Below are 57,671 nucleotides of genomic sequence, written 5' to 3'. Positions count from 1 at the left end.
TTGTCGATTGTGCAACCGGCGCTGAGCATGCAGATCAAGCTGCTCGAAAGTGGCCTGGGCGTACGCCTGCTGGACCGCAATCGCCACTCGGTGACCTTGACCGATGCCGGTCGGGTGTTCCTGCCCGAAGCCCAGGCGACCCTGCATCAGGCCGCGCGGGCGGCGGATGCAGCACGAGCCTCCAACCGGGGGGAAATCGGCCGGGTGCGCCTGGGCTTTGTGTCGTCGGTATTGCCCCAACTGTTGCCCGAGTTGATCCGCACGGTGCATCAGCGCTACCCGCGGATCGAGCTGGGGCTCAAGGACATGCCCGGCCCTGATCAAGCCGCCGCGTTGAAAAATGGCCGCCTGGATTTCGGCTTGATGCGCCTGCCCGCCGCCTACCCTGGGGTGCAGACCCGCGTGGTGTTGCGCGAGCCGTTCTGCGTGGCCTTGCCGATGGATCATCCGTTGGCCACGCAGGATTCGATCCAGCCCGGTGACCTGCTCGACGTGCCGGTGTACATCCTCGCGCGGCGGTATGCGCCGGGGTTCTACGACGAATTTATCCAGGCCGTGGGCATCCCCCTGCAGATCGCGTCCGAACTGGGCGAGTTCACCACCATGCTCGCGCTGGTCTGCGCCGGGTTGGGCGTCGGTGTATTGCCACAGCAGGCCGCGCGGGCGTTACCAGCCCATTGCGTTTCGCGGCCGCTGGTGTTGGGAGCGTTCCAGGCCAGCACGGGATTGGCCTGGACCGAGTTGGACAGCGCAGTGAAGACCACGCTGTTTACGCTGATCGTCGAATTGTTTGGCGAGTGATTGTTTCACCCGCTGAAATGCTGGATTGTAAAACCTGGTAATTCCAGTGATCGGCGCCGCATCAGGGCATTCAACTTGAGGTGATCACCATGAACCCCGTCGAACAATCCCCCTGGCATGCCGGCGAACGGCAGTTACAAGCAGCGGTCGGCGTGGCCGAGCGCATGGCCGTGGTCGGGCCCAAGGTGATACGCGATCACCTGCCGGAGCAGCATCGAGATTTCTATCCCTTGTTGCCGTACCTGGTGCTCGGCGTGGTGGATGAACAGGGGATTCCCTGGGCGACCCTGATTGAAGGCGCGCCGGGGTTCGTCCACTCTCCCGATCCTTATACGTTGCAGATTGACAGCCTGCCGTCTGCCAGCGACCCGGCCCGCGCGGCCTTGCACAAGGGCGCCGCAGTGGGCCTGCTCGGCATCGACCTGAACACCCGTCGCCGCAACCGTATGAACGGCCGTGTCGGCGCGCTCGATCACGATGGCTTATCGGTCGATGTGGTGCAGAGCTACGGCAATTGCCCCAAATACATCCAACTGCGGCCGGTCGATGGGATCGCGCGTAAACCCGGCACGAAAGTTGAGCACATGGACGGCCTCGACGCCGCCGCCCAAGCGATGCTCCGCTACGCCGACACCTTCTTCGTCGCCAGCTACGTCGAGGTCAACGGTGAACGCTCGGTGGACGTTTCCCATCGCGGCGGCAACACCGGCTTTGTGCGCGTGCAGGGCAATGTGCTGACCATCCCGGATTTTGCCGGCAACCTGTTCTTCAACACCCTGGGCAACCTGGCGGCCAACCCGGTGGCGGGGTTGTTGTTTATCGACTTTGAATCGGGCGACGTGCTGCAGATCGCCGGGCGTACTTCGTTGATCCTCGACGGACCTGAAGTCGCCCGCTTCGAAGGCGCGCAGCGGCTATGGACGGTGACCGTGGACCACGTGGTCCGCCGCCCGGCGGCGTTGGCGTTACGGTGGCAGTTCGAGGCGTTTTCGCCGTTCAGCCTGGCGATGGGAGGTTGGTAGCGTCAGCGTATTTATCCTGCTCGACGTAGCGCTGTCGCGCAGCAAACGGGGACCTCTGTGGCGAGCGGGCTTGTCCCGCGTTGGGCTGCGAAGCGGCCCTGATGAAGACGAATGCGGTGTGTCAGGTACGCCTCTGCGCCTGGTTTTGGGGCTGCTGCGCAGCCCAGCGCGGGACAAGCCCGCTCGCCACAGGAATGCGGTCGCCTGAAATTGTGTATGCAAGACTCACGACGTCAGGGTGAAATTTTAACCCTTTTAAATCAGTAAGTTATTTGAAGTTAAGAGCTGTCGAGCTTTAGCTCGACAACTCCCACTGGGGCTCTGCTGTGCTGCTTGAGTTTGCGCTGTGTGATCAGGCCGCCGGGCATTCCCGGTTAAGGGCTTCATCCACCAATAACGGCGCAATCTCGATCATCTGCACCACTGCCAGCACCTGCCTGCGGTTGTGACTGTCAAGACGTTCGGCGCAGTCGTACGCGCAGACCGTGGCCGATTCAAGCATCTCGCTGGCGTTACTCAAGGCGGCTTCCGTACTCAGGCCGGGACGGACGGTGAAGATGACATCGGGGGGTATTTGCGGGTTGTCATCCGAGGTGTATGGCGGGGGATTGGGTGTGACTTTTTTCATGGCGAAGCTCCTATGAATGAGCACCTCCATTTCGCTACCACACGAAGTCAGGAGGCGACTGTACACGGGGTGGTAGACCGGTCATAGAAACCCGGCAGGCCGAAGCCTCCCATGCACAGCCGCCACAAAGCAGCCCGCACAAAAAAACGCCCTTGAGCGTTTTGGGGTCTATGAAAGAACTGGGCTACCACACCCATTCGCTGAATTTGCAGCGACCCGCGAAGGTTAGCGGCGAGGTGGATCAGACGCAACCCGAAAGTTGCGTAAGAGCGGTCCGATGGACCTGCTCATCTTCATCACCCAAAGCCCTCTCCTGGAGACGTAAGACTTTTAACGTTAGCCTTGCACTCCTACCGACAACAAGGACGCGTCATGCAACCCAAGGTCATCAATCCCAAGAGCGTATTCAACTCCTTGCAATACGGCTTCAGCCAAGCCATCGAAGTGCCTGATGGCCGGCGTATTCTGCTTTCCGGCCAGGTAGGTGTGGACGCCCAGGAGCGTACCGTGGGTCCAGGCATGGCCGAGCAAACCGCTACGGCGTTGGACAATATCGAAAAGATCCTGGCCGAGGTCGAGGGTGACTTGTCCCATGTGGTGATGCTGCGGCTGTATATCGTCGAATCCGCGCGTGATCAGCAGGAACTCATAGCCCGGGCGCTCCGTGAGCGCTTCCCCCATAACCCGCCGCCGTCGTCCTGGATTATTGTCAGTGGGCTTTCGTTGCCGGAGTGGTTGATCGAAATAGAGGCGGAGGCGGTGGTTCCACCGAAATAAGGCCACAAAAAGCCTGTTCACCCCAAAACCTGTTTTCCATGATCAAGCGGCTCACTGTCCCCACGCCCCGCCCAGCGCGGTACAAGCACACCTGATACGCAGCTATCAGCGTGACGCAGGGATAAACGCGACACTGCCCTCGTCACGCTTGTGAAACAGCCGCTCGCCATTGTCCGGCCGGGTCGTGATCACCTGATGATCCGCACCCAAATACGCCAGCGGCGTCGGATCGTCCTTGGAGAACTGCGCGACGATGATCGTACGTTGCGGGTCAAAGCCTTGGCCGCTGGTTTTTTCCAGCCAGGCCATGAAGGCGGCTGTGTCACCCTGGCGGGGAAAGTCCTGGGTCTCGGCGATGTAGTAGAACGGCTTGCCGCCATTTTGCAGGTACATCGGGACCTTGTTGTCGACTTCCACCAGCACCATCTGCCATTGGTTCCAGGGCGCGCTTTTCACGGCCTCGGCTTGCACATCTTCGGCGAAGCGGGTCACGCCGCCGTTGCCGTTAGACCAGGGATAGGCCACGCCGAGTATCAACAGCATGAGTGCGGCAGCGATCCCCAGACCCTTCTGCCAGCGCGGCCAGATGGCGGGCTTTTTCAACACGCGCTCGCTCAGCCACCACGCCGCCAGCAATTGGGCAAAGGGCACCAGCGGCAGCACGTAGTAGCTGCGCCGGCTGCCGCTGGCGGTGAAGAACACAAACAGCAGGCCCAGGCCCCACACCAGCCAGCGCGCGTTCGGCGCGGTGTGGCGCCAGTGGCGCACGGCCAGCCACAGGCCGAGCAACCAGCACGGAGTCCAGGGCAGCGTGTAGGCGGGCAGGTAGATCAGGTAGGTGTAGATCGGCCCCATATGGTCGAACGGGTCGAAGAAACGCACCACGTTTTCCCGGAACACCAACGCCAGGCCGCTCGCGCCATAGGTCGGTGCGCCGTAGACGTGCGACAGCACGAACGGCACCGCATACACTGCGGCGGCGATCAGCACGGCCAGCACCAGGCGCAGATTGAGGTGGCGCTTGTAGCGTTGCTCGCCGAGCAGGTACACCAGCCACACACTCAACCACGCGCCGATCACCGACGGCAGGCGCAACGACCAGGGACCAAGGCCCCCCATCAGGTGGGCCGCGCCGGTGATCAGCCAGTAGGAGGGCAGGGGTTTGTCGTAATACGGCAGGCCCTTGAGGTACGGGTCGAAATAGTCACCGCTCTGCAGCATCTGCAAGGCGATATTCGCCCAGCGGGTTTCCGGGCCCCACAGGTCACGCGCGCCCAGGCCGGTGAGCAGCAGCAGGGCCGAGACGCCCAGCAACAGCAGCAGGGCGCCGCGTTCGGTCTTGAAATAACCCGGCATCATGGCGCCTGCGGGTAGAGGATAAGTTCCAGGTAGCCCTTGTGATAGCGTTTGCCTCCGGGCGGCAATTGCCCGGCCTCGCGCATTTCACTGGTGCTGTTGACCCGCAGCAGCACGCCGACCGAGCCGTGCTGGCGTGCTTCTTTGAGCCAGCCCTGAACCTGTTCCAACCCCACTTTGCGTTTTACGGCACCAGCGTACTGCAAGCCGTAACGCAACTCGCCTTCGGTGTCATACAGCACCACGTCGGCGCGTTGCAGGCGCCAGGCCAATGCGCTGGCGCTCTCCAGTTCATTGCTCAGCAGTGCGTGGGTGTGCTGCAACTCATCCAGATGCTCCAGCACAAATTGGTCGGGCATTTCGTTATCCGCGATCTGCGCCGGCATGCTCGCCGGCAGCAGGATCACCAGCAGGCCGATGCCCAGGGCCGGCATCGCCCACAACGTCAGCGGACGCAAGGCCTGCAGCAGGTTGGCAAGGATCCAGCCCAGCAGCACGATAAACGCCAGCGACAGGCTGAACATCTCGGCATGGCTGTTGCTGTACAGCGGCCTGGCGATTTGCAGGTAGATCAGGCCGACCATGGCGGCCATGCCGATCACGAAGTTGAACAGGCCATTGAGGCACAGGGCTTGGGTTTTGCCTTGGCTGACCAGGTCGCTCAAGGTATGCCCCATCAGCAACGCCAGGGGCAGCAGGCACGGCATGATGTAGGTCGGCAGCTTGCCGTTGCTCAGGCTGAACAAGCCCAGGGGCAACAGCAGCCAAAGGGCCAGGAAGGCGATCGCCGGGTGGCGCTTTTCTTTCCAGGCCTGGTGCAGGGTGTTGGGCAGCAGCCCGGCCCACGGCAGGCAAGCCACCGCCATGATCGGCAGGAAGAACCACCAGGGCCGCACGTGTTGCGCGTTATCGGCACTGAAGCGGCGGATGTGTTCATTCCAGAAAAAGAAGCGCCAGAAATCCGGTTCCTGAGTGTGGACCGCCAGCACCCAGGGCAAACACACCAGCACGGCCACGCCGATTGCCAACGGGCCATACCGCAGCAGCTCGCCCAGGCGCCGTTGCCAGAGCATATAAGGCACGGCAATCAGTACCGGCAGCGCCCACGCCAGGAAACCCTTGGTCATGAACCCCATGGCACAGGCGAATCCCAGCACGGCCCAGGCGCCCAGACGGCTGCGCAGGAGGCTGCTGTCGAGGGCAAACCACAGCGCCACCAGGCTCAGGTTGACCCACAAGGTGAATTGCGGATCGAGGTTGGAGTACCCCGCTTGCCCGGCCACCAGGCCAAAGCTCAGGTAGAGCAGGGCGCAGGCGAAACTCTTGCGTGGGTCGTTCCACAGGCGGCGGGCGATCAGGTACGCAAGCAGCACGCTCAACCCAGTGGTCAGGGCCGAGGCGATGCGTACACCGAACAGGTTCTGGCCAAACACGGCCTGGCCCAGGGCGATCAGCCAGTAACCGGCAGCGGGTTTTTCGAAATAACGGATGCCCATGAAGTGCGGCGCCACCCAGTTGCCGCTCAGGAGCATCTCCTGGCTGATCTGGGCGTAGCGGGTTTCATCCGGTATCCACAAACCGTGCAGGCCCAGGGGCAATAGATAAAACGCGACGAAGGCCAGTAATAACACCGGCAGGGGTTTCAGGCGGGTCATGAAAACGTCGCTCCCTGACGCCTGATGGTAGTTTTTTCAACTAATGAAGTAATGGCGAAAGTCGTCACAGCGTTCACTAAGTAACAGGAAATAGTCATAACGACCTTAATTAAAGGGCGCAACTAAACATGCCAGAACAGGGCTGTCTTTTTGCTGAACATAGGCCGTAGGGGCGGGAAGGGAATGACTTAGATTTGTTTAAGTGCGGCTGGCCAATCCTGGTTTTTCATGATGCCCAGGGCCTTGAACTTGCCGTTGGCCAGCACCTGTACGAACAGCGCGCTGCCGTACTCGGAAAACTTGGCGTGGGGGAAGCCCAGGGCGGTTTCGAAGTCGGCAATGCAACCGCTGTGGGTGACGAAGACGAGGTTGCGCCCGGGTGCTTTGTGGCTGAGTAATTCTTCGCCCATGGCCGTGCCGCACACGGCCTGCTGGCCGGAGGTCAGCTCGTTTTTGCCGAACATGAAACGTAAGGTCTGGGCGGTGCGAATGGCTGGACTTGCGAGCACGTCGCTGCCATCCATACCCAGTGTTTTAAAGGCTTTCCCAAGTTTTTCAGCGTGTTGGCTGCCATTGATCGTCAAGCCTTCCACCGGCCCCAGGCATGGATTGGACGAGCGATCGCAACGCTCTTCATGGCGTACCAGCACGATCAGGTCGCCATCGCGCCAGAGCGGCAGCACCTGGGAACTCAACAAGCGATTGCCCACGCCCAGGTCTTGTGGTGATGAAGGCCAGAACAGGCTGCCGGTAATGAGCAAGGCGACCACCACGATCCCCAGCCAGAGGGTTTGCCAACGCTTCAGAAAGGCCCGGCGTGAGCGTGGTTTGGTCAGGGTAAGGTCAACCACTTCATTCACCATGGTCACTGTCGGCAATATTGTATTCATGAGGCGCAACTTGTCGGCGAGTGCCCGAAGTGAAGCGGGAGGCTGTCACAGGGCGGCTGTCTTTTCGCTGAACATGCTGCAGTTAAAAGTTGCCAGGCGTGGTAACTAACAAGTTGCCGACGAATGACGTTTGGCCGGTAATTTAAAGGGCGGTGGGTGGGCAACCGGTGAAATCAATGTGAAAAATTTGCGTGACGTGAATCCTTAGCCGTTATTCTCGATTGCCAGCCATCAGACGAGTGTTGCCATGTTGCAGGTGCAAGGTGTCTTTAAAAGCTACGCCACTCCCCAAGGCCCGCTGCCGGTGTTGGCGGGGGTCGATTTGCATCTGAGCGAGCGCAGCAGCCTGGCCTTGATGGGCGAGTCCGGCAGCGGCAAGAGCACCTTGCTGCACCTGGTGGCCGGGCTCGATCGGGTGGACGGCGGCACTATCCAGGTGGGCGAGCAGCGCCTCGACCAGCTCAGCGAGGCGCAACTGGCCCACTGGCGGCGTACCGAGATCGGCCTGGTGTTCCAGCAGTTCAACCTGATCGGTAGCTTGCGTGTCGACGACAACCTGGCATTCCAGGCCCGCCTGGCGGGGCGTTTTGATCCGCAGTGGCAGGCGCAATTGGTCGAGCGCCTGGGCCTGGGGGACTTGCTCAAGCGCTATCCGGAACAACTCTCGGGCGGCCAGCAGCAACGGGTGGCGGTCGGACGGGCGTTGGCTTCGCGCCCGGGTTTGCTGTTGGCCGACGAGCCCACCGGCAACCTCGACGAAGCCACCAGCGACGAGGTGCTGCAACTGCTGCTGGACCTGCTGCGCGACAGTCCCACCAGCCTGTTGATGGTCACTCACAGCCCACGCATCGCCGCCCGCCTGGACCGGCAAGTGGTGCTGCATCATGGAAAGGTCCTGCCGACGTGAGCGTGTTTTACTGGACCATGCGCGCCTTGCTCAGCCATTGGCGACGCCATCCGGTGCAGTTTTTCAGCGTACTTACCGGCCTGTGGCTGGCCACCGCGCTGCTGACCGGGGTGCAGGCCCTCAACAGCCAGGCCCGTGACAGTTACGCGCGCGCCAGCCAATTGATCGGCGGCGAACCCCAGGCCAGCCTCAGTGCGCCGGACGCCGCCAGTTTCCCGCAAACGCTGTTTGCCCAACTGCGCCGCGCCGGGTGGCCGGTGTCGCCGGTGGTGCAGGGGCGGCTGCAACTCAAAGGGCATGAGGATGTGCGCCTGCAGTTGATGGGCATTGAGCCGCTGTCGTTGCCCGGCAGCGGCGCGGTGGCGGGGCAGCGCTTGAGCCAGGCGCAGATGCTGGCCTTCTTTGAACCGCCGGGGCGTACCTGGATTGCGCCGCACACCTTGCAGGCCCTGGGGCTGCGCGCAGGCCAGCAACCGCTCACACTGAATGGGCAGCGCCTGCCACCGTTGCAGGTCCAGGCGGATATGGCGCCCGGCCTGTTGCTCACCGATATCGGTTTTGCCCAGCCGCTGCTGGAGATGCCCGGCCAGCTCTCGCGCCTGCTGGTGGACAAGGCCTTCGCCGCTCGCCATCCCACACCGCCCGCCGGGCTGCAACTCAAGCAGGGCGAGGAGAATAACCTCGCGCGGTTGACCGAGAGCTTTCACCTGAACCTTGATGCGTTGGGCTTCCTGTCGTTTGTGGTGGGGCTGTTCATTGTGCACGCGGCCATCGGCCTGGCCCTGGAGCAGCGGCGGGGGTTGTTGCGCACGTTGCGCGCCTGTGGGGTGAGTGCGCGGATGTTGATCCTCGGCCTGGGGGTGGAGTTGGGGGCGTTGTCGCTGCTGGGGGGCGTGCTCGGCGTCGCCAGCGGTTACCTGCTGGCCAGCCTGTTGCTGCCGGATGTGGCCGCCAGCCTGCGCGGCCTGTATGGCGCCGAGGTACCGGGCCAATTGAGCTTGAACCCAGGGTGGTGGGCAGCGGGGCTGGGCTTGAGTTTGCTCGGTGCCTTGCTTGCCGGCGCCAGCAGCCTGTGGCGCGCGGCACGTTTGCCGTTGCTGGCGCTGGCCAATGCCCAGGCCTGGCACGAGGCCCATGGGCGCTGGTTGCGGCGCCAGGGCTGGGTCGCGGCTACGGCCTTACTGATCGCGTTGTTGGCGTTATGGTTGGGCGATAGCCTGGCGGCGGGCTTTGTGTTGATGGCGGGGTTGTTGCTCGGCGCCGCCCTGGGGTTGCCGGTCGTGCTCAATGGGCTGTTGAAGGTCGTATTGGGGCGCAGCCGTTCGGTACTCGGCCAGTGGTTCCTGGCTGACTGCCGTCAACAACTGCCGGCCCTGAGCCTCGCATTGATGGCGCTGCTGTTGGCCCTGGCCGCGAATATCGGCGCGGGCTCCATGACCTCGGGCTTTCGCCACACTTTCAATAACTGGCTGGAGCAACGCCTTACCGCCGAGCTGTACCTCAACCCGCAAAACCCGGCCCAGGCAGAACACCTCGGTGCCTGGCTGGCGCAGCAACCGTTGGTACAAACCGTGTTGCCCACCTGGCAGGTCGCGGTGCAATTGCAGGGCTGGCCGGCGGATCTGTTTGGCGTGGTCGACGACCCGACCTACCGTCAGCATTGGCCGCTGCTGGAAGCGGCGAGCGCGCCGTGGGACCAGTTGCAGCAAGGCGAGACCCTGATGCTCAGCGAGCAACTGGCGCGGCGGCTGGGGGTGACGCTGGGTGATACGGTGAGCATTCCCACGCCGCAGGGTGTGTGGTCGCCGACCGTGGTGGGGGTGTACGCCGATTACGGCAATCCCAAGGGCCACGTGCTGGTCAATTCCCGCCACCTGCTGGCTCACTGGCCGACACTGACGCCGGCGCGTTTCAACCTGCGGGTATTGCCGGAAAACGTGGCGCCGCTGGTGGGTGAAGTGCAGCGCGCCTTTGCCCTGGAAGACAGCCGTATCGTCGATCAACAGCAACTCAAGGGTTGGTCGAGCCAGGTGTTCGAACGCACCTTCGCCGCCACCGCCGCGCTCAACAGCCTGACCTTGGGCGTGGCCGGTGTGGCGCTGTTCATCAGCCTGCTGACCCAGAGCCAGAGCCGCCTCGGCCAACTCGCTCCGCTGTGGGCATTGGGGGTGACGCGCAGGCAATTGATGCTGCTGAACCTGGGGCAAACCTGGTTGCTGGCGGTGCTTACGCTGGTGTTGGCATTGCCCTTGGGCCTGTTGCTGGCGTGGTGCCTGGATGCGGTGATCAACGTGCAGGCCTTTGGCTGGCGCCTGCCGTTGCAAGTGTTCCCGTGGCAGCTCGCTCAATTGCTGGGGCTGGCGCTGCTGGCCACGCTGCTGGCATCGGCCTGGCCGCTGTGGCAGCTGTACCGCAGTCGTCCGGTGGATTTGTTGAGGACGTTTGCCCATGAAGATTAAGTCCCTGTTCCTGGCTGTACTCTCTGTAGGAGCGAGCAAGCTCGCTCCTACAGGGCTTCTTCTGTTGCTGTTAGGCGCGTGCGACCAACAACCTGCGCCGCCGGAAAGCTTCGCCGGCCTGGGCAGTGACGCGGCCGACTTTGCCCAGGTGCTGCCCGGCAAGGTCTTCAGCTTTCCCGAGGACCACGGCCCCCACGATGGCTTTCGTATCGAGTGGTGGTACGTCACCGCCAACCTCAAGGACGCCCAAGGCAATGTGTTCGGTGTGCAATGGACGCTGTTTCGCAACGCCCTCAAGGCCGAGCCGACGCAAGCCGGCTGGCACGACTCGACCGTATGGCTTGGCCACGCCGCCGTCACCTCCGCCACCCATCACTATGCCGCCGAACGCTTCGCCCGCGGCGGCGTCGGCCAGGCCGGGGCGCAGGCAGTGCCGTTCAACGCCTGGATCGACGACTGGAATTTCGCCAGCCAGCCCGGCGCCGCGAGCGCGTTGGCGGACATGCAGCTCAAGGCCAGCGGTGCGCAATTTGCCTACGACCTGCGCCTGACCTCCAGCCGCCCGCTGGTGCTGCAGGGCGACAACGGCTACAGCCGCAAATCCGACCAGGGCCAGGCGTCGTACTACTACAGCCAACCCTTTTTTACCGCCGATGGCAGCGTCAGCATCGACGGCAAGACGTATCAGGTCAGCGGCCCGGCGTGGCTCGACCGCGAATGGAGCAGCCAACCGTTGACCGCCAGTCAGACCGGTTGGGACTGGTTCTCCCTGCACCTGGACCGTGGCGAGCAGTTGATGCTGTTTCGTGTGCGGCAAACCGACGGCGCGTCCTACCTGACCGGCACTTGGATCGACCGCGAAGGCCACACCCAGACCCTGCACAACGCCGATATCCAACTGGCACCGCTGGACACAACAGCCATCGACGGACGCCAGATTCCCACACGCTGGTCGCTGAAGATTCCCAGCAAGCAGCTGGATATCACCACCCAGGCCGTCAACCCCAACGCCTGGATGAACCTGAGTATTCCGTATTGGGAAGGACCGGTGCGGTTTGAGGGTGGGGTGGGTTACCTGGAGATGACCGGTTATTAGGGTTGTTTCTGTAGGCCCAGTTTCTTCGTGAAGTAGGCAGCTTCCCAAATGCAATTCAGCCCACCTGCGCTTGTGTTCGGGGCGTAGGTGCTTGCTTATATTTCGACGCCATCTTCATTGCATCCCGGATGTAAGGCATGGCGCAGAGCTATATCAACGACCGCGCAACGGACTACAACAGCTTGAAATCCCGCCTGATGGGCGCTGCCCCGAGCCGACAACGTTCTGACCATTTTGATGTGCTGAACCGGCACCTGCGCCCCGGCCTGGTCGCGGCATCTGAATGAGGTGGCGCAGACCCTGGAGGACATCGAGCGGTTGCATCAGCGCTTGAAGGACGGTGCTTTGGACCGGGATGGTTTTATCCAACAGCGCCAGGCCCTGTTCCGGCGCCTGGATCTGCAACTGCAAGGCGCTGCACGGTTCGGCACGGGGTTGCAGGGCAGTGAGTCGTTGAAGAAGGTGCTGGGGATTTCGACCAACAGCTATCTGCATAAAGGCGAGATCGCGGGTATGCAAAGCGCATGCGCGAGATTGCGCAGATGTCCAAGTGGTTGGGAAACGGGACTTTCATGGGGATCGCGCTGGATGTGGGCGTGACCGGGCTGGAGATCAAGGAGGCGTGTGTGACGGGGCGGGAGGCGCAGTGCAGGAGGGCGAAGTATGTGGAGACGAGGAGGTTGGTGGGGGGAGTGGCTGGGGCGGCTGGAGCTGCGAGTTTTGGCGCTAAGCTGGGTCGGCGCGCATGCAACATTTTTTTAGGCATTGCGGCTAAAGGGCGTGGTGAACTGATCTGTAGCGTTATCGGAAGTGCTGCGGGTGGGTATGCGGGAGGCAATTTATTCGGCGATGGCGGAGCGTTTCTGGGGGGACAGATCCTGGAGGTCAATGGCGATTTGATATTCCAGCCAGAGGGGGCTTAGCCATGAGTTTTTTTCTTGCTTACACCATTGTGTGGTTTGTCGGGATGTTGGTTGTCGTGGGACTGATACTTTTTGCCGAATATACGAAGCTCGACCAGCTGGAGAGCTACTTCAGTGAAAACGCAGAGGTTCGAGGGGGCTAGTTTTTCCTACACGTATTTTTCCTTAAGGCCACATTCATCTGAAAAAATACTGTACATGCATCCAGTAATGTCCTACATTCCATCCCAGGTGACCGGATGTCACCTGACCTTCAGTTTTTAACTATGGATGGATAAAAAATGAAATCGAAAAAAGCCTTTATGCTGGGCGCGGCCATGGCGGCCTCCTGCTTCGTTTCGGCCTTCGCCCTGGCCGAGCAATACCCTTCGCAGCCCACCCCGAAACTGAGTGCACAGACGGCCAAGCAGGCTGCGGAAAAAGCCCTCAAGTCGGGCGGTACGCTCGAAGCCAAGCCCATCTCCGCGCAGTTGCAGCAAAAACTCAAGGCGGCGATGGCGGTCAAGGCGGCCGGAAAATCCAAGGCCGTGGCCAGTCAACCGGCAAAAACCACCACGGTTGCCACCGCTGACAGCGAACTGAAGAAACCCGCCCAGGACCAGCTGAAAACGGCGGTCGCCGAATTCGTGCCGCTGTTTCCGACGCTGGACGTCAATACCCTCTACACCATTACCGATGTGCAGACAGGCCAGGAGTTTCCCTACCACTTCAACCTGCCGCAAAGTGCTCGCGTATTGGTGCAACTGATTGACCAAAGTGCCGGTGCCAATATGTCGCTGAGCCTGTTCCGGGATGACGGCCAGGGCAATCCCCAACTGATCGGTACCTCCGACAACGCGGGCAATGCCGATGAATTCCTGGGGGGCGTGCTGCCGGCGGGGGATTATTACTGGTACATGGTGGCCAATGAGGCCACCGACGCGCAGTTCAGTTTTGGCGTGGCGGTGGACACCAACATCGATGCCTATGAACCCAACGACACCCCGCAAGCCTCGTTCGTGCTGCCCGACGCCCTGAACAAGGTGACGGGCAATCTCGACAACCCGGATGATGTCGACTACTTCGCCTTCCAGGCCACCCGTGGCCAAAACGTGGCGATGTCCCTGAGCGATGACAAAAAAGAGGTGAGTGACCAGTGGATCTTCGAGCGTCTGGAAGGTAACAACTGGGTCCAGGTACCGGTCGGCGATGACCTGGTTGCCTCCGGTCTGGCACCTGGCTATGTGGCGCAAGTGCGGGTACGTGCCAACCCTGGCGTCACCCAGGATCCGAGTGTCCAATACAACCTGACTCTGGGTTCGGCGCCGCAGTTGAAGAGTTTCGACGTGAAGGGCGACAACATTGTGCGGGTACCGGTGTCAGTGTTCCCTCTGGCAACGCAGACCGCGCGCACGTTGAACTGGTCGACCCAATGGGCCGACTCCACGGGCGTGCCGCTGCTGGGGGTAACGCCGGTGTTGCGCGTCGACAAACGCTTTGACGGTGCCGAGTTCCATTGGACCGACTTCAAGGCCACCACCAACAGTGCAGGCGCGACCCTGGCCAGCGCCTCCCTGGGTGAGTGCTTCGGCGACTACCGTGTGGTAATCCCGGACAGCAGCACCGGTGTGGCGTACAACTGGGACACCACCTTCAACTTCGGTGGCTGGCGCATCGAGCTGGATGAGTTCCAAGGTGTGGGAGTGGGCGGTGATAACGTCCCTTACGTGAGCCTGGGACACATCTGCACCCAGAACATCACACACTGATACATCGCGATAAATGAAAGGGGCAGCCGGAACCGGCTGCTCCTTTTTTTTCGTTTCGCCAACGCTCGTTTCGGCGACCGGCTCACCACCGGCGATCCCACATTTGTTCGGGACTGACCAACGGCCTCTTGCACCGGCCTGGTTTCCTTGCTAGTTTCTCGCAAAATGTTAACGATAACATTTGCTCTAAAAATAAAAACAAAACAGAGACCACGCCATGAAAATGCTCCCGAAAACCCTGTGTTTATTGGCTGTAAGCATCACCCTCGGCAACGCTGTACCGGCATTCGCCGACGCCCCCAAACCGATCCGCATCGGCGCGTCGTTCCAGGAAATCAACAACCCCTATTTCGTCACCATGAAAAACGCCCTGGAAGAAGCCGGCGCGAGCATCGGTGCGAAACTCATCATCACCGATGCCCGCCACGACGTGTCCAAGCAGGTCAGCGACGTGGAAGACATGTTGCAAAAAGGCATCGATATCCTGCTGATCAACCCCACTGATTCGGTAGGCGTGCAATCGGCCGTCAAGTCCGCTCACGCCGCCGGTGTCGTGGTGGTGGCGGTGGACGCCCAGGCCGAAGGCCCGCTGGATTCATTCGTCGGTTCGAAGAACTTCGACGCCGGTTTCCAGGCTTGTGAATACCTGGCCAGGCACATCGGCGACAAAGGCAATATCGCCATCCTCGACGGCATCGCCGTGGTGCCGATCCTGGAGCGCGTGCGCGGCTGCAAAGAGGCCGTGGCCAAGCACCCGGACATCAAGATCGTGAGCATCCAGAACGGCAAGCAGGAGCGTGACCAGGCGCTGACCGTCACCGAAAACATGCTGCAGGCCCAACCCGGCCTCAAGGGCATTTTCAGCGTGAACGACAACGGCTCCCTCGGTGCGCTTTCTGCCATTGAGGCCAGCGGCCTGGACGTGAAACTGGTCAGCGTCGACGGCGCGCCGGAAGCGATCAAGGCGATCCAGAAGCCCGGCAGCAAATTCATCGCCACCTCGGCCCAGTACCCCCGCGACCAGATCCGCCTGGCCCTGGGCATTGCCCTGGCGAAGAAGTGGGGCTCGCAAGTGCCCGCCACTATCCCGGTGGACATCACTCTGATCGACCAGGCCAAGGCCAAGGACTTCAGCTGGTAAACCGCCCAGGCCCCCCGGTATGCGTGGGGCCCTGGTCATCCTTCTGAGCGAGAGGTCGGCGGCATGAGCAGTCTTCTGAAGCTGGAAAATATCTGTAAGCGTTACCCGGGGGTGCAGGCCCTCAAGTCCATCAACCTGCAAGTCGAGCGCGGCGAGATCCATGCCTTGCTCGGCGAAAACGGCGCGGGTAAATCGACCCTGATGAAGATCCTCGGCGGCGTCGAGCATCAGGACGAAGGGCGCATCCTCATCGACGGTCAGGCGCAACGTTTCGCCACTTACCGCGACGCAATCGCTGCCGGGATCGGTATCGTGTTCCAGGAGTTCAGCCTGATTCCCTACCTCACGGCGGTGGAAAATATCTTCCTCGGCCATGAGCTGAGCAACCGCTTTGGCCTGCTGCGCAAACGCGAGATGGTCGAGGCCGCCGAGGCGTTGTTCCAGCGTCTGGGCGTGAGCATCGACCTGCATTGCGCGGTCAAGCATTTGAGCGTGGCCGAGCAGCAATTCGTCGAAATCGCCAAGGCCCTGGCCCTGGATGCGCGTTTGCTGGTGCTGGATGAACCCACCGCGACCCTGACACCCAGCGAGGCCGAACTGCTGTTCGAGATCATGCGTGAGCTCAAGCGCCAGGGCGTGGCGGTGATTTTTATCTCCCATCACCTGGAAGAGATTTTCCAGGTGTGCGACCGCATCAGCGTACTGCGCGACGGCGGCAACGTGGGCGTGACCGATGTGGCCGACAGCGATATCGACCGCCTGGTGGAAATGATGGTGGGCCGCCGCCTGGAATGCAGTTTCCCGCCCAAGTCCGGCACCGAACGCGGCCCGTTGTTGTTGGAGGTCAAGGACATCCAGCTCGTGCGCAACGGTCCGCATAACAGCTTTCAACTGCACAAGGGCGAGATCCTCGGCTTTGCCGGTCTGGTCGGCTCCGGCCGCACTGAGCTGGCCCTGGGCATGCTCGGCGCGCTGCCGTCGGTGAGCAAAGAGGTGTGGCTGCGTGGTGAAAAAATCCGCCTCGACGACCCGGCCCAGGCGCTGGCCCATGGCATCGGGCTGCTGCCGGAAAGCCGCAAGAGCGAAGGGCTGATCACTGATTTCAGCATTCGCGAAAATATCTCCCTGAACAACCTGCCCAAGTACCAGAACGCCGGTGGCCTGATCGACAAGGCCAAGGAGTGCGCCAGCGTCGAGGCGTTGATGAAGCAGCTGTCGATCAAGGCCCCGAGCGGCGAAAGCCGGGTGTTCAACCTCAGCGGCGGCAACCAGCAAAAGGTGGTGATTGCCCGCTGGATCAACCACCACTGCGACGTGCTGGTGTTCGACGAACCCACGCGCGGCATCGACGTGGGCGCCAAGGCACAGATCTACGCGCTGATGCGCAGCCTCACCGAACAGGGCTACGCGATCATCATGATTTCCTCCGAACTGCCCGAAGTCATCGGCATGTGCGACCGCGTCGCCGTGTTCCACAAGGGCGCGATCGTCAAGGTCCTGGAAGCGTCCGCCGTCAATCCTCAAGAGGTCATGCGCCATGCAACAGGGGGCTCAAGTGAATACGTCCATTAACCGCGCTGACACCGCGCGGCTGCGCCTGAACCTGGCGCGGCTGGTGCGCTCGCCGGCGTTCTATCCGTTCGTGGGACTGGTGGTGGTGACCCTGGTGATGATCCTGGCCAGCGACACGTTCCTGACCGCCAGCAACCTGACGAACATCGCGCGCCAGGTGTCGATCAACGCGATTATCGCGGTGGGCATGACCTGCGTGATCCTCACCGGTGGCATCGATTTGTCGGTGGGGCCGGTGATGGCGTTGTCCGGCACGCTGACGGCCGGGCTGATGGTCGCGGGGCTGCCGCCGGGGCTGGCGATAGGTGCCGGCATGCTGATCGGCGTGGCGTTCGGCATCGGCAACGGTCTGTTCGTGGCCTACCTGCACATGCCGCCGATCATCGTCACCCTGGCGACCATGGGCATCGCCCGTGGCCTGGGCCTGATGTACACCGACGGCTACCCGATTTCCGGGTTGCCGGACTGGTTTGCTTTTTTCGGTCGCGAAAGCGTGTTCGGCATCCAGGTGCCGATCCTGATCATGCTGATCACTTACCTGGCCGCCTATGTGCTGCTGCAACACACGCGCATCGGCCGCTATATCTACGCCATCGGCGGCAATGAAGAAGCCGTGCGCTTGTCCGGCGTACGCGCGGCGCGCTTCAAGTTGCTGGTGTACGGCATCAGCGGCCTGACCGCCGCGATTGCCGGGCTGGTGCTCACCTCACGCCTGATGAGCGGCCAGCCGAATGCCGGTGTGTCGTTCGAGTTGGATGCGATTGCCGCCGTGGTACTCGGTGGCGCGTCGATTGCCGGTGGGCGTGGGGTGATTGTCGGCACCTTGCTCGGTGCCATGCTGCTCGGGGTCTTGAATAACGGATTGAACATGCTCGGGGTGTCGCCCTACGTCCAGAGCGTGATCAAGGGCGGGATCATTTTGCTGGCGATTTTCATCAGCCGTCAGCGCCATAAATAAACTTCTCTCATACAGGCCAACCATCATGGACAAGCACACCCAAATGCAAGCCGTCGTCTGCCACGGCCCCAAAGACTACCGCCTGGAACGCATCGGCAAACCCCAGGCGCGGCCCAATGAACTGGTGATCCGCATCGCCGCGTGCGGTATCTGCGCCAGTGACTGCAAGTGCCACTCGGGCGCGGCGATGTTCTGGGGCGGCGACAACCCCTGGGTCAAGGCGCCGGTGGTACCGGGCCACGAGTTTTTCGGTTATGTGGAGCAAGTGGGCGAGGGCGCCGAGGAGCACTTCGAGGTACAGGTGGGCGACAAGGTTATCGCCGAGCAGATCGTGCCGTGCGGCAAGTGTCGTTTCTGCAAGTCGGGTAAGTATTGGATGTGTGAAGTGCACAACATCTTCGGCTTCCAGCGTGAAGTGGCCGAAGGCGGCATGGCGCAGTACATGCGCATTCCCAAGACCGCCATTGTGCACAAGATTCCCGCGTCGGTGTCGCTGGAAGACTCGGCGCTGGTGGAGCCGATGGCCTGCTCGATCCACACCGTCAACCGCGGCGATATCCAGCTTGACGACGTGGTGGTGATCGCCGGTGCGGGCACCCTTGGGCTGTGCATGGTGCAGGTCGCGGCGCTCAAAACGCCGAAGAAACTGGTGGTGATCGACATGGTCGATGAGCGCCTGGAGCTGGCGAAAAAATTCGGCGCCGACGTGGTGATCAACCCGGCGCGGGACAACGCCCGCGAGATGATCAATGGCCTTACCGACCATTACGGCTGCGACGTCTACATCGAAACCACCGGCGTGCCGGCCGGCGTCACCCAGGGCCTGGATCTGATCCGCAAGCTTGGTCGGTTTGTCGAGTTCAGTGTGTTCGGTGCCGAGACCAGCGTGGACTGGTCGATCATCGGCGACCGCAAGGAGCTGGACGTGCGTGGCGCCCACCTCGGCCCCTACTGCTACCCGATTGCCATCGACCTGTTCGAGCGCGGACTGGTCACCTCCAAGGGCATCGTCACCCATGATTTCCCGCTGGATGATTTTGCCGAAGCCTTTGAGCTGGCCAATTCGACCAAGTCGATCAAGGTGTTGTTGAAGCCGGTGCTGCCATCCCAGGAGTAGCAGCATGAACTACGTGATGGGTGTGGACATAGGAACCCAGAGTACCAAGGCGCTGCTGGTGGATGCTCAAGGCACGATCATTGCCCAGCACCGCCAGGGGTATAGCGTGGATACCCCCAAGGTGCGCTGGGCCGAGCAATGGCCGCAGGTCTGGCTGGATGCGGTCGAGAACTGCGTGGCGCAGTGCATGGTTAAGGCCGGAGTGGCCAAAGACCAGGTCCAGGCGCTGTGCATCAGCAGCCTGTATGGCGGTTCGGGCATCGCAGTGGATGGGCAGATGACGCCCTTGCACCCCTGCCTGATCTGGATGGACCGCCGCGCCGGCGAGCAGGTGGCGTGGGTGCGCGAGCATGTCGACCTGGATCGTTTGTTCACGATCACCGGCAACTCGGTGGACAGTTATTACGGTTTCACCAAGATGCTCTGGCTCAAGCAGCACCAGCCCGCGGTCTGGGCGAAAACCCGCTACTTGCTGCCGCCCAACAGCTATATCAACTGGTGCCTCACGGGTGAGCTGGCGGTGGACCATAGCAGCGCCGGCAATATCGGCGGGGTCTACGATATGGCGGCGCGGGGGTGGTCCGAAACAATGCTTGCGGCGCTGGATATACCGTTGGCGATGATGCCGCAGCGACTGCTGTATTGCGGTGAAGTCGTCGGTGGTTTGCTTGAAGACTGGGCTACGCGCCTGGGCTTGCAGGCGGGCATGCCGGTGCTTGCCGGTGGCGTGGACGCGGCCATGGCAACGCTGGCAGCCGGCGTCACGCAGCCGGGTAACCATGTGGCGATGATCGGCACCAGTATGTGCTGGGGCTACCTGAACCAGCGGGTGGATGCGCACCACGGCTTGGTCAGCATGCCCCATGTCTACAACGGCCACCGGGACCTGTACATCTTCGGCGGCGCGATCACCGCCGGGGCGTCGGTGAGCTGGTTTCGCGAACAGTTCTGCCAGGCCGAGGAACAACAGGCCAAGGCCAGCGGCCAGGACAGCCTGGTACTGCTGGAACAGAGCGCGATGAACATTCCGGCGGGCAGCGAAGGGGTGTTGTTCCTGCCGTACCTGATGGGCGAGCGCAGCCCGGTATGGGACGACCGCGCCAGCGGCAGTTTTGTCGGGCTGAACCTGTATCACAGCCGTATCCACCTGTACCGTGCGGTATTGGAGGGGGTGAGTTTTGCCCTGCGCCATAACATCGAGGCGGGTACTCGTGGCGCGCACTCGTTGGACCCGCGCTTGATCGTGGTAGGGGGCGCAAGCCATTCGGATTTGTGGATGCAGATCATCGCGGACGTCACGCGGTTACCGGTGTACACCATTGTCCAGGAAGTCGAGGCCGCCTTGGGCGCGGCGTTGTTGGCGGCGCATACGGTGGGGTTGGTGAGTGATGGGGCAATGGACAAAGGGTGGGTGCACCTGGCGTTGCGGGCTGAGCCCAAAGCGGAAAACGTCGAGGCGTATGACCGGGTGTTCGCCGAGTATTTGAAACTGTACCCGGCCCTGAGACCGATCATGCACAACCTGCAAGCCACCTGAATCAACACGGTCCAAAAATGTGGGAGCGGGCTTGCTCACTCCCACAGGGGATCTTTATCGCCTAGGGAATAGTGATCATGAACGCAGTCTTCAACTTCACCCACCAACGCATTCTCGTCACTGGCGCCAGCAGTGGCATCGGCCGCGAAATTGCCCGGCAACTGATCGCCAGCGGTGCCGAAGTTTTTGCCCTCGGCCGCGACGCCAATTCCCTGTCGCAACTGGGCTGCCACACCCTGTGCCTGGACATCGCCGACAGCACCGCCCTCGACAACGCCCTGCAAAACTTGCCGCCGTTGCACGGCCTGGTTAACTGCGCGGGCATCTCGCGCCTGGAGCCCGCCGCCTCCATCAGTGCAGAAGCCTTTGATCAGGTCATGCAGGTCAACGCCCGCGCCGCCGCCCAGGTGGCCAGTCGTGTGGCGGCCAAAATGATCGAAGCGAACATCGCCGGCAGCATTGTCAACATCTCCAGCCAAGCCTCGTTGGTCGCGCTGGACGACCACCTCAGCTACTGCGCCTCCAAGGCGGCACTGGATTCGATCACCCGTGTGCAGTGCGCCGAATGGGGCCGCTTTGGCATTCGCGTGAACAGCGTCAACCCCACGGTGACGCTCACGCCGATGGCCACCATGGCCTGGTCCGACCCGGCCAGGCGTGATCCTGCATTGGCGGCAATCCCCCTGGGACGCTTTGCCGAGACCGTGGAAGTGGCGTTACCCGTGCTGTTCCTGCTCAGCGATGCCGCCAGCATGATCAGCGGCGTGAGTCTGCCGATCGACGGTGGCTACACCAGCCGCTAGCCGTTCTCCAACTTGCCGGCGATCACCGCCTTGTCCCGTGGTTTGTGCGGGTCTTCCAGGCGGTCGAGCAGCAGCCGTACCGCGCTGCTGCCGGCCAGCGAGGCGTCGTGGGCCACGCACGCAATCGGTACGCCGAAGATATCGGCGAAGGGCAGGCGGTCGATGCCGCAGATGGTCAGGCTGTCATGGGGGATGTTGTGCATGCGCAGGGCGCGCAGGGCACCCAGGGTGATCAACTGGTTGAAACCCATGATCGCATCCGGCGCCGAGTGTTCGGCGAGGTAGTCGAGGGTGTGCAGGTAAGAGGGCATCAGCGTGTAGTCGCCGGCTTGCACCTGCACTTGCACCTGCGGGTGTTCGGCCAGTACTTCACGCAGGCCCTTGAGGCGTTCGACGGTGATGCGCGAATGCTCGGGGCCGGTCAGTACCAGCAGGCGCTTGAGATCGGGCGTTTGGCGCAGCAGGTAATGTGCAGCCTGGATGCCGCTGTGGTAGTTGTCGAGCACCACGCGGCTGAACGGGCTGTCGTGGATCGTGCGATCGAGCAGTACCACCGGGGTCTTGCCGTTGCCCAGGCGCTCCAGGTAATCGGGTTGGTAGCTCGGCTCGTCGGAGACCGGCGACAGGATGATCCCCGCCACGCGGTAGCCCAGCAGGGTATCGACCGCCTTGCTTTCCAACTCCTCCAGCTCATCGGTGTCCACCAGCATGATGGTGTAGCCGTGCTGTTTGGCCTCGCGGGAAATCGCCTTGATCATCTCGCTGTAGAACGGGTTGTCCACTGACGCGGTGATCACGCCGATGATCAGGCTTTCACTGCGCTTGAGCCCGCGGGCGAAGGCGTTGGGCACGTAGTCGAGTTCGCGTGCTACGTCGAGAATGCGCGCCAGGGTGGCCGGTTTGACCAGGTCAGGTTTGCTCAACGCCCGGGACACGGTGATGGTGGTCATGCCGACGCGTTTGGCGATGTCGCTGATGGTGACGGACTTTTTCTTGTTCATCGGTAAGGCTGCGAGAGGACACACCCGCAGGCTAGCATGCGCGGCGACATACGGTGATTCAAATCAGCGGGTCCCAGCGCTGCGACCAGTCACTCTCGGCCTTGACCACTTCACGCAGCAGCCCCAGCGCCTGTTGCAACACCGCCGAATCCCGCGCCCGTGAGTACACCAGGAACGTCGGGAAACTGAACTCAGGGGCCTTGGGCACGCGCTGCATCACGCCGCTGTCCAGGTAGCTTTGCACCACGCGTGTGCGGAAATAGCCCGCACCGCCCTGTTCGAGGATGTACTGCAACGCCAGCGGCCCGAGGTTGAAACTCACCGCAGCGCGAGCCCTGTCGGGCAGGGCGGCGTCGTGCTGCTGGCGGAAACCCGGGCCCCAGTCGATGTAGACGTACGGGTCCGGTTTGCTCACCAACTGCACCAGGATCAGCTTTTCTTCCAGCACCTGCTCCACCTGCAACCCCGGCCAGTACTGCGGCTGGAACACCAGCGCCGCATCGAGTACGCCGAGCTCCAGTTGCCGCAGCAGGTATTCACCTTCACGCACTTCGGTACGCAGGGCATGCCCGGGAATCTGTTCGCGCAGGGCCCGGGCCCAACCGAGCATCAGCGGGTTGCACAGGCTGACTTCACCGCCGATATGCAGCACATTGCGATAGCCGTCGGGCAACGGCAGGTCGCGGCGCGCGGCTTCCCAGGTTTGCAGCAACTGGTTGGCGTACGCCACAAATGCCTCGCCATCGGCGGTCAGGCGCGCACCAGCGCGGTTGCGCACGAACAGCGTACAGCCCAGCTGGTTTTCCAGGTTTTTGACGCGTGCGGTGATGGCGGTCTGGGTGACGTGCAATTTCTCGGCGGCGGCGGCCAGGCTGCCGCAGCGGGAAATTTCCAGGAAGGTGCGTGCCAGTTCGATGTCCATGAAGCCCCCGGGGATGAATGCGGACATTGTAGAGGCAGGGGATTGGAATGCGGTCAGAAAATGTGGGAAGGAGCAAGCTCCTCCCCACAATTGGATCTACGGTGTTGGGGTGATCGGTGTCTGTAAGTGCCGGGTCGGAAACGCCTTGGCATACACCCGGCACACTCGCAACACGTGCTCATCGGCAAACCGCGCGCCCACCACATGCAACCCCACCGGCAAACCATTCGCCGCCAAGCCGCACGGCACCGACGCTGCCGGCTGCTGGGTGAGATTGAAGGGGTAGGTGAACGGCGTCCACTCGGTCCATTCCTGCATCCCGGAACCGGGCGGTACGTTGTGCCCGGCCTCGAACGCGGTGATCGGCATCATCGGCGACACCAGCACGTCGTAGTGCTCGTGGAACGCTGCCATCCGGGCCACCAGTGCAGCGCGGGCTTCGAGGGCCGCGTTGAAGTCATCCAGGCTCAACCGCTCGCCACGCTGGGCAATGCGCAGCAGCCCAGGGTCCAGCAGCTGTTTCTGCGCGTCGCTCATGGATCCGGTCAGGCGTGCCGCGCCCGCCGCCCACAAGGTGCTGAACACCTCCAGCGGGTCGCTGAAACCAGGGTCGATCTGCTCGACATGGGCACCCAACTGCACCAGGCCTTCGACTGCCTGGGCGACTACCCTGGCCACCTGCGGGTCGACATCCACGTAGCCAAACGTTGGGCTGTAGGCCACGCGCAGGCCTTTCAAATCCGTCTGCGGCGTGAGCCATGGGGTGGTCCTCGGCGCACCGATCAGGCCATCCCGCGCATCCGGTTGTGCGACGGCTTGCAGCATCAACACGCTGTCTTCCACGGTGCGGGTCATCGGCCCCAGGTGCGAGAGGATGGTCATCGAACTGGCCGGCCATTGCGGCACGTAGCCGAACGTCGGCTTGATCCCGAAGGTGCCGGTAAACGCGCAGGGGATGCGGATCGAGCCGCCGGCATCGCTGCCCTGGTGCAGCACACCCAGGTTCAACGCGGCTGCCGCGCCCGCACCGCCGGATGAGCCGCCCGCGGTGGTGCGGGTGTCCCACGGGTTGCGCGTGATGCCGTACAGCGGGTTGTCGGTGACGCCTTTCCAGCCGAACTCCGGGGTGGTGGTCTTGCCCAGCAGCACCGCGCCGGCCTTGCGCATAAAGGCCGGGAAGGGCGCGTCGGCGTCCCACGGCCCCTCGGCCGACGAGGTGCGTGAGCCCTTGCGGGTGGGCATGCCGATCGTCAGCGTCAGGTCTTTGATCGATGCGGGCACGCCATCCAGGGCACCGCAGGGCTCACCCTTCAACCAGCGTTGCTCCGACGCCCGCGCGGCGCGCAGCGCACCCTCGGGGTCCACATGGCAGTAGGCGTTGACCACCGGGTTGTAGCGCTCGATACGCAGCAGCGCATCTTCGGCGACGTCCACCGGCGATAAGGTCTTGTTACGGAAATGCTCCAGCAGTTGCACCGCTGTCAGTTGGCCCATCTCACTCATGCCCTGTCTCCCTGCGCAGCATTGACCATGGCGCGCAGCAATACCGCGCAACCGGCCGCCAGGTCATCCGGCGCGGCGTTCTCGATTTCGTTGTGGCTGATGCCGCCTTCGCACGGCACAAAGATCATTCCGGCCGGGCCCAGTTCGGCGACGAAAATCGCGTCATGCCCGGCGCCGCTGACGATGTCCATATGGCTCAAACCCAAGGCCTGGGCACCCTCGCGCACGGCAGTGACGCAGGCCGGGTTGAAATCCAGCGGTGGGAAATCGGCGGTGGGCGTCAGTTCGAAGATCAACCCGTGCCGGGCGGCTGTGGTTTCGATCACGTCGCACACTTCATCGACCATGGCTTGCAGCTTATCGGCATGCAGGTGGCGCAGGTCGATGGTCATGTGCACCTGGCCGGGAATCACATTGCGCGAGCCCGGGTGCAGGCTCAGGCAGCCGACGGTGCCGCAGGCGTGAGGTTGTTGCTGATGAGCGATGCGGTTGACCGCGCTGACCACCTCGGCGGCGCCGACCAGGGCGTCCTTGCGCAGGTGCATGGGCGTCGGGCCGGCGTGGGCTTCCACGCCGGTGAGGGTCAGGTCGAACCACTTCTGGCCCAGGCAACCCATCACCACGCCAATGGTGGTGGCCTGGTCTTCCAGCACCGGGCCTTGCTCGATATGCGCTTCGAAATACGCGCCGACCGGGTGGCCCAACACCGCGCGCGAACCGGCATAGCCGATGCGCTGCAATTCAGCGCCCACCGACAGGCCCTGGTCGTCGCGTTTGTCGAGGGTATCCTGCAAGTCGAACTTACCGGCAAATACCCCGGAGCCCATCATGCACGGCGGGAAACGCGAGCCTTCTTCGTTGGTCCACACCACCACTTCGAGCGGCGCTTCGGTCTCGATCTTCAAGTCATTGAGGGTCCGTATCACTTCCAGCCCGGCCATCACGCCGTAGCAACCATCGAACTTGCCACCGGTGGGCTGGGTGTCGATATGGCTGCCGGTCATCACCGGCGGCAGGGCCGGATTGCGCCCAGGGCGACGGGCGAAAATATTGCCGATAGCGTCGACACTGACGCTGCACCCGGCTGCCTCGCACCACTGTACAAACAGATCACGGGCCTGGCGGTCCAGGTCGGTGAGGGCCAGGCGGCACACGCCGCCCTTGACCGTGGCGCCCAGTTGCGCCAGGTCCATCAGCGATTGCCACAGGCGGTCGCGGTTGATCAGCGGGGCGTTGCTCTGGAGCGGTTGCGCAAAACTGTTCATCTGCAATCTCCCGTCAGGCGCTCAGCGCCAGGTAGCGGTTCTTGATCGTCGGGTCGGCGCGGAAGGCGGCGGCGCTGCCCTCGTAGACCACGCGGCCCTGTTCGAGGACGTAATGGCGGTCGGCGAGCTTGTCGCAGACCATCAGGTTCTGTTCCACCAGCAGCACCGGCAGGCCGTCGTCCTTGACCTTGCGCAGGATCTTCACCAGCTCGTCGACGATCACCGGGGCCAGGCCTTCGGTGGGTTCGTCGAGGATCAACAGTTTTGGATCATTGAGCAGGGCGCGGGCGATGGCGAGCATCTGTTGCTCGCCGCCGGAGAGCGCATGGCCGGCGTTCTTGCGCCGCTCCTTGAGGCGCGGGAACATGCCGTACACGTCTTCGAGCTGCCAGCGGCTGGTCTTGCGGACGGCGATGCGCAGGTTTTCCTCGACGCTCAGCAGGCGGAAGATCCCGCGATTCTCCGGCACCAGCGCCAGGCCCTGGCGGGCGATCTCAAAAATCTTCCGACCCACCAGTGCCTGGCCGTTGAAATGGATCTGCCCTTGGCGCGGACAAATAATCCCAAGGATGCTGCGCAGGGTGGTGGTCTTGCCGGCACCGTTGCGCCCGAGCAGGGTCACCAGTTCGCCGGGGTTGACGCTCAGCGACACGCCTTCAAGCACGTGGCTCTTGTCGTAGTAGGAATGGATATTCTCGACGATCAGCATCAGGCGGCCTCCCCAAGATAAGCACTGCGCACGCGTTCATCGGCACGCACGAACTCCGGCGTGCCTTCCACCAGGATCTGCCCGTGGCTCATCACCGTGATGCGTTGGCTGATGGACATGACGATGCTCATGTTGTGTTCGATCAACAGCACCGTGTGGTCGCGGCCGAGGTCGCTGATCAGTTGGGTCATGATCGGGATGTCATCGATGCCCATGCCCGAGGTGGGCTCGTCGAGCATCAACAGTTTCGGCTTGGAGCAGATCGACATGCCCACCTCCAGCACCCGTTGCTGGCCGTGGGACAACTCGCCGGCCAGCGTCTCGGCGCGGGCGGTAAGTTGCAGGCGTTCGAGCACCTGGTCGGCCATCTCCAGATGTTCGCGCTTGCTGTCCACGCGGCGCCAGAAATTCAGCGCACGTGCACCGTCGCGGCCCTGGGCAGCGAGGCGCAGGTTCTCGCGCACGCTGAGGTTCTGGAACAGGCTGGTGAGCTGGAACGAGCGCGCCATGCCCAGGCCGACGCGGCCGTGGGCCGGCTTGCGCATCAGGTTCCTGCCGTCGAAATGAATCGCCCCGGCCGTGGCCTGGCGTTCACCGGTCAGGCAGTGGAACAGGCTGGTCTTGCCCGCGCCGTTGGGACCGATGATGGTGTGGATGGTGCCGGCTTCGACCTTGAGGTTCACGCCGTTCACTGCCCGGAACGCGCCATAGGCCAGTTCCAGGTCTTGGGTTTCCAGCAGGATGCTCATAGCCCTTCCTCCTTGGCGACGACGTCTGCCTTGCGACTGCCGCGCACGCGCTCGAACAACGCGGCCAGGCCGCCCCACAAACCGCCGCGCATGAAGATCACCACCAGGATCAAAATCACCCCCAGCAACATCAGCCAGCGCGGCCACAGGTCGGAGAGAAAATCCCCCAGCAGTACGATGGAACCGGCACCCAGCAACGAGCCGAACAGCGAACCGGTGCCGCCGACAATGGTCATGATCAGGATGTTCTCGGACATCGCCAGGTCGATATTCGACAGCGGTACAAAGTGCAGCAGCATGGCGTACAGCGCCCCGGCAATCCCGGTGACTGCGCCGGACAGCACGAACACCAGGATCTTGAAATGCCGCGTGTCGTAGCCGATGGCCGAGGCGCGGGTTTCGTTTTCGCGGATGGCCATCAGCGTGCTGCCGAACGGCGAGGCGATCACCCGGCGTGCGCCAACGAAGATCAACAGGAACAGCACCGCGACAAAGCCATAGAACGCACGGGCGTCGGCCAGGGACAGCAGCACGGTGTCACCGAGGCGAATCTCGGGGCGTGGCACGCTGAGCAGGCCGTTGTCGCCGCCGGTCCAGTCGCTCAAGGTGTAGGCGACGAAGTAGGCCATCTGGCTGAACGCCAACGTGAGCATCACGAAGTAGATGCCGGTGCGTCGGATCGCCAGGGCGCCCACCAGCAGGGCCAGGAAACCACCGGCGACGGCAGCGCCGAGCAACGCGGTGAACAAACCCAGTTGCAGGTGGATCATCAGCAGCGCCGCGCAGTAGGCGCCGGCACCAAAGAAGATGCCTTGGCCGAATGACAGCAGCCCGGTGTAGCCCAGCAACAGGTTGCAGGCCAGGGCCGCCATGGCGAAGATCAGGATCTCGGTGGCCAGGGTCGCCGAGGGCAATATCAAGGGCAGGCCGATCAGCACCGCCACTACCCACAGCAACATGGCGCGCGATTGCGTTTTGGCAAACGGCAGGGGATTTTTCTCGCTCATGTCAGGCTCTCCCAAACAGGCCGTAAGGACGCACCAGAATCACCACGGCCATGGCGCCGTAGATCATCAGGCTCGCGCCTTGGGGCCAGAGTGTGGTCATCAGGCTTTGCACCACGCCCACCAGTAAACCGCCGACCAGTGCACCGCTGAACGAGCCCATGCCGCCGATCACCACCACCACGAAGGCGATGCCGAGAATCTCCGGGCCCACGAACGGCTGGGCGCCGCGCAACGGCGCGAACAGCACACCGGCCATGCCGGCCAGGCCGACGCCGAGGGCGAAGGTCATGGAGAACAGGCGGAAGATATTCGTGCCGAGCAGCGACACGGTCTCGGTGCTTTCACTGCCGGCGCGCACCAGGGCGCCAAAGCGCGTGCGCTCCAGCAGCAGCCACAGGCCCAGGCCAACCAACCCGGAAAACACAATCAGGAACAGCCGGTAGTACGGGTAGACGAAATCACCCACCACCAGCACGCCGCGCAGCAGTTCCGGCACGGCGACGCTTTTGCCCACCGGGCCCCAGATCATCACGCTGGCTTCCTGGATGATCAGCGCGATGCCCAGCGTGACCAGGATCTGGAACATGTGCGGCAAGTGATAGATCCGCTGGATCAATACACGCTCGATCACCCAGGCCAACGCGGCCACCACCAGCGGCGCAATCAACAGCGCCAGCCAGAAGCTGCCGGTGAGGCTCACGGCGGTGTAGCAGATGTAGGCGCCCAGCAGGAAGAACGCGCCGTGGGCGAAGTTGACGAAGTTGAGCAGGCCGAAAATGATCGTCAGCCCGACCGCGATCAGGAAGTAGATCATCCCCAATCCAAGGCCGTTGAGTATCTGGAACAGGTAAAGATTAAGCATGCAGAAACCCTCGAACAGGTGGCCGCCGGGGCGGCCCTGCCGTGTACAACCGGTGAAGTTTTAGCGGATCAGGCGAGCGTACAGCCCGTGGCTTCCACCGGCGGGAATGACTGGCCGGCGTTGAGCACCTTGGCCAGGTCATCCTTGTCGGCCATGTCGCCGGCGGCCTTGCCGACCAGCAGGTAGTAGTCCTTGATCACCTGGTGGTCGCCGGCGCGAATCGACTCTTTGCCGGTGGGGCCTTCGAAACTCAGGCCCTGCATGGCCTTGGCCACGGTCGGCCCGTCGAAGCTGCCGGTGGCGATGATGGTGTCGAGCATGACTTTGGTGCTGATGTAGTCGGCGGCCAACGGGTAGGTGGGGTTGATGCCGTACTTGGCCTGGGTCAGCTTGACCAGCTCGCGGTTGAGCGGGGTGTCGACCTGATGCCAGTACTGCGCGCCGAGGTACACGCCTTCGAGGATGTCGCTGCCCAGTTCCTGGAACTGGTCGAGTCCGGCGGACCACACCAACAGCACTTTCATGCGCTCCTTGATGCCGAAGTTCACCGCCTGGCGCAGGGTGTTGGACGATTGGCTGCCAAAGTTGAGCAACACCAGCACATCCGGCTTGGTGGAAATGGCATTGGTGAGGTAGCCGGAGAATTCCTGTTCCTGCAGCGAGTGGTAGCTGTTGCCGACGTGTTCCAGGCCGTGTTCCTTGAGCACGTTTCTGGCGCCTTCGAGCAGCGCTTCGCCGAACACATATTGTGGCGTGATGGTGTACCAGCGCTTGGCGTCCGGCAGCAGTTTGATCAGCGGCACCATGGTTTCGCGGATGGCGCCGTAGGTAGGCACCGACCAGCGGAACGTGGCGTGGTTGCAGTCTTTGCCGGTGACTTCATCGGCCCCGACCGGGGTCATGAATACACCGCCGACCTTGTCGACTTCCTTGGCCACCGCCAGCGCCGACGACGACAGCGTGCAGCCCTGGAAGAACCGCGCGCCGTCCTGCTGGATTGCCTCCTGTACCTTGCGTACGGCTTTGCCGGCGTTGCCCTCGGTGTCGATGACCTTGTAGTTCAATGGGCGGCCCAGGAGCTCGGTGTGTTGTGCCACCGCCAGGCGCGAACCCATGTCGGCAAACTTGCCATAGCTGGCAAAGGCGCCGGACATGGACTTGAGGCCGTAAAAGGTAAAGGGCTCGGCGGCGAATGCGGACCGTACGCTCAGCGGAAGGCTGAGGGCGGCGGCCGCAGTAAGACTGGCTTTCAATAACGTACGACGCTGCATGGGGTGACTCCCTGGTTTAGTTATTGGCAGGAGTAGCAATGGCGATACGGTGGAGCAGGGCCTGTGGGCAGGCCTGTTATTGGGGTAACGCAATGTGCGGTTTGTAATGCAGTCAACTGTGGGAGGGGGTGTTCTTAAGAGTGATCGAACTCCAGTAGAAAGTGCGGGCTGACCTGGCCTTCCAGCGCGGTCATATGGTGTTCGGCGTCGCACATATGTTCATGCATCAGGCTGCGTACCGCGCCCTCATCCCCGGCGCGAAAGGCGCTCAGCAGTTGCTTGTGATAGTCGAGGTTGGCGGCGTCGAACTGCTTGCGCTTGGGCTTGTAGGCTTTTTTCAGCACCACCAGGTCGCGCAGCAGATCGTTGAGAAACTGCGCCATAAAGCTCAGCAACGGGTTGGGGCAGGCCTTGGCCAGCAGGTTATGAAACTCCAGTTCCGCCAGGCGTTGCTCGCGCTGGCCGGCTTCGCTGTCTTCGGGAGCGCTGCAGAAATCCACGTTGTCCTGCAGGGCCTGGTAGTCGTCTTCACTCAGGCGCCCGAGCACTGACACCGCCAGCTCCACTTCGATGACCTTGCGCAATTGGTACACCTGCTCGCCATCCAGGTGCTGAAAGTGCAGGTAGTTACGCAGGGCACGGCTGGCGGGTTCAGTGCCGGCCTGGTTCAGGTAGGCACCGCCGCTGGGGCCGGTGCGGGTACTCACCAGCCCCTCGACCTCCAGGGCCTTGAGCGCTTCACGGGCCGAGCCCTTGGAGCACTGGAAGCTTTCCATCAGCTCACGCTCGGTGGGCAGGCGGTCGCCGGGCTTCAAGGCGTCGGTGACGATGGAGCGCTTGACCGACTCGACAATCACGTCGGACAGCTTCTGGCGTTTGCGGCGTAGCGGGCGAGTCAGCATGGGGTCGATTTATCGTATTAATGCGGATAAATAGCACTTAATAACGATTGAGACGGAGCGTCAACGCAGGGTGTCGTTTTCGGCGGCAACAGGTCGTAAATGACGCCCTACTCCCAATTACCCGAATCCAGGCAGCGCGTAGAAGGGGGTGGTTGCTTGCCATAGGCCAGGAAGTCGCCGACCCACTGGCTGACGCAGCCGCTGGTCCCCGTCTGAGCCGCCTCCTTGAGGTGCAGCTGTTCGACCAAGGGTGCGGCCTTTTCTCCGTATGGGGCATTGACCAGGACCATGCGCGCGACGCGTTCCGGATACAGCGTCCCGTAGCGGTTGCCCAGCCGCGAGGCGTCAGCATTGCCCAGGTAAAGCAGTTGCGCATCGCCCAGTTGGGCACGTACGAACTCCATGTCCCGTGCGGCCTGTTCGACGCTTTTGTCGTGCTTGAGGTCGCGGGGGCTGAGTTCGATGACGTCATAGTAATTGAGCAGCCTGCGGTAAGCCTGAGTGGAGTAGTCGCCCCAGCGGCTGGCCAACTGAATGGCGAAGGTGCCGCCGGTGTTGCTTCTCGAGGCGTTGCCGGCCTGGGCGAAGACCAGGCCGGCGCGGTTCAGCGGCTCGCGGGCGCCCACACGGGTCAGGTAGAGACGGATGCTGCCTTGACGCGGCGCCGCGTAATTGCGCGGTACGGTCACGATGCCACACTGGGTGCGCGACAGCACCTCGGGGTCCAGCCGTTCGGCGGCGGGAAGGGGGCAGTCGAGCAGCCAATCAATGGCGGTGGGTTTGATCAGTGGCTCTGCCTGGCCAAGGTTTGCCATCAACCAGAAACAGCCGCACGCGAGGTATTTTGCAACATTCATCCAGTGGTCCCTGGCAGCCGTGTGATAGCGGCATTTTTTACCAAGGAACCTGGGGCGAAGAATGTAGGGGCGGTAGACGACTCGTGTACGAAATTGGAGTTTTGTTTATCAGATTTTGGTTTTCCAACCGCCGCCCAATGCCTTGTACAGCGCGATGCTGGCCTGCAGGCGCGACAGTCGCAATTGCACGTTCAAGTCCTGGGCGGCATACAGGGTGCGCTGGGTTTCCAGCACCGTGAGCAAGTCTTCGGCACCCGCCTGGTAGCGGCTTTCGGCGATCTGGAAGGCGGTTTGGGCCTGTTGCAGTTCTTCCGTTTGCCATTGGCGCTGCTGGTCCAGGCGCGTGATGCTGCTGAGGGCTTTTTCCACATCGGCAAAGCCATTGATGATCGCGCCTCGGTAGGTTTGCAACAGCTCATCCTGGCGGGCGCGCGCTTTGTCGCGCTCGGCGCTTAAACGGCCGTTGTTGAAGATCGGCCCGACCAGGCCGGCCGTCAGTGTGTAGTAGGGGCTGCGCAGGACGTCCAGGGCCTTGTAGGCGTCGGAGCCGAGTGTGGCGCCGAGGGTCAGGGCCGGCAGCATGGCGGCGCGGGCCACGGTGACGTCCGCCTGGGCTGCCGCCAGTTGGGCCTCGGCCTTGGCGATGTCCGGCCGGCGGCTGAGCAGCTGGCTGGGCATGCCGGCACCGATGGTTGGCCAGGTCAGGTCCTGGAAAGGTTCGGCGCCCAGGTCCAGGGCCTGAACCGGCTGGCCGAGGAGGGCGGCAAGGGTGATCTGGGATTCTTCGGCCAGTTGTTGAATCAACGGCAGTTGGCGTTGCTGGCTGGCCACCAGGCTTTTCTGCTGGGCCAGTTCCAGGGCCGTGGCGGAGCCTGCGTCGTAGCGGGTCTGCACCAGGTCGAGCACGTTACGCGCATTGGCCAGGTTCAACTCGGCGATCTGCTGGCGCTGGCGGGCCGCGAGGGTTTGCGCGTAGCGGTCGGCTACGCTGCTGAGCAAGGTCAGCTCCACGGTGGCCTGGTCGAACTCGCTGGCGCGCAGGCTGTGCAGGGCGCTGTCACGGGCAGCGGCGCGGCCGCCCCAGAAGTCCACCTCATAACTGGCGGTAAGGTTGACACCGAAATTGTCGACGGCGTCATCGCTTTGCGAGGCGTCCAGGTCCGGTCCGCCCGGGCCGTGCAGCAGTTTCTGGTGGCTGGTGGCGAGGTTGAACTTCACCTCGGGCAACAGTGGCGCCCCGGCAATCACCGCACTGGCCTGGGCCTGGCGCACGCGTGCCATGGCGGCGGCCACGTCGAAGCTGTCACGCCGGGCCTGGTCGACCAGCCTGTTCAACCGTGGGCTGCCGAACTGCGTCCACCAGCGCTGGTTGGTGGCCTGGGCGGCGTCGCGCTCGGCGAACTGCCAGGCGGCCGGCGGCGCGATACCGCTGTCCACGGCGGACGGGTCACCGGCGCAGGCCGTGAGCAGCAGGCACAGGCCGAGTGCGGGCAGGTGCGCGGGGATGGATCGTTTATTCACTGGTCAACGCCTTAACCGGATCGAGCCGGGCAGCTTTACGGGCCGGCATGAAGCCGAATACGACGCCGGTGACCAACGCGCAACCGAATGCGCCAAGCACCGCCACCAGGGAAAACTGCACCGCCACCTGGGCCAGCACCAGCACGCCGCCCACCAGCAGGGCCAGGGCAATGCCACACAGGCCGCCGACCACCGACAGCATCACCGCCTCGGTCAGGAACTGGCGCAGGATGTCGCGCTGGCGCGCGCCGGTGGCCATGCGGATGCCGATCTCGCGGGTGCGTTCGCGCACGGTCATCAGCATGATGTTCATCACGCCAATGCCGCCTACCAGCAGGGAAATCGCGGCAATCGAGCCGAGCATCAGCGAGAGGGTGTTCTGGGTGCGCGCCTCGGCCTGGATCATCGCCGCGTTGTTGGTCAGCTCGTAGTCGCGCTTGCCGTTGTGCAGCTTTTGCATCAACTGGTCGATGGCCACCTCGGCCTCGCGGACCTTGCGCGCATCGGCGGCGGCAATCACCACGTATTCGGGGTTGTAGCTGCCGAACAGGCGCACGCTGGCGGCGGTGTAGGGGATGGCGATACGGTCATCACTGTCCTTGTTGCCGGAGCTGGCGCCTTTTTCCGCCAGCACGCCGATCACCTGGAACGGGACGTTCTCAATCAGGATGTATTGGCCGATGGGGTCGACCTCACCCTTGAACAGCTTTTCACGCACACGGTGACCGATCACCGCCACGGTGGCGGCGGCGCGCTCGTCGGCCGCGGTGAAGTAACTGCCCTCGACCACCGGCCAGTTGAAAATCACCGGGAAGTTGGTGTCATTGCCGCCCACATAGGCCATGTAGTCGACGTTGCCGAAGCGCACCCCGGCCTCACTGCCGTTGACCGGCATGATGCGCTGGACCTGGGGTAATGCCGCCAGTGCGTGGACGTCGTCGAGGGTCACGATACCCAGCGGCGTGCGCGGGTTGGGCGATGATCCACTGAGGTAGATAATGTTGGAGCCGAACGCCCCCATCTGCGCCATGACCTGGCGCTTGCTGCCTTCCCCGACCGCCAGCATCACCACCACCGAGGCCACGCCGATGATGATCCCCAGCAGGGTCAGTGCGGTGCGGAAGCGGTTGATCCACATCACCCGCCACGCAGCCTGGACGGCGTCCACCAGTTCGGCCCTCCAGGCACCGTTGTGTTCGGCGCCGTCGGCCAGGCGCTGGCGCAGGTCCACGGCTTGCAACGCGCCGCCGGTGGCCGGTGGGGGCGCGGCACCGTCATCGGCCGAGTCACTGATGATCAGGCCATCGCGAATCTCGATAATGCGGTTGGCCCGCGCCGCCACTTCACGGTCGTGGGTGATCAGGATCACCACATGGCCCTGGCTCGCGAGTTCATCGAGCAGGGTCATCACCTCGGCGCCGCTGTGGCTGTCGAGGGCGCCGGTGGGTTCATCCGCCAGGATGATGTGGCCGCCGTTCATCAGCGCGCGGGCAATCGAGACGCGCTGTTGCTGACCGCCGGACAACTGGTGCGGACGGTTGCCGGTGCGCTCGGCCAGGCCCAGGCGGGTGAGCAGGGCGTGGGCGCGGGCATGGCGCTCGGTAGCGCTGATGCCGGCATAGATCGCCGGCATCTCGACGTTCTCCTGGGCCGAGCCCGAGGGGATCAGGTGGTAGCCCTGGAACACAAAGCCGAACGCCTCGCGGCGCAGCCAGGCCAGTTCGTCGCTGTCCAGGTGGGCGACGTTTTCCCCCGCGAACAGGTACTCGCCTGTGCTTGGGCGGTCGAGGCAACCGAGGATATTCATCAGCGTGGACTTGCCGGAACCGGAAGCGCCGACGATGGCGACAAATTCCCCGGCATGGATCGACAGGTCGATGCCGCGCAACACGTCAACCTGCGGGCTGTCGCCACCGCCGTAGGATTTGCGGATGTTCTTGAGTTCGATCAGGGGTGTGGTCACCTCAACCCCCGTTGCCGTCGGCCGGGCCGATCAGCAGGTGATCGCCTTCGTGCAGGCCGTCGAGCACTTCGACCCGCAGGCGATCGCTGATGCCCAGGTGCACTTCACGTTCTTCGATGCGGCCGTTGGTGGCGACCACGCGGGCGATCTGTTTGTCGGCACTTGAGGTGCCCAGCAGCGCGGCCACCGGTGCGGTGAGGACATCCTTGACCTGGCTGGCGACGAAGAATACCTGGGTGGTCATTTCGGCCATCAGCGCGTTGTCGCTGTTGTCCACGTCCAGCAGCACGGTGTACAGCACCACGCGCCCGCTGCCGCTCTTGCTGGAACTGTTGGGGCTGCCGCTGCCCTGGGTTTCATTCAGCGGCTTGGGCGGGATCGGCAGGATCTGCCGCACGGTACTGGACCAGCGCCGGTTGCCGCCGCTGAGGGTGGTGAAATAGGCGGTCATGCCGGGTTTGACGTGGCCGATGTCGGCTTCCGAGACTTCCGCCCACACGGTCATCGGCGACAACTTGGCGATCCGCAGGATCAGCGGGGTCTGCTGCTGGGCGTTGAGGGTCTGGCCGACCCGCGCATCCACCGCCACCACGGTGCCGGTCATCGGTGCGTAGATGCGCGTATAGCCCAGTTCCGCTTCATCGCTGCGCAGGCTGGCCTGGGCCTGGAGAATCTGCGCCTGGAACATATCGACTCGGGCCTGGGTGGCGCTCAATTCGGCCTTGGCGGTTTGCACATCCTCCTCGCGGGTGGCGTTGCCGGCGGCCAGGCGCTGTTGGCGCTGGTACTTCTGGCGCGCCAGTGCGTGCTGGGCTTTCTGCTCCTGCAGCTGCGCCTTGAGGTTTTCGATGGCATAGCGGCTGGCGTCGAGCTTGGCTTTTTGCGTCGAGGGGTCGATCTCCACCAGCAATTGGCCTTCCTGGACCTGGTCGCCGGCTTCGACGTGGATCTTGCGAATCTGTCCGGACGCCTGGGCGCCCACGTCGACATACCGGCGCGGTTGCAGGGTGCCCAGGGCCGTGACGCTGTTTTCGATATTGCCGCGGGTGACGGTAACGGTGGTCAGGGTCTCACCCCCCGTCGGCAATACCTGCCAGGCGGCGACGGCGATGATGGGAATCAGGCACGCAATAGCTAGCAAGGCGCGTCGGGCAGGGCGAGGGCGTTTCATGCTTAGGTTCCAGCCAGGAAAGTTCGGAGCGCAGTTGCGCAGAGCTGACAGTTAAACGAGAGAATTGCCCAAAGATTTAGGCTGATACATAAGCGGTTACAGGTCGTGTGCAGAAAAAAATCGGCCTGTAGATGCAAGTCTTGTTTAAAAGTAGATGAGAATTACTATAAATTGCACCTACCCAAACTGCCATTACTGAATGGCCTGTATTTGTTGTAGGAGCGAGCTTGCTCGCGAAGAGCTCAAGGACGCCGCGTTCACTCTGGTTTCCCGCGTTATCGTTGAGGTACTTCGCGAGCAAGCTCGCTCCTGCCGGACCTAATGCCGCCGCCCGGGGGCCAGGAGTCATGTTGGAAAACTACTATCGCGAGCTGGTGTGCTTCCTCAACGCCAAGCTGGGCAACCGCCAGGTGGCCGAGGATGTGGTGCATGACGCTTATGTCCGGGTGCTGGAACGTTCCAGCGAGACGCCCATCGAACAGCCCCGTGCGTTTTTGTATCGCACCGCGCTGAACCTGGTGATCGATGGACACCGGCGTAACGCCTTGCGCCAGGTCGAACCCCTGGATGTACTCGACAGCGAGGAGCGCTTCGCCGCCGGTTCGCCCCATGCCACCCACGACTACGGCCAACGCCTGGCTATGCTCGAACGCGCCCTGGCCGAGCTGCCGGCGGCCTGTCGCGACAGCTTCCTGCTGCGCAAACTCGAGGGCCTGAGCCACCTGCAAATCGCCGAGCGCCTGGGTATTTCCCGCACCCTGGTGGAAAAACACATTGTCAATGCCATGAAGCACTGCCGGGTGCGGATACGCGAGTGGGACGCGCACTGATCACTGATCAGGTAAATTTTATTTCATTGTCCTCGTTTCCTATCAACACATGACCTGTTGTGCAGGTCTCGAAGGTATTCCCGCCCCACCGCCAAGGGGCTTATCCAGAGGACACTGGAATGACACAGGCAATTGCTTCGCCCGCGGTTCACGACCTGATCGGTATCGGTTTTGGCCCTTCGAACCTGGCGCTGGCCATCGCCCTGCAGGAGCGCGAAAAGGCGCAGGGCAAACTGGACGTGCTGTTTCTCGACAAACAGGCCGACTATCGCTGGCACGGCAATACCCTGGTGACCCAGAGCGAATTGCAGATTTCGTTCCTCAAGGACCTGGTGACCCTACGCAACCCCACCAGCCCGTACTCCTTCGTCAATTACCTGAAAGCCCATGACCGCCTGGTGGACTTCATCAACCTGGGCACCTTCTACCCGTGCCGCATGGAGTACAACGACTACCTGCGCTGGGTTGCCGGGCAGTTCCAGGCCCAGGCCCGCTACGGCGAGGAAGTGCTGGCCATCGAGCCGATCCTGCACCAGCAGCAGGTGGAGGCGCTGCGCGTGATTTCCCGCGATGCGCTGGGCGAGCAGCATGTGCGTACCACCCGTTCGGTGGTGGTCAGCGCCGGCGGCACACCGCGTATTCCCGAAGCGTTCAAGGCCCTCAAGGGCGACAGCCGGGTGTTCCACCATTCCCAGTACCTGGAGCGCATGGCCACCCAGCCTTGCGTGGACGGCAAGGCGATGCGCGTCGCAATCATCGGCGGTGGCCAGAGTGCGGCCGAAGCCTTTATCGACCTGAACGACACCTTCCCCTCGGTGCAGGTCGACATGATCCTGCGCGGTTCGGCACTCAAGCCGGCCGATGACAGCCCGTTCGTCAACGAAGTGTTCTCGCCGGCCTTTACCGACCTGGTGTTCCAGCAAGTCGGTGCCGAGCGCGAGCGCCTGGTCGCCGAGTACCAGAACACCAACTATTCGGTGGTCGACCTCGACCTGATTGAGCGCATCTACGGGATTTTCTACCGCCAGAAAGTCTCCGGCATCGCCCGCCAGGCCTTCCGCACCATGACCGTGGTCGAGAAGGTCACCCCCGGCCCCCTGGGCATCGAACTGGCCCTGCGCAACAACGCCAACGGCGAAACCAGCGTCAACCATTACGACGCGGTGATCCTTGCCACCGGCTACGAGCGCGAGACGCATCGCGCACTGCTGGCGCCGCTGGAGGAGTATCTGGGTGATTTTGAAGTGGCGCGCGACTACCGCATCGTCACCGATGAGCGCTGCAAGGCCGGCATCTACATCCAGGGCTTCAGCCAGGCCAGCCATGGCTTGAGCGATACGCTGCTGTCGGTACTGCCGATTCGCGCGGATGAGATTGCGGCGTCGCTGTTTGAAAACGACCGTAGCCGCGGCAAGGCGCGTTCGGTGCAGGATCTGCTCCTCGCCACCGCCAGCTGACAAGCTGCACTTGTGACACGGGGGGCTGGCTGATACTGTACAAAAAACCAGTATCGGTAGCCTTCCATGCAGTTGATCGAAAAACTCAGCATCCTCGCCGACGCCGCCAAGTACGACGCCTCCTGCGCCAGCAGTGGCGCGCCCAAGCGCAGTTCGGAAGGCAAGGCGGGGCTGGGCTCAACCGATGGCATGGGCATCTGCCACAGCTACACGCCGGACGGTCGCTGCGTATCTTTGCTCAAGGTACTGCTCACGAACTTCTGTCTCTACGACTGCCAATACTGCGTCAACCGCCGCTCCAGCGACGTGCCCCGCGCACGCTTCAGCCCGGAGGAGGTGGTCACCCTGACCCTGGATTTCTACAAGCGCAACTGCGTCAGCGGGCTGTTCCTCAGCTCGGGCATCATTCGTTCGGCCGACTACACCATGGAGCAGTTGGTGCGGGTGGCCAAACTGCTGCGCGAAGAGCATGACTTTCGCGGTTACATCCACCTCAAGACCATCCCCGAAGCCGACCCGGCGCTGATTGCCGAGGCCGGGCGCTACGCCGACCGCCTCAGCGTGAATATCGAACTGCCCACCGATGCCAGCCTGCAAACCCTGGCGCCGGAAAAACAGATCGTCTCGATCAAGCAGGCCATGCAGACCATCTATACCGGCGAGCAGACGGTCCTGAACGAACCCCGCGCGCCGCGTTTCGCCCCGGCGGGTCAGAGCACCCAGATGATCGTCGGCGCCGACGAGACCGACGACAGCACCATCCTCCACAGTGCCGAGGCGCTGTATGGCAACTTCAAGCTGCGCCGCGTGTACTACTCGGCCTTCAGCCCCATCCCCAACAGCCCGAAAAGCGTACCCCTGGCCGCGCCGCCGTTGATGCGCGAGCATCGCTTGTACCAGGCCGACTTCCTGCTGCGCAGCTACGGCTTCAGCGCCAACGAACTCTTTGAAGGCCCTGGCCACCTGGCCCTGGACATTGATCCCAAGCTGGCCTGGGCCCTGGAACACCGCGAGGTGTTCCCCCTGGACCTGAACCGCGCCGAGCCGACCTTGATCGCCCGCATCCCAGGGATCGGCCTGCGCACCACCCAGCGCCTGGTGGACCTGCGCCGCGAACGCAAGATCCGCTTTGAAGACCTGGCACGCATGCGTTGCGTGCTGGCCAAGGCCAAGCCGTTTTTCATCACCAGTGACTACCACCCGCAACAGGCCGACAGCACCAGCGTGCTGCTGCGCGAACAACTGCGTGACCGCCCGCAGCCGCAGCAGATGGGGTTGTGGGGATGATCAGCCTCGAATGCGACAACCTTTTCAGCACCTGGCGCGAACAGGCGCGCTGGCTGCTCAGCCATCAGGTCGACCCGAGCCAGGTGAGCTGGGGCGAGGTGCAGGCGGCGGACCTGTTTGCCACCGATGAGCCGATCCCCGAAGGCTTGGGGCCGTTCCAGGCGCGAATTCCCAAGGCGCTGCTGGAATTGCTGGAGTCGGCCGCCTGCTACCAAGGTGATCAGCGTTGGAGTCTGTTGTATGAGGTGTTGTGGCGCGTCAGCCATGGCGACCGCACCGCGATGCTGGCGGGGGATAAGCTCGGCAGTGAGTTGCAGCGGCGCATCAAGCAGGTGAGTCGCGAGGCCCATCACCTGCATGCGTTTGTGCGCTTTATCGCCTTGCCGGCAGGGGCGGGGCCTGAGCTGCCGGAGTACGTGGCCTGGCATGAACCGGCCCATGACATTCTCAAGTCGGCCAGCCAGCATTTTGTCGGGCGCATGGGGCGCCATCGCTGGATGATCGCCACGCCGTTGGACGGGGTGTACTACGACGGCGAGCAGTTACTCCACCAGCGTGAGTGCCCCGAGGCGTGGCGGCAGCTGGCGCAGAACGTCGAGGATCCCCACAGCGCGATGTGGCTGACGTACTACAGCCACATCTTCAACCCGGCGCGGTTGAACCCCAAAGTGATGGAAGGGCACTTGCCGAGCCGGTTCTGGAAGAATCTGCCGGAGGGCAAGTTGATCCCGGCGTTGATCAGCGAGGCGCGTACAGGGAAGCAGAAGGATGGGCAGGCGAAGCTGGTGGGGGCGCGCCAAGGTAAGAAAATCTTAAGCGGGCATGGTTAAAAATGTGGGAGGGGCGGTGCGACGATTCGACTTGCTCCCACATTCGATCCTCATTGGCTTGGCGAGTGGGGCTCAGGCCAGTTCGACGGCGGTATTCTTCACCACCGCCAACTCCGGATGCGCCACCAACTTATCGATGTGCAACTCATCGTTGTTCAGCCAGATCTCCGATACCACCCGGTAGTGCTCCATATCCCGGCAGCGCATGCGCAGGCTGTAGTCGAACGGCCCGCTGATCAGCTGGCATTCGAACACCTGGGGGCAGGCCTTCATACACGCTTCGAAGGCCTTTTGCGCCGAGCGCCCGCTCTGGTTGGACAAGGCCACCAGCACCAGCAGCGACAGCCCTGGCGAGACCATCTGCACATCGATGATTGCCCCATACCCACGAATCACCCCGCGTCGCTCCAGCTTGCGCACCCGCTCCAGGCAGGGCCTGGGGGTGAGGTGCACCAGTGACGAGAGCTTTTCGTAGGTGATACGCCCCTGATGGCGCAGCACTTCGATGATCGCCTCATCGATGCGATCCAGCGCAGGGGCGGAGTGGGGTCCGTTGGCCTTGGTATCCATGGGGTTCACTTCAAACGGTTGGGAAGAAGGGTGAGCACGCGTTCAACGGTTGCGTGACAAGTATGGTACGGCCTTCCCTGGCCAACGTCTGCATGACTTTGCCACTGGGCCTGCACGTGTCAGGCGCGTTTCTTCTGTTGCGCGGCAGGCTGCTGGGTCAGGCGGGCAAATAGGTCCTTGGGGTCGTCCAACACGGGCACCAGTTCCAAGTCGCTGCCCAGGTCCAGTGCCTTGGCTGCATCCAACACATAACGAAGGGCCGAATAGTCCTCGATGGCAAACCCGACTGAGTCGAACAGCGTGATCTGTTGCGCGTGTTCGCGGCCAGGGAGCTGGCCGTTGATCACCTGCCACAGTTCGGTCACTGGTGAGTCGTGCGGCATGTGCTGGATCTCACCTTCGATGCGGCTTTGGGGTTCGTACTCGACGATCACACGGGCGCGCTCGACGATGCGTCGGTCCAGTTCGGTTTTGCCCGGGCAGTCGCCGCCCACGGCGTTGAGGTGCATGCCCGGCTCAATCATCTCGTCGGTCAGAATGGTGGCGTAGGCTTTGTCGGCGGTAACGGTGGTGACGATATCCGCGCCTTTCACGGCGTCTGCCACGCTGGCGGCGAGGATCACCTTGATCGCCGGGAACGCTTTGAGGTTGGCTGCGAGCTTGGCGGTGGCCTTGGTGTCGATATCGAACAGGCGAATCTCGTCGATGCCGAGCATCGCGTGGAAGGCCAGGGCCTGGAACTCACTCTGGGAGCCGTTGCCGATCAACGCCATGCTGCGGCTGTTGTCACGGGCCAGGTAGCGCGCCACCAGTGCCGAGGTGGCGGCAGTGCGGATGGCGGTGGTCAGGGTCATTTCGGCCAGCAGCAACGGTTTGCCGGTGTCCACATCGCCCAGGGCGCCGAATGCCATGACCGTGAGCATGCCCGCCAGCGTGTTTTTCGGGTGGCCATTGACGTACTTGAAGGCATACAGCGAGGCGTCGGACACCGGCATCAGTTCGATCACACCCTCCGGGGAGTGATTGGCCAGGCGTGCGCACTTCTCGAAATCCTGCCAGCGCAGGTAGTCGGCGCGAATGTACTCGGCCATTTCGATGATGCAGGTTTGCAAGCCTTTTTGCGCGACCAGATAGCTGAGGTCGTTGACGTCGATGTAGCGGGTCATGGAGAGGCTCCTTGTTGTTCGAGAGGGGCTGCGGTGAACGCGGCGAGCGTTTTCTGCTGTGCGTAGCTCGGCGCAGCAAGCGTGGGCAGCCGGGCTATTGTCTGCGTTCGGGCCGATGAATCCCGGCTGAAACAAGGGGCGCGCCCAGCGGGTAAAGCTGAAAAGGTGGGTGATGCAGCCGAATCGGCTGTGAGGTCTGTAATGGGATCAAAAGGCGGGAGAGGGTATTGTGGTATTTGCCATAGCTGTCTCAGCCAGGAGGAATCATGTCTACCGTCGTACGTCTCGCCCAATCCGCCGATGCCGAAGGGATCAGCCAGGTCATCCTGGCGGCCTTGCACAGCAGCAATGCGCGGGATTATCCGGCGGATGTGATTGCCCGGGTGGCCAGCAACTTCACGCCGGACGCGGTGCTGGAGCTGCTCAAGCGGCGTGTGGTGCTGGTGGCGGTCCAGGACCGGGTGATCGTCGCCACGGCGGCCCTGGATACCAATGTGGTGCGCTCGGTATTCGTCAATCCGGCGGCGCAAGGGCAGGGCGTTGGCCGGTTGCTGATGATTGAAATCGAACTGCGCGCGCGGGAAGCGGGGGTGACGACGCTGAGTGTGCCGTCTTCGCTGACCGCCGAGCCGTTCTACACCAAACTGGGGTTTCACACGGTACGCGATGTCTACCACGGCAATGAGCGCACGCTGGTGATGGAAAAGGCGCTGTTGTCGCGCCATCCCATCGGGCCGTACCGCGACCGTCAGCACCGGGCGCAAGTGGTGGCGTTATGGCAGGAGGCTTTTGGTTATGACACGGCGCATAACCTGCCGACCTTGGCGATCGATAAGAAACTGGCGGTCAATGACGGGCTGTTTTTTGTGGCGACGGACAAGAAAACCGTGATCGGGACGATTCTTGCCGGCTACGACGGCCATCGCGGTTGGCTGTATTCGGTGGCCGTTCACCCCGACTATCGGCGTCATGGCCTGGGTTCCTCGCTGGTGCGGCATGCGGAACAGGCATTGACGGCCCTGGGCTGCATGAAGATCAATCTGCAGATCACCAGTGGCAATGAGGCGGTGGCGGGGTTCTACGAGGCGCTGGGGTATGGGGTGGAGGCGAGGATCAGCATGGGCAAGAAGGTTGCCGAGAATATTCCGACTCAATCCTAAGAACACTGCAAAACAAATGTGGGAGGGGGCAAGCCCTCTCCCACATTTGATGTGCGGTGTTGCGGGTTTAGACTTTTACGATCCAACCCGCTGGCGCTTCGACGTCGCCGGTCTGCACGCCGGTCAGCTCTTTGTAGAGCTTCTGGGTGATCGGGCCGACTTCGGTCTCGCTGTGGAACACATGCAGTTGGCCGTTGTACTGGATACCGCCGATCGGCGAGATCACCGCGGCAGTGCCGCAGGCGCCGGCTTCCTTGAACTGATCCAGCTTGTCGATGAACACTTCGCCTTCGACCACTTCCAGGCCCAGGCGGGTCTGGGCCAGTTCGATCAGCGACAGGCGGGTGATGCCTGGCAGCACCGAAGGCGACTTCGGTGTGATGAACTTGTTGTCGTGGGTGATCCCGAAGAAGTTGGCCGAGCCGACTTCTTCGATTTTCGAGTGGGTCATCGGGTCCAGGTAGATCGCATCGGCGAAACCGGATTTCTTCGCTTCCGAGCCCGGCATCAGGCTGGCGGCGTAGTTGCCACCGACCTTGGCGGCACCGGTGCCCTGTGGCGCGGCGCGGTCGAAGGTGGAGATCTGGAAGTTGTGTGGCACCAGGCCGCCCTTGAAGTAGGCGCCAACCGGGATGCAGAACACCGAGAAGATGAACTCCGGCGCGGTACGCACGCCGATGTTGTCACCGGTGCCGATCACGAACGGGCGCAGGTACAGCGCGCCGCCGCTGCCGTACGGCGGGATGAACCGCTCGTTGGCCTTGACCACTTGTTTGCATGCGTCGATGAACGCGTCGGTCGGGACGTGCGGCATCAGCAGGCGGGCGCAGCTGCGCTGCATGCGCGCGGCGTTCTGGTCCGGACGGAACAGGTTGATCGAACCGTCCTTGCAGCGGTAGGCCTTGAGGCCTTCGAAGCACTGCTGGCCGTAGTGCAGGGCAGTAGAGCCCTCGCTGATGTGCAGCACGTTGTCGTCGGTCAGGGTGCCGGCTTGCCATTCGCCGTTTTTCCAGACTTGGAGAAACCGCTTGTCGGTCTTGATGTAGTCAAAACCCAGCTTGTCCCAATTGATGCTTTCGTTACCCATGACACCCTCTATCTTTGGTCAAGTCGGTTTTTTTCTGAATGGGCGCAACAATACTTCATTCGCAGGCCCGTTCGCATCCCCCGCGTCCCTTGCAGGAGCGAGCTTGCTCGCGAAAATCGTCAACGATAACGCGTGAAACCAGAATGAACGCGGCGCCCTCAGGTTCTTCGCGAGCAAGCTCGCTCCTGCAGGGGGGTGTTTATTTACAGGTGCAGCGCATGCCCCAGCGCCCTGAGCGCAGCTTCCTGCACCGCTTCGCCGAGCGTCGGATGGGCGTGGATGGTGCCGGCCACGTCTTCCAGGCGTGCGCCCATTTCCAGGCTCAGGCCGAAGGCGGTGGACAGCTCGGACACGCCGGCGCCGACCGCTTGCCAGCCGACAATCAGATGATTGTCGCGGCGTGCCACCACCCGTACGAAGCCGGTTTTCGACTCCAGGGTCATCGCGCGGCCGTTGGCGGCAAACGGGAAACTCGACACGATGCAGTCCAGGCCGGCGGCCTTGGCATCATCGGGCGTCTTGCCGACCACCACCAGTTCCGGGTCGGTAAAGCATACCGCCGGGATCGCGGCCGGGTTGAATTCGCGGTGTTGACCGCTGATCAGTTCGGCAACCATTTCGCCCTGGGCCATGGCCCGGTGCGCCAGCATCGGCTCGCCGCTCAGGTCGCCGATGGCATACACATTGCGCATGCTGGTCTGGCAGCGGCTGTCGATCTTGATCGCCGCGCCGTTCATCTCCAGGTTCAGCGCTTCGAGGTTCCAGCCCTGGGTATTGGGTTTACGACCAACGGCCACCAGCACCTGGTCCGTCGCCAGCGACAACGTGTCGCCATTCGGGTCGCGCACCTGCAGGCTGTTGTGCTCGAAACCGGTGACGCTGTGCTTGAGGTACAGCTTCACGCCCAACTGCTTGAGCGATTCGTTCACCGGTTGCGTCAGCTCGGCGTCGTAGGCCGGCAGGATGCGGTCCTGCGCCTCGACCACACTGACCTCGGCGCCGAGCTTGCGGTAGGCAATCCCCAACTCCAGGCCGATGTAGCCGCCGCCCACCACAATCAGGCGCTTGGGCACGCGGGTCGGCGCCAGGGCTTCGGTGGAGGAGATGATCGGCCCGCCAATCGGCAGCATCGGCAGGTTGACGCTTGTCGAACCGGTGGCCAGCAGCAGATGTTCGCACTGGATGCGCTGGTCGCCGACGTCGACGGTCTTGCCGTCCACCACCGTGGCCCAGCCGTGGATCACCTGCACTTTGTGCTTTTTAAGCAGTGCAGCGACGCCCGTGGTCAGGCGGTCGACGATGCCGTCTTTCCATTCCACGCTTTTGCGGATGTCCAGGGTCGGCACATCCACCTCGATTCCCAGTTGGGAACCTTGGCTGTGGTGCACGGTTTGCTGGAACTGCTCGGCTACGTGAATCAAGGCCTTGGACGGAATGCAGCCGATGTTCAGGCAGGTGCCGCCCAACGCCTGGCCTTCCACCAGGATCGTCGGGATGCCCAGTTGGCCGGCACGAATGGCGGCCACATAACCGCCAGGGCCGCCGCCGATAATCAGCAGCGTGGTATGCAATGTCTGAGTCATGCCCTTACTCCAGGAACAGGCTGGCGGGTTGTTCGAGCAGGCCGCGAATGGCCTGGATGAATTGCGCCGCGTCCATGCCATCGACCACGCGGTGATCGAAGGAGCTGGAGAGGTTCATCATTTTGCGAATCACGATCTGGCCCTTGATCACCATCGGCCGCTCAACGATACGGTTGACGCCAACGATGGCCACCTCCGGCAGGTTCAGCACCGGGGTGCTGACGATACCGCCCAGGGCGCCCAGGCTGGTCAGGGTAATGGTCGATCCCGACAGTTCATCGCGACTGGCCTTGCCATTGCGCGCGGCGCTGGCCAAGCGCGCGATTTCCTCGGCGTTGCCCCACAGGCTGCGTGCCTCGGCGTGACGCACCACCGGCACCATCAGGCCCACGTCGCTCTGAGTGGCGACGCCCACATGCACCGCGCCGAGGCGGGTGATGACCTGGGCTTCGTCGTCGTAACGTGCGTTGATCTGCGGGAAATCCCGCAACGCCACGACCATGGCGCGCACGATAAACGGCAGCAACGTCAGCTTGCCGCGCGTGGCGCCGTGCTTCTCATTGAGGTGCACGCGCAGCTCGTCGAGGGCGGTGACGTCGATCTCTTCCACATAGCTGAAATGCGCGGCACGCCGGGTGGCTTCCTGCATACGCTGGGCGATCTTGCGGCGCATGCCGATGACCGGGATCTGTTCTTCGTCGTTGCGTTCGGCGTAAGGGTTGGCTGTCGTCGAAGCTTTTGACGGCCCTTGTTGCAGGTAGGCGTCAAGGTCTTCGTGCAGGATCCGCCCGGCGGGGCCGGAGCCCTGTACCAGACGCAGTTGAATCCCGGCATCCAGCGCGTGCTTGCGCACGGCGGGGGAGGCCAGGGGGCGTTCGTCGACATCGCGGGCCACAGGGGCCTGTGCGGTCACGACCGGCGCGGGCTGGCTTTCAACCACCGGTGCCGGCTTGGCCTCGACAACGGCAGCCGCTTTCACCGGCTCCGCCACCACGGGCGCCTCCTTGGCGTTGCCCGCACCTTCCACTTCAATGCTGATCAGAATACTGCCCACTGCCATGACTTCACCCGGCTCGCCGCCGAGGGAAATCACCTTGCCATGGACCGGCGAGGGAATGTCCACCATCGCCTTGTCGGTCATCACATCCGCCAACACCTGGTCTTCAACGACCAGGTCGCCGACCTTCACATGCCACTGCGACAGTTCAACTTCCGCGATGCCTTCGCCAATGTCCGGCATCTTGATAACGTGCGTGCCCATTCAGACCTCCATGACCCGTTTCAACGCCGCGCCCACTCGGGACGGGCCTGGGAAATACGCCCACTCCTGCGCGTGCGGGTAGGGGGTGTCCCAACCGGTGACGCGTTCGATCGGCGCTTCCAGGTGGTGGAAGCAATGCTCCTGCACCAGCGCCACCAATTCGGCACCAAAGCCGCAGGTGCGGGTGGCTTCGTGCACCACCACGCAACGGCCGGTCTTCTTCACGGATTTGACGATGGTTTCCAGGTCCAGCGGCCACAGGCTGCGCAGGTCGATGACTTCGGCGTCGATGCCGGTTTCTTCGGCGGCGACCTGCGACACATACACGGTGGTGCCGTAGGTCAGCACAGTGACGGCCGAGCCCGGACGCACGATGGCGGCCACGTCCAGCGGCACGGTGTAGTAACCGTCCGGCACTTGCGCCTGCGGGTGTTTCGACCACGGCGTTACCGGGCGGTCGTGGTGGCCGTCGAACGGGCCGTTGTACAGGCGTTTGGGCTCGAGGAAGATCACCGGGTCATCGTTTTCGATCGAGGCGATCAGCAGGCCCTTGGCGTCATAGGGATTGGACGGCATCACCGTGCGCAAGCCGCAGACCTGGGTGAACACCGCTTCGATGCTCTGGCTGTGGGTCTGGCCGCCGTAGATGCCGCCGCCGCAGGGCATGCGCATGGTCAGCGGTGCAGTGAACTGGCCGGCCGAGCGATAACGCAGGCGCGCCGCTTCGGAGATGATCTGGTCGGTGGCGGGGTAGACGTAGTCGGCGAACTGGATCTCGGCGACCGGGCGCAGGCCATAGGCACCCATGCCCACGGCCACGCCGATAATGCCGCTCTCGGAGATCGGTGCGTCGAACACCCGCGAGCTGCCGTACTTGGTCTGCAAGCCTTCGGTGCAACGGAACACACCGCCGAAGTAACCGACGTCCTGGCCGAACACCACCACGTTGTCATCACGTTCAAGCATCACATCCATGGCCGAGCGCAGGGCCTGGATCATGGTCATGGTGGTGGTGGTCATGGCGGTTTCCAATTCGATGCTGTTGTTGTGATCGTTCATGTCAGATCCCCAACTCTTGACGCTGGCGCTTCAAGTGCTCCGGCATCTCTTTATAGACGTCTTCGAACATGGTCGCGGCGCTTGGAATCTGACCACCGGCCAGGGTGCCGTACTGTTCGGCTTGTTTCTGCGCGGCGATCACCTCGGCTTCCAGTTCGGCACTGACCGCCGTGTGTTCCTCTTCGGACCACTGGTCAATCCTGATCAGGTGCTGCTTGAGGCGGGCAATCGGGTCGCCCAACGGGAAGTGGCTCCAGTCGTCGGCGGGACGGTATTTGGACGGATCGTCCGAGGTGGAGTGCGGACCGGCGCGGTAGGTGACCCATTCGATCAGGGTTGGGCCGAGGTTGCGGCGCGCACGTTCGGCGGCCCAGGCGGAGGCGGCGTACACCGCGATAAAGTCGTTGCCGTCCACACGCAGGGAGGCGATGCCGCAGCCGACGCCGCGTCCGGCGAAGGTGGTGGCTTCACCACCGGCGATGGCCTGGAAGGTGGAAATCGCCCACTGGTTGTTGACCACGTTGAGAATCACCGGCGCGCGGTACACGTGGGCAAAGGTGAGGGCGGTGTGGAAGTCGGATTCGGCGGTGGCGCCGTCGCCGATCCAGGCCGAGGCGATCTTGGTATCGCCCTTGATCGCCGAGGCCATGCCCCAGCCCACACCCTGTACGAATTGGGTGGCGAGGTTGCCGGAAATGGTGAAGAAGCCTGCATCCTTGACCGAATACATGATCGGCAGCTGACGGCCCTTGAGCGGGTCGCGCTCGTTGGACAGCAACTGACAGATCAGGTCCACCAGCGGCACGTCGCGGGCCATCAGGATGCTTTGCTGGCGGTAGGTGGGGAAGCACATGTCGTCGATGTTCAAGGCCAGGGCCTGGGCGCTGCCGATGGCTTCTTCGCCAAGGCTTTGCATGTAGAACGACATTTTTTTCTGACGCTGGGCGACCACCATGCGGTTGTCGAAGATCCGCGTCTTGAGCATGGCGCGCATGCCTTTGCGCAGGATCTCTACCGGAACCCCTTCAGCCCACGGGCCCAGGGCCTGGCCCTGGTCGTCGAGCACGCGGATCAGGCCCTTGGCCAGGTCGGCGGTGTCGGCGGGTTCTACGTCGATGGCGGGTTTGCGCACGGTGCCTGCGTCGGTCAGGCGCAGGTAGGCAAAGTCGGTCTTGCAGCCTGGGCGACCCGACGGTTCGGGAACGTGCAGGCGCAGTGGGGTATACGGCTGATTCATGGCTTTCTACGCTCGATCTTGTGAATTTCTTGTAGTGGGCGCGCTAGCTGACAGTCAGTCTCCGGGTAAGAGAAATCTTGTCCTACAACAATCATAGGCGTGGCGTAGAAGAATATTTATCTCTGTTTCGTTGCGCCCGCGATCAATTGCGGATAAAAAACCTGCATAAACATAATAAACAGGTGATTTTGTCTCATGCGCAAACTGGACCGTACCGATATCGGCATTCTCAACGCCCTTCAGGAGAATGCGCGGATCACCAACGCCGACCTGGCCCGCTCGGTCAACCTGTCGCCTACACCCTGTTTCAACCGGGTCAAGGCGATGGAAGAACTGGGCCTGATTCGCGAGCAGGTCACCCTGCTCGACGCCGATTTGCTGGGGCTGCACGTCAACGTGTTTATCCATGTGAGCCTGGAAAAACAGAACGAGTTGGCGTTGCAGCAGTTCGAAGGCGCGATTTCCGACCGGCCCGAGGTGATGGAGTGCTATTTGATGGCTGGCGATCCGGACTATTTGATCCGGGTGTTGGTGCCGACGATCCAGTCGCTGGAGCGGTTCATGATGGACTTTTTGACCAAGGTGCCGGGGGTGGCGAATATTCGTTCCAGCTTTGCCCTCAAGCAAGTGCGCTACAAAACAGCGTTGCCGTTGCCTGCCAATGGCATCAGCCTCGGTAGCTGATGCAACAGATTACCAATGTGGGAGGGGGCAGGTCCCCTCCCACATTGTTCCCGCATCTCAGAGTTGGTTGAGGGGTATCTTCAAGTAAGTAACCCCATTCTCTTCCGCCGGCGGCATATTCCCCGCTCGCACATTCACCTGGATCGCCGGCAACAACAGCGTGGGCATCCCCAGCCCGGCATCGCGTTGGGTGCGCATCGCCACGAACGTCGCTTCATCCACCCCGTCATGCACATGGATATTTCCCTCCCGCTGTTCGGCCACCGTAGTCAGGCATTTGGCCTCACGACCTTCGGGCGGGTAGTCGTGGCACACGTACAGTTGGGTATCGGGGGCAAAGGCCAAGAGCTTGCGCATCGACGCATACAACTGCCGCGCATCGCCGCCGGGGAAGTCGCAGCGAGCGGTGCCGACATCGGGCATGAACAGGGTGTCGCCGACCAGGATGAGGCGGTCGTCGATCAAGTAGGCCATGTCCGCCGGGGTATGCCCCGGCACGTGCAGGGCCTGGGCCTTGATGGTGCCGATGTGGAAGATTTCATCCGGCGCAAACAGGTGGTCGAACTGCGAGCCATCGACGCGAAATTCCGGCTCCAGGTTGAAAAGATTCTTGAATACGTCCTGCACCTTGCTGATGCTTTGGCCGATGGCGATCTTGCCGCCCAGGGTGCGGCGCAGGTACGGCGCTGCCGACAGGTGGTCGGCATGGGCGTGGGTCTCCAGCAGCCATTGCACTTGCAGACGATGTTCGCGCACATAGGCAATCACTTTGTCCGCCTGACGGGTGTCGGTGCGCCCTGATGCCGGATCGTAGTTGAGCACCGAGTCGACAATGGCGCAGGGGCCATCATCGCCCTCATGCAGGACATAGGTGTAGGTCGACGATGCCTCGTCCAGAAAGGCTTGAATCAACGCTGGCATTGGCGGCGGTCCTTGGTAGCGAATTGCGGGTTACATTCGAGATGTTTTCCACATAGGCTTGCGAGCTTAAGGCAAAAAAACGATTCGAGGCAAAGCATCGACCCATCGCTGGGCGTGACGCCATACGGCAGCGACCCTTGTGTGCATTGACGATAAAAGGCAATAGACCATGACCGACCAACACTGGGGGCCAACCATCAGTGGCGATATCGTCGTCATCGGCGGCGGTTCGGCAGGCATCGGCCTGCTGGCCAGCCTGCTCAAGCGCGACCCCGACCTGAACATCACCCTCATCGAACCCAGCGACCATCACTGCTACCAGCCGGCCTGGACCCTGGTCGGCGGCGGTGCCTACGACCTGAAAAAGACCCGACGCCCCCTGGCCGATGTGCTGCCCAATGGCGTCACCTGGGTGCAGGCCGCCGTCACCGAACTGTTGCCGGAAGAGCGCACCCTGGTGCTCGACAGCGGCCAGCGCGTCAGCTGGAACAACCTGATCGTCTGCCCGGGCCAGCGCCTTGCCTGGGAGAAGGTCGAAGGCCTGGAAGAGACCCTTGGCCAGCACGGCGTCACCTCCAATTACAGCTACGAAAGCGCCGCCTACACCTGGCAACTGGTGCAGCAACTCAAGGGCGGCAAGGCGATCTTTACCCAGCCGGCCATGCCGATCAAATGCGCGGGTGCGCCGCAAAAGGCCATGTACCTGTCCTGCGATCACTGGCTCAGGCAGGGCGACCTTAAACACATCGACGTCGAGTTCAACCTGGCCGGCGCGGCGCTGTTCGGCGTGGCGACCTTTGTGCCGCCGTTGATGAAATACGTGGAGAAATACAACGCGCGCCTGGCGTTCAACGCCAACCTGGTCAAGGTCGACGGCCCGGCGCGCAAGGCCTGGTTCGAGGTGAAGGATGCCGAGGGCAACGTCACGCTCGAGGAAAAATCCTTCGACCTGCTGCACGTGGTGCCGCCGCAAGTTGCCCCGGAGTTTATCCGCCAAAGCCCGCTGGCCGACGCTGCCGGCTGGTGCGAGGTGAACCCCCACAGCCTGCAGCACCTGCGCTATCCGCAGATATTCGGCCTGGGCGATGTGTGCGGCACCAGCAACGCCAAGACCGCCGCCGCCGTGCGCAAGCAAATCGTGGTGGTCGCCGAAAACCTGCTGGCCCTGCGCAGACAGGCGCCGCTGCCGCTCAAGTACGACGGCTATGGCTCGTGCCCGCTGACGGTGGAGAAGGGCAAGGTGGTATTGGCCGAGTTCGGCTACGGCGGCAAGTTGCTGCCGACCTTTCCCCTCGACCCGACCCGGGCGCGCCGTTCGATGTGGTTTCTCAAGGCGACCTGGCTGCCGTGGTTCTACTGGAACGGCATGCTCAAGGGCCGCGAGTGGCTGACCCGTCTGAGCAAGGTGGATTAAATGCTGCTGGCCAGTGTGTTGGGGATGTTGATGGGCCTGGTCATGGGCCTGACCGGCGCGGGCGGCGGCATCCTCGGGGTGCCGGCGTTGGTGCTGGGGTTGGGCTTGACGATGACCCAGGCCGCGCCGGTGTCGTTGCTGGCGGTGGGCGCGGCAGCGGCCGTCGGGGCGATTGACGGGTTACGCCACGGCCTGGTGCGTTACCGCGCCGCGCTGTTGATCGCTTTGCTCGGCGCGCTGTTTTCGCCGCTGGGGGTGTTTCTCGCCCACCAGTTGCCGGAGCCGGTGCTGATGGGGCTGTTCAGTGTGTTGATGGTGCTGGTGGCCTGGCGCATGTTGCAGCGCGAAAAGCTCGAGGCCGGGCCGAGTGACCATGGCGCGGCGTCCTGGGGCCAGAAGAACTGCATGCTCAATCAACAGACCGGGCGCCTGGCCTGGACCGCCAAATGCAGCGCCACCCTGGCCGCACTGGGCGCGGTGACGGGGGCGGTCTCGGGTTTGCTCGGGGTGGGCGGCGGCTTTTTGATCGTGCCGGCGTTCAAGCAACTCACCGACGTGCAGATGCGTGGCATCGTCGCCACGTCGCTGATGGTGATCAGCCTGATTTCGCTGATCGGCGTGGCCGGCGCGTTCCATGCCGGGGTGCGCATCGAACCCGTGGGCTGGGTGTTCATCGCGGCGAGTATCGTCGGCATGCTGATCGGCCGACGCCTGTGCTCGGTGATTGCCGCACGCACCTTGCAGGTGGGGTTTGCCAGCCTGTGTGTGCTGGTGGCGATTGGCATGCTGGTCAACGCCGTGCTTTGAACCTGAAATGCCCTCCCACATTTGAATCTCCCTTGTTTTTGAGCGATTCATCCCATCGCATCCCCCCACCCAGTACCCAAGTAGCATAGGTCCCACCCTCCGCCCTTCGTACACTCATGCCTCAGAGGGGGAGGTAACGATGCATAACAGTGAAGGCGTAGTCAGTGCCATGTCCCAGGCCACCGATGCCGGGCAGGCCGCCGAGGAGTTGGCGCGGCAACTGTTGCATCCGTACCTGGGCTTCGTGCTGTTTTTCTGCTCGGCCTCCTACGACCTGCAGGCCCTGGGCCACGCCCTGCAAGAATGTTTCGGCAACGTGCGCGTAGTGGGCTGCACCAGCGCCGGCGAGATCACGCCCCAGGGCTACGGCCGCAATTGCGTGACGGCAATGGGCTTTAACCACGCGCACTTTTCCATCGCCACGGAGCTGATCGACCAGGTGGAACACTTCAGCCTGATCGACGCCCAGCAGATGGTTGAACGTCTGGTCGGCGGTTGCCGCAGCAATACCCTGGCGCCGATCAAGGGCAACACCTTCGCTCTGACCCTGCTCGATGGCCTGTCCAGCCGTGAAGAGGTGGTGCTCGCCGCCCTCAGCGCGGCGCTCGGCGACATTCCGCATTTCGGCGGTTCGGCCGGTGACGACAACTTCCTCACCCACACCCACGTGTACTTCAACGGCGCCTTCCACAGCGGCGCGGCGGTGGTGGTGCTGGTCAATACCTGGCTGGATTTCGAGGTGTTCACCACCCACCACATCCTGCCGCGCAGCGAAAAACTGGTGGTGACCGGCGCCGACAGTCCGTCGCGCCGGGTCTTCGAGCTCAACGCCGAACCCGCCGCCGAAGAGTACGCGCGGCATATCGGCGTGGCCGTGGCCGACCTCGATCACCGCGTCTTCGCGGCGCACCCGTTGGCAGTGCGCATCCACGACCAGTACTACGTGCGGGCGATCCAGCAAGTGCACGACGACCTGAGCCTGAGTTTCTACTGCGCGGTGGAAAACGGCATCGTCCTCACCGTGATGAAACCCGGGCCGATCCTGCCAAACCTGCAAACCCTGTTCGACGGCCTGCAAGCGCGCCTGGGCGACCTGCTGTTGACCATCGGCTGCGACTGCTTCCTGCGCCGCCTGGAGTTGGAAGACAGCGACAATCTGGAACAGATCGGCGGTTTCCTGCGTGACCAGCGGGTGATGGGCTTCAACACCTACGGAGAACAGTTCAATGGCATGCATATCAACCAGACCTTCACTGGAGTCGCCATTGCCCGAGGTCGGCGCTGAACTGCTCGCCCAGGTTGCCCAGCTGCAACAGGACAACCACAAGCTGGCGCGGATCAACGCGGCGCTGATCGAGCGCATCGAGTCCGGCATGGTCCAGGGCAATAACCCTTACACCACCTTTCAGCATTCGGTGGTGCTGGCCGAACAAGTGCGCGAACGCACCGACGCGCTGAACCAGGCGATGGCCGAACTCAAGGCCAGCAACCATTTGCTGATCAACGCGCGGCTGCGCGCCGAAACCCTGCGCGGCGAACAGGCGGCCGCGCAAAAGGCCCAGGAAAGCGAACGCTGGATTCGCCTGATCACCGATAACGTCCCGGCCCTGATCGGCTACCTGAATGCCGACCTGGTCTACGAGTTCACCAACAAAGTCTATGAAGAATGGTATTGCTGGCCGCGCGGCATGATGCTCGGCCAGAGCCTGCGCGAAGTCCACAGCGAGCAGCACTGCCAGCGCCTGGATGCCTACGTCGCCCGCGCCCTGGCGGGGGAGAGCGTGACCTTTGAATTCGCCGAGACCAACATCAATAACCAGGAGCGCTACATGCTGCGTTCCTATGTGCCGAACATGCTGGCCAGCGGTGAAGTGGTGGGGATCTTCGTGCTGATCCGCGACATCACCGAACGCCGCCGCACCGCCGAAGCCCTGCACCAGGCCTATCAGCACCTGGAGCAACGCGTGGCCCAGCGCACCTCGGAACTGACCGCGCTCAACGACCAGTTATTGCAGGAGATCGACGAGCGCCGCCGCGTGGAGGCGCGCCTGCGTGAAGCCAAGCTCGAGGCCGAGCAGGCCAACCTGTCGAAAACCAAATTCCTCGCCGCCGTCAGCCATGACCTGCTGCAACCTTTGAATGCGGCGCGCCTGTTTACCAGCGCGCTGCTGGAGCGGCCCAGCGAAACGTTGGTGCGCAACGTGAGCAACTCCCTGGAAGACGTGGAAAACCTGCTGGGCACCCTGGTGGATATCTCCAAGCTGGATGCCGGGGTGATCAAGGCCGACATCGCGCCGTTTGCCCTGAGTGAACTGCTCGACAACCTGGCCGCCGAGTACACCGAATTGGCCCGCAGCGAGGGCCTGGAATTGCATTTTGTCGGCTGTTCGGCGCTGGTGCGCAGCGATATTCAGTTGCTGGCGCGGATTCTGCGCAACCTGTTGAGCAACGCGATTCGCTACACCTACAAGGGCCGTGTGGTGCTGGGCTGTCGCCGTCAGCATCAGCGTTTGTTGATCCAGGTATGGGACAGCGGCATGGGCATCGCCGAGGAGCGGTTGGAGGAGATTTTCCAGGAGTTCAAGCGCGGCGATGTGCAGCGGCCCGACCAGGACCGTGGGTTGGGCCTGGGGCTGGCGATTGTGGAAAAGATCGCCGGGATCCTGGGTCATCGCATCAGCGTCAAATCCTGGCCGGGCAAGGGCTCGATGTTCTCGGTGGAGGTGCCGTTGAGCGCCACGGCGCCCAAGTCGCTGCCAATGCTGGCCATGAGCGAGCCGATGCTCGAACGCCTGCAAGGCGCACGGGTGTGGGTGCTGGATAACGACGCGGCGATCTGCGCGGGCATGCGCACCTTGCTGGAAGGCTGGGGCTGCCAGGTGATCACGGCGTTGTCGGAGCAAGACCTGGCACGGCAGGTGGACAACTACCATGCCGAAGCCGACTTGCTGATCGCCGACTACCACCTCGACGACGACCAGAACGGCGTCGACGCCGTCGCCCGCATCAATGGACGCCGCGGCCGCGCGATACCGGCACTGATGATCACCGCCAACTACAGCAACGAGTTGAAGCTGCAGATTCGTGAGTTGGGGCACACCTTGATGCACAAGCCGGTACGCCCAATGAAACTCAAGACCGCCATGAGCCACCTGCTCGGCAAATGAACGGCGAAATACCCACAAGTGGAGATCAAAATGTCGGAGGGGGCTTGCCCCCGATAGC

At 62.8% G+C, this 57,671-nt stretch carries 49 protein-coding genes and 1 pseudogene (1 of these 50 only partly in view); 24 read left to right on the top strand and 26 right to left on the bottom strand.

What is annotated here, in order from left to right; genetic code table 11:
- On the top strand, positions 1-801 hold the 3' portion of the coding sequence (locus HDC32_RS06185) for a LysR family transcriptional regulator (RefSeq protein ID WP_184744113.1). 72 nt of this gene lie to the left of the window's left edge; the window shows 801 of its 873 coding nt (coding positions 73-873); its start codon lies off the left edge, out of view; the stop codon is at positions 799-801.
- Between the two features lie 89 nt (positions 802-890).
- Positions 891-1,823 (top strand): pyridoxamine 5'-phosphate oxidase family protein, encoded by a 933-nt coding sequence (locus tag HDC32_RS06180; RefSeq protein ID WP_184742978.1) that lies wholly within the window; start codon positions 891-893, stop codon positions 1,821-1,823.
- A 352-nt stretch (positions 1,824-2,175) separates the two neighbouring features.
- Here HDC32_RS06180 and HDC32_RS06175 read toward each other — a convergent pair whose 3' ends face one another.
- Entirely contained in the window at positions 2,176-2,451 is a 276-nt protein-coding gene (locus HDC32_RS06175) for a DUF6124 family protein (RefSeq protein WP_184742975.1), read from the bottom strand.
- Between the two features lie 372 nt (positions 2,452-2,823).
- Between HDC32_RS06175 and HDC32_RS06170 the strand changes: the two genes are divergently transcribed.
- On the top strand, positions 2,824-3,228 hold the full coding sequence (locus HDC32_RS06170) for a RidA family protein (protein ID WP_131698213.1): 405 nt from the start codon (positions 2,824-2,826) through the stop codon (positions 3,226-3,228).
- Between the two features lie 105 nt (positions 3,229-3,333).
- Here HDC32_RS06170 and HDC32_RS06165 read toward each other — a convergent pair whose 3' ends face one another.
- The 3 genes from HDC32_RS06165 to HDC32_RS06155 form a co-directional block, all read right to left on the bottom strand.
- On the bottom strand, positions 3,334-4,584 hold the full coding sequence (locus tag HDC32_RS06165; protein ID WP_184742972.1) for a glycosyltransferase family 39 protein: 1,251 nt from the start codon (positions 4,582-4,584) through the stop codon (positions 3,334-3,336).
- The gene (arnT, locus tag HDC32_RS06160; protein WP_145336217.1) at positions 4,584-6,239 is read right to left on the bottom strand and encodes a lipid IV(A) 4-amino-4-deoxy-L-arabinosyltransferase; all 1,656 of its coding nucleotides are present in this window, start codon (positions 6,237-6,239) and stop codon (positions 4,584-4,586) included. Before arnT ends, HDC32_RS06165 begins: the two co-directional genes overlap by 1 nt.
- A gap of 188 nt (positions 6,240-6,427) precedes the next feature.
- The gene (locus HDC32_RS06155; RefSeq protein ID WP_131698282.1) at positions 6,428-7,102 is read right to left on the bottom strand and encodes a histidine phosphatase family protein; all 675 of its coding nucleotides are present in this window, start codon (positions 7,100-7,102) and stop codon (positions 6,428-6,430) included.
- 274 nt (positions 7,103-7,376) lie between these two features.
- Between HDC32_RS06155 and HDC32_RS06150 the strand changes: the two genes are divergently transcribed.
- From HDC32_RS06150 to HDC32_RS06100, 11 genes and pseudogenes are all read left to right on the top strand, one after another.
- Positions 7,377-8,036: an ABC transporter ATP-binding protein gene (locus HDC32_RS06150; RefSeq protein ID WP_131698210.1), complete on the top strand. Its 660-nt coding sequence runs from the start codon at positions 7,377-7,379 to the stop codon at positions 8,034-8,036.
- Positions 8,033-10,495: an FtsX-like permease family protein gene (locus HDC32_RS06145; protein ID WP_184742970.1), complete on the top strand. Its 2,463-nt coding sequence runs from the start codon at positions 8,033-8,035 to the stop codon at positions 10,493-10,495. Before HDC32_RS06150 ends, HDC32_RS06145 begins: the two co-directional genes overlap by 4 nt.
- Positions 10,479-11,591 carry a lipocalin-like domain-containing protein gene (locus tag HDC32_RS06140; protein ID WP_371920972.1) on the top strand — a complete coding sequence of 371 codons (1,113 nt, stop codon included), beginning with the start codon at positions 10,479-10,481 and terminating at the stop codon, positions 11,589-11,591. Before HDC32_RS06145 ends, HDC32_RS06140 begins: the two co-directional genes overlap by 17 nt.
- Before the next feature lie 137 nt (positions 11,592-11,728).
- Positions 11,729-12,514, top strand: a pseudogene (locus tag HDC32_RS06135) (hypothetical protein).
- 281 nt (positions 12,515-12,795) lie between these two features.
- Entirely contained in the window at positions 12,796-14,262 is a 1,467-nt protein-coding gene (locus HDC32_RS06130; RefSeq protein ID WP_184742967.1) for a hypothetical protein, read from the top strand.
- A gap of 217 nt (positions 14,263-14,479) precedes the next feature.
- Complete coding sequence (locus HDC32_RS06125) at positions 14,480-15,403, top strand: substrate-binding domain-containing protein (RefSeq protein ID WP_131698206.1); 924 nt, start codon at positions 14,480-14,482, stop codon at positions 15,401-15,403.
- A gap of 63 nt (positions 15,404-15,466) precedes the next feature.
- Entirely contained in the window at positions 15,467-16,975 is a 1,509-nt protein-coding gene (locus HDC32_RS06120; RefSeq protein ID WP_184742964.1) for a sugar ABC transporter ATP-binding protein, read from the top strand.
- Positions 16,941-17,933: an ABC transporter permease gene (locus HDC32_RS06115; RefSeq protein ID WP_131698204.1), complete on the top strand. Its 993-nt coding sequence runs from the start codon at positions 16,941-16,943 to the stop codon at positions 17,931-17,933. The genes HDC32_RS06120 and HDC32_RS06115 overlap by 35 nt, the downstream gene beginning before the upstream one ends.
- A 25-nt stretch (positions 17,934-17,958) precedes the next feature.
- Positions 17,959-19,050, top strand: a complete 1,092-nt coding sequence (locus HDC32_RS06110; protein WP_131698203.1) for an alcohol dehydrogenase catalytic domain-containing protein — start codon at positions 17,959-17,961, stop codon at positions 19,048-19,050.
- A gap of 4 nt (positions 19,051-19,054) precedes the next feature.
- Complete coding sequence (locus HDC32_RS06105) at positions 19,055-20,587, top strand: FGGY-family carbohydrate kinase (protein WP_184742961.1); 1,533 nt, start codon at positions 19,055-19,057, stop codon at positions 20,585-20,587.
- A 77-nt stretch (positions 20,588-20,664) separates the two neighbouring features.
- Positions 20,665-21,390, top strand: a complete 726-nt coding sequence (locus HDC32_RS06100) for an SDR family oxidoreductase (protein ID WP_184742958.1) — start codon at positions 20,665-20,667, stop codon at positions 21,388-21,390.
- Here the strand turns inward: HDC32_RS06100 and HDC32_RS06095 are convergent.
- The 14 genes from HDC32_RS06095 to HDC32_RS06030 all read right to left on the bottom strand — a co-directional run bounded on the left by HDC32_RS06095 (position 21,387) and on the right by HDC32_RS06030 (position 37,093).
- A complete protein-coding gene (locus tag HDC32_RS06095) occupies positions 21,387-22,391 on the bottom strand; it encodes a LacI family DNA-binding transcriptional regulator (RefSeq protein WP_184742955.1) in 1,005 nt (334 codons plus the stop codon). The genes HDC32_RS06100 and HDC32_RS06095 overlap by 4 nt on opposite strands.
- A gap of 58 nt (positions 22,392-22,449) precedes the next feature.
- Entirely contained in the window at positions 22,450-23,313 is an 864-nt protein-coding gene (locus HDC32_RS06090) for a LysR family transcriptional regulator (protein ID WP_131698199.1), read from the bottom strand.
- 96 nt (positions 23,314-23,409) lie between these two features.
- A complete protein-coding gene (locus HDC32_RS06085; protein WP_184742951.1) occupies positions 23,410-24,816 on the bottom strand; it encodes an amidase in 1,407 nt (468 codons plus the stop codon).
- A complete protein-coding gene (locus HDC32_RS06080) occupies positions 24,813-26,081 on the bottom strand; it encodes a Zn-dependent hydrolase (RefSeq protein WP_145336205.1) in 1,269 nt (422 codons plus the stop codon). Before HDC32_RS06080 ends, HDC32_RS06085 begins: the two co-directional genes overlap by 4 nt.
- 13 nt (positions 26,082-26,094) lie before the next feature.
- Positions 26,095-26,790, bottom strand: a complete 696-nt coding sequence (locus tag HDC32_RS06075) for an ABC transporter ATP-binding protein (protein WP_184742948.1) — start codon at positions 26,788-26,790, stop codon at positions 26,095-26,097.
- Positions 26,790-27,539, bottom strand: coding sequence for an ABC transporter ATP-binding protein (locus HDC32_RS06070; RefSeq protein ID WP_184742945.1), 750 nt, complete (start codon positions 27,537-27,539; stop codon positions 26,790-26,792). The genes HDC32_RS06075 and HDC32_RS06070 overlap by 1 nt, the downstream gene beginning before the upstream one ends.
- Positions 27,536-28,546: a branched-chain amino acid ABC transporter permease gene (locus HDC32_RS06065; RefSeq protein WP_184742942.1), complete on the bottom strand. Its 1,011-nt coding sequence runs from the start codon at positions 28,544-28,546 to the stop codon at positions 27,536-27,538. Before HDC32_RS06065 ends, HDC32_RS06070 begins: the two co-directional genes overlap by 4 nt.
- A 1-nt stretch (position 28,547) precedes the next feature.
- Complete coding sequence (locus HDC32_RS06060; protein WP_131698193.1) at positions 28,548-29,408, bottom strand: branched-chain amino acid ABC transporter permease; 861 nt, start codon at positions 29,406-29,408, stop codon at positions 28,548-28,550.
- A gap of 68 nt (positions 29,409-29,476) precedes the next feature.
- A complete protein-coding gene (locus HDC32_RS06055) occupies positions 29,477-30,679 on the bottom strand; it encodes an ABC transporter substrate-binding protein (protein WP_131698192.1) in 1,203 nt (400 codons plus the stop codon).
- 134 nt (positions 30,680-30,813) lie between these two features.
- Positions 30,814-31,581 (bottom strand): FadR/GntR family transcriptional regulator, encoded by a 768-nt coding sequence (locus HDC32_RS06050; protein ID WP_131698191.1) that lies wholly within the window; start codon positions 31,579-31,581, stop codon positions 30,814-30,816.
- Positions 31,582-31,688: 107 nt separating this feature from the next.
- Complete coding sequence (locus HDC32_RS06045; RefSeq protein ID WP_184742939.1) at positions 31,689-32,438, bottom strand: alpha/beta fold hydrolase; 750 nt, start codon at positions 32,436-32,438, stop codon at positions 31,689-31,691.
- A gap of 108 nt (positions 32,439-32,546) precedes the next feature.
- Complete coding sequence (locus HDC32_RS06040; RefSeq protein WP_184742936.1) at positions 32,547-33,959, bottom strand: efflux transporter outer membrane subunit; 1,413 nt, start codon at positions 33,957-33,959, stop codon at positions 32,547-32,549.
- On the bottom strand, positions 33,952-35,922 hold the full coding sequence (locus tag HDC32_RS06035) for a MacB family efflux pump subunit (RefSeq protein ID WP_184742933.1): 1,971 nt from the start codon (positions 35,920-35,922) through the stop codon (positions 33,952-33,954). The genes HDC32_RS06040 and HDC32_RS06035 overlap by 8 nt, the downstream gene beginning before the upstream one ends.
- Before the next feature lies 1 nt (position 35,923).
- Positions 35,924-37,093: an efflux RND transporter periplasmic adaptor subunit gene (locus HDC32_RS06030; protein WP_131698187.1), complete on the bottom strand. Its 1,170-nt coding sequence runs from the start codon at positions 37,091-37,093 to the stop codon at positions 35,924-35,926.
- Between the two features lie 347 nt (positions 37,094-37,440).
- On the opposite strand from HDC32_RS06030, the gene HDC32_RS06025 reads away from it, so the two are divergent.
- From HDC32_RS06025 to HDC32_RS06010, 4 genes are all read left to right on the top strand, one after another.
- A complete protein-coding gene (locus tag HDC32_RS06025) occupies positions 37,441-37,923 on the top strand; it encodes a sigma-70 family RNA polymerase sigma factor (RefSeq protein WP_131698186.1) in 483 nt (160 codons plus the stop codon).
- Between the two features lie 119 nt (positions 37,924-38,042).
- Entirely contained in the window at positions 38,043-39,380 is a 1,338-nt protein-coding gene (locus HDC32_RS06020) for a lysine N(6)-hydroxylase/L-ornithine N(5)-oxygenase family protein (RefSeq protein ID WP_184742930.1), read from the top strand.
- Between the two features lie 66 nt (positions 39,381-39,446).
- A complete protein-coding gene (locus HDC32_RS06015) occupies positions 39,447-40,667 on the top strand; it encodes a putative DNA modification/repair radical SAM protein (RefSeq protein ID WP_027606175.1) in 1,221 nt (406 codons plus the stop codon).
- A complete protein-coding gene (locus HDC32_RS06010) occupies positions 40,664-41,497 on the top strand; it encodes a TIGR03915 family putative DNA repair protein (RefSeq protein WP_131698184.1) in 834 nt (277 codons plus the stop codon). The genes HDC32_RS06015 and HDC32_RS06010 overlap by 4 nt, the downstream gene beginning before the upstream one ends.
- A 72-nt stretch (positions 41,498-41,569) precedes the next feature.
- Here HDC32_RS06010 and HDC32_RS06005 read toward each other — a convergent pair whose 3' ends face one another.
- Together HDC32_RS06005 and HDC32_RS06000 are read right to left on the bottom strand one after the other, a co-directional pair.
- Positions 41,570-42,067: an Lrp/AsnC family transcriptional regulator gene (locus HDC32_RS06005; RefSeq protein ID WP_131698183.1), complete on the bottom strand. Its 498-nt coding sequence runs from the start codon at positions 42,065-42,067 to the stop codon at positions 41,570-41,572.
- A gap of 119 nt (positions 42,068-42,186) precedes the next feature.
- Complete coding sequence (locus HDC32_RS06000; protein ID WP_131698182.1) at positions 42,187-43,233, bottom strand: ornithine cyclodeaminase; 1,047 nt, start codon at positions 43,231-43,233, stop codon at positions 42,187-42,189.
- Positions 43,234-43,499: 266 nt separating this feature from the next.
- Between HDC32_RS06000 and HDC32_RS05995 the strand changes: the two genes are divergently transcribed.
- Positions 43,500-44,393 carry a GNAT family acetyltransferase gene (locus HDC32_RS05995; RefSeq protein ID WP_184742927.1) on the top strand — a complete coding sequence of 298 codons (894 nt, stop codon included), beginning with the start codon at positions 43,500-43,502 and terminating at the stop codon, positions 44,391-44,393.
- A gap of 67 nt (positions 44,394-44,460) precedes the next feature.
- Here HDC32_RS05995 and HDC32_RS05990 read toward each other — a convergent pair whose 3' ends face one another.
- The 5 genes from HDC32_RS05990 to HDC32_RS05970 form a co-directional block, all read right to left on the bottom strand.
- Entirely contained in the window at positions 44,461-45,480 is a 1,020-nt protein-coding gene (locus HDC32_RS05990) for a branched-chain amino acid aminotransferase (protein WP_131698180.1), read from the bottom strand.
- 203 nt (positions 45,481-45,683) lie between these two features.
- Entirely contained in the window at positions 45,684-47,063 is a 1,380-nt protein-coding gene (gene lpdA / locus HDC32_RS05985; RefSeq protein WP_131698179.1) for a dihydrolipoyl dehydrogenase, read from the bottom strand.
- Between the two features lie 4 nt (positions 47,064-47,067).
- Positions 47,068-48,324: a dihydrolipoamide acetyltransferase family protein gene (locus tag HDC32_RS05980; protein WP_184742925.1), complete on the bottom strand. Its 1,257-nt coding sequence runs from the start codon at positions 48,322-48,324 to the stop codon at positions 47,068-47,070.
- On the bottom strand, positions 48,325-49,383 hold the full coding sequence (locus tag HDC32_RS05975) for an alpha-ketoacid dehydrogenase subunit beta (protein WP_032888135.1): 1,059 nt from the start codon (positions 49,381-49,383) through the stop codon (positions 48,325-48,327).
- 1 nt (position 49,384) lies between these two features.
- The gene (locus HDC32_RS05970) at positions 49,385-50,620 is read right to left on the bottom strand and encodes a 3-methyl-2-oxobutanoate dehydrogenase (2-methylpropanoyl-transferring) subunit alpha (RefSeq protein ID WP_184742923.1); all 1,236 of its coding nucleotides are present in this window, start codon (positions 50,618-50,620) and stop codon (positions 49,385-49,387) included.
- A gap of 195 nt (positions 50,621-50,815) precedes the next feature.
- Between HDC32_RS05970 and bkdR the strand changes: the two genes are divergently transcribed.
- Positions 50,816-51,304: a Bkd operon transcriptional regulator BkdR gene (gene bkdR / locus HDC32_RS05965; protein WP_003174877.1), complete on the top strand. Its 489-nt coding sequence runs from the start codon at positions 50,816-50,818 to the stop codon at positions 51,302-51,304.
- A gap of 57 nt (positions 51,305-51,361) precedes the next feature.
- Here bkdR and HDC32_RS05960 read toward each other — a convergent pair whose 3' ends face one another.
- Positions 51,362-52,225 carry an MBL fold metallo-hydrolase gene (locus HDC32_RS05960; RefSeq protein WP_184742919.1) on the bottom strand — a complete coding sequence of 288 codons (864 nt, stop codon included), beginning with the start codon at positions 52,223-52,225 and terminating at the stop codon, positions 51,362-51,364.
- Between the two features lie 169 nt (positions 52,226-52,394).
- Here HDC32_RS05960 and HDC32_RS05955 point away from each other — a divergent pair, with 169 nt between their 5' ends.
- The 4 genes from HDC32_RS05955 (at position 52,395) to HDC32_RS05940 (ending at position 57,613) form a co-directional block, all read left to right on the top strand.
- Positions 52,395-53,639, top strand: a complete 1,245-nt coding sequence (locus HDC32_RS05955) for an FAD/NAD(P)-binding oxidoreductase (RefSeq protein WP_184742916.1) — start codon at positions 52,395-52,397, stop codon at positions 53,637-53,639.
- Entirely contained in the window at positions 53,640-54,446 is an 807-nt protein-coding gene (locus HDC32_RS05950; RefSeq protein ID WP_145336178.1) for a sulfite exporter TauE/SafE family protein, read from the top strand.
- Between the two features lie 139 nt (positions 54,447-54,585).
- Positions 54,586-55,731, top strand: coding sequence for a nitric oxide-sensing protein NosP (gene nosP, locus HDC32_RS05945; protein WP_131698173.1), 1,146 nt, complete (start codon positions 54,586-54,588; stop codon positions 55,729-55,731).
- Positions 55,673-57,613 carry a PAS domain-containing hybrid sensor histidine kinase/response regulator gene (locus HDC32_RS05940; RefSeq protein WP_131698172.1) on the top strand — a complete coding sequence of 647 codons (1,941 nt, stop codon included), beginning with the start codon at positions 55,673-55,675 and terminating at the stop codon, positions 57,611-57,613. The genes nosP and HDC32_RS05940 overlap by 59 nt, the downstream gene beginning before the upstream one ends.
- The last annotated feature ends 58 nt before the right edge of the window (positions 57,614-57,671 follow it).

The organism is Pseudomonas sp. JAI120, assembly GCF_014207255.1.
In the GTDB taxonomy this organism is placed as follows: domain Bacteria; phylum Pseudomonadota; class Gammaproteobacteria; order Pseudomonadales; family Pseudomonadaceae; genus Aquipseudomonas.
Note: the sequence above shows the minus strand (reverse complement) of the source record. Positions and strands in the feature narration are given on the sequence as shown.

Bases quoted from the DNA above. Each gene is read 5' to 3' on its own strand.
- HDC32_RS06075 (WP_184742948.1), bottom strand. From the start codon at position 26,790: ATGCTGATCGTCGAGAATATCCATTCCTACTACGACAAGAGCCACGTG.
- HDC32_RS05970 (WP_184742923.1), bottom strand. From the start codon at position 50,620: ATGAATCAGCCGTATACCCCACTGCGCCTGCACGTTCCCGAACCGTCG.
- HDC32_RS06170 (WP_131698213.1), top strand. From the start codon at position 2,824: ATGCAACCCAAGGTCATCAATCCCAAGAGCGTATTCAACTCCTTGCAA.
- HDC32_RS06065 (WP_184742942.1), bottom strand. From the start codon at position 28,546: ATGAGCGAGAAAAATCCCCTGCCGTTTGCCAAAACGCAATCGCGCGCC.
- HDC32_RS05980 (WP_184742925.1), bottom strand. From the start codon at position 48,324: ATGGGCACGCACGTTATCAAGATGCCGGACATTGGCGAAGGCATCGCG.
- HDC32_RS06085 (WP_184742951.1), bottom strand. From the start codon at position 24,816: ATGAGTGAGATGGGCCAACTGACAGCGGTGCAACTGCTGGAGCATTTC.
- HDC32_RS06010 (WP_131698184.1), top strand. From the start codon at position 40,664: ATGATCAGCCTCGAATGCGACAACCTTTTCAGCACCTGGCGCGAACAG.
- HDC32_RS06020 (WP_184742930.1), top strand. From the start codon at position 38,043: ATGACACAGGCAATTGCTTCGCCCGCGGTTCACGACCTGATCGGTATC.
- HDC32_RS06150 (WP_131698210.1), top strand. From the start codon at position 7,377: ATGTTGCAGGTGCAAGGTGTCTTTAAAAGCTACGCCACTCCCCAAGGC.
- HDC32_RS06120 (WP_184742964.1), top strand. From the start codon at position 15,467: ATGAGCAGTCTTCTGAAGCTGGAAAATATCTGTAAGCGTTACCCGGGG.
- HDC32_RS05955 (WP_184742916.1), top strand. From the start codon at position 52,395: ATGACCGACCAACACTGGGGGCCAACCATCAGTGGCGATATCGTCGTC.
- HDC32_RS06110 (WP_131698203.1), top strand. From the start codon at position 17,959: ATGGACAAGCACACCCAAATGCAAGCCGTCGTCTGCCACGGCCCCAAA.
- HDC32_RS06045 (WP_184742939.1), bottom strand. From the start codon at position 32,438: ATGAATGTTGCAAAATACCTCGCGTGCGGCTGTTTCTGGTTGATGGCA.
- HDC32_RS06070 (WP_184742945.1), bottom strand. From the start codon at position 27,539: ATGAGCATCCTGCTGGAAACCCAAGACCTGGAACTGGCCTATGGCGCG.
- HDC32_RS06175 (WP_184742975.1), bottom strand. From the start codon at position 2,451: ATGAAAAAAGTCACACCCAATCCCCCGCCATACACCTCGGATGACAAC.
- HDC32_RS06015 (WP_027606175.1), top strand. From the start codon at position 39,447: ATGCAGTTGATCGAAAAACTCAGCATCCTCGCCGACGCCGCCAAGTAC.
- HDC32_RS06030 (WP_131698187.1), bottom strand. From the start codon at position 37,093: ATGAAACGCCCTCGCCCTGCCCGACGCGCCTTGCTAGCTATTGCGTGC.
- HDC32_RS06025 (WP_131698186.1), top strand. From the start codon at position 37,441: ATGTTGGAAAACTACTATCGCGAGCTGGTGTGCTTCCTCAACGCCAAG.
- HDC32_RS05975 (WP_032888135.1), bottom strand. From the start codon at position 49,383: ATGAACGATCACAACAACAGCATCGAATTGGAAACCGCCATGACCACC.
- lpdA (WP_131698179.1), bottom strand. From the start codon at position 47,063: ATGACTCAGACATTGCATACCACGCTGCTGATTATCGGCGGCGGCCCT.
- HDC32_RS06005 (WP_131698183.1), bottom strand. From the start codon at position 42,067: ATGGATACCAAGGCCAACGGACCCCACTCCGCCCCTGCGCTGGATCGC.
- HDC32_RS06090 (WP_131698199.1), bottom strand. From the start codon at position 23,313: ATGGACATCGAACTGGCACGCACCTTCCTGGAAATTTCCCGCTGCGGC.
- HDC32_RS06000 (WP_131698182.1), bottom strand. From the start codon at position 43,233: ATGACCCGCTACATCGACGTCAACGACCTCAGCTATCTGGTCGCGCAA.
- HDC32_RS06055 (WP_131698192.1), bottom strand. From the start codon at position 30,679: ATGCAGCGTCGTACGTTATTGAAAGCCAGTCTTACTGCGGCCGCCGCC.
- HDC32_RS06060 (WP_131698193.1), bottom strand. From the start codon at position 29,408: ATGCTTAATCTTTACCTGTTCCAGATACTCAACGGCCTTGGATTGGGG.
- nosP (WP_131698173.1), top strand. From the start codon at position 54,586: ATGCATAACAGTGAAGGCGTAGTCAGTGCCATGTCCCAGGCCACCGAT.
- arnT (WP_145336217.1), bottom strand. From the start codon at position 6,239: ATGACCCGCCTGAAACCCCTGCCGGTGTTATTACTGGCCTTCGTCGCG.
- HDC32_RS05990 (WP_131698180.1), bottom strand. From the start codon at position 45,480: ATGGGTAACGAAAGCATCAATTGGGACAAGCTGGGTTTTGACTACATC.
- HDC32_RS06130 (WP_184742967.1), top strand. From the start codon at position 12,796: ATGAAATCGAAAAAAGCCTTTATGCTGGGCGCGGCCATGGCGGCCTCC.
- HDC32_RS06155 (WP_131698282.1), bottom strand. From the start codon at position 7,102: ATGGTGAATGAAGTGGTTGACCTTACCCTGACCAAACCACGCTCACGC.
- HDC32_RS06115 (WP_131698204.1), top strand. From the start codon at position 16,941: ATGCAACAGGGGGCTCAAGTGAATACGTCCATTAACCGCGCTGACACC.
- HDC32_RS06180 (WP_184742978.1), top strand. From the start codon at position 891: ATGAACCCCGTCGAACAATCCCCCTGGCATGCCGGCGAACGGCAGTTA.
- HDC32_RS06100 (WP_184742958.1), top strand. From the start codon at position 20,665: ATGAACGCAGTCTTCAACTTCACCCACCAACGCATTCTCGTCACTGGC.
- HDC32_RS05995 (WP_184742927.1), top strand. From the start codon at position 43,500: ATGTCTACCGTCGTACGTCTCGCCCAATCCGCCGATGCCGAAGGGATC.
- HDC32_RS05960 (WP_184742919.1), bottom strand. From the start codon at position 52,225: ATGCCAGCGTTGATTCAAGCCTTTCTGGACGAGGCATCGTCGACCTAC.
- HDC32_RS05950 (WP_145336178.1), top strand. From the start codon at position 53,640: ATGCTGCTGGCCAGTGTGTTGGGGATGTTGATGGGCCTGGTCATGGGC.
- HDC32_RS06095 (WP_184742955.1), bottom strand. From the start codon at position 22,391: ATGAACAAGAAAAAGTCCGTCACCATCAGCGACATCGCCAAACGCGTC.
- HDC32_RS06125 (WP_131698206.1), top strand. From the start codon at position 14,480: ATGAAAATGCTCCCGAAAACCCTGTGTTTATTGGCTGTAAGCATCACC.
- HDC32_RS05940 (WP_131698172.1), top strand. From the start codon at position 55,673: ATGGCATGCATATCAACCAGACCTTCACTGGAGTCGCCATTGCCCGAG.
- HDC32_RS06165 (WP_184742972.1), bottom strand. From the start codon at position 4,584: ATGCCGGGTTATTTCAAGACCGAACGCGGCGCCCTGCTGCTGTTGCTG.
- HDC32_RS06050 (WP_131698191.1), bottom strand. From the start codon at position 31,581: ATGCTGACTCGCCCGCTACGCCGCAAACGCCAGAAGCTGTCCGACGTG.
- bkdR (WP_003174877.1), top strand. From the start codon at position 50,816: ATGCGCAAACTGGACCGTACCGATATCGGCATTCTCAACGCCCTTCAG.
- HDC32_RS06105 (WP_184742961.1), top strand. From the start codon at position 19,055: ATGAACTACGTGATGGGTGTGGACATAGGAACCCAGAGTACCAAGGCG.
- HDC32_RS06080 (WP_145336205.1), bottom strand. From the start codon at position 26,081: ATGAACAGTTTTGCGCAACCGCTCCAGAGCAACGCCCCGCTGATCAAC.